Origin of the sequence: Paraflavisolibacter caeni (genome assembly GCF_025628885.1) — a bacterium.
In the GTDB taxonomy this organism is placed as follows: Bacteria; Bacteroidota; Bacteroidia; order Chitinophagales; family Chitinophagaceae; genus Flavisolibacter; species Flavisolibacter caeni.
Map to the genome: position 1 here is coordinate 1 of NZ_JAOTIF010000034.1, position 57,671 is coordinate 57,671.

Annotated in this window: 55 protein-coding genes (1 of these 55 running past the window's edge); 30 read left to right on the forward strand and 25 right to left on the reverse strand. The window is 38.6% G+C overall.

What is annotated here, in order from left to right:
* Nucleotides 1–211 precede the first annotated feature (211 nt).
* Nucleotides 212–1,048, forward strand: a complete 837-nt coding sequence (purU, locus tag OCK74_RS25085) for a formyltetrahydrofolate deformylase (RefSeq protein WP_279299860.1) — start codon at nucleotides 212–214, stop codon at nucleotides 1,046–1,048.
* 278 nt (nucleotides 1,049–1,326) lie between these two features.
* On the opposite strand, the gene OCK74_RS25090 is transcribed toward purU, so the two are convergent.
* From OCK74_RS25090 to OCK74_RS25110, 5 genes are all read right to left on the reverse strand, one after another.
* Nucleotides 1,327–1,821 carry an META domain-containing protein gene (locus OCK74_RS25090; RefSeq protein WP_279299861.1) on the reverse strand — a complete coding sequence of 165 codons (495 nt, stop codon included), beginning with the start codon at nucleotides 1,819–1,821 and terminating at the stop codon, nucleotides 1,327–1,329.
* 136 nt (nucleotides 1,822–1,957) lie between these two features.
* On the reverse strand, nucleotides 1,958–4,354 hold the full coding sequence (lon, locus tag OCK74_RS25095; protein WP_279299862.1) for an endopeptidase La: 2,397 nt from the start codon (nucleotides 4,352–4,354) through the stop codon (nucleotides 1,958–1,960).
* 182 nt (nucleotides 4,355–4,536) lie between these two features.
* A complete protein-coding gene (locus OCK74_RS25100) occupies nucleotides 4,537–5,121 on the reverse strand; it encodes a porin family protein (RefSeq protein ID WP_279299863.1) in 585 nt (194 codons plus the stop codon).
* 158 nt (nucleotides 5,122–5,279) lie between these two features.
* The gene (locus tag OCK74_RS25105) at nucleotides 5,280–6,281 is read right to left on the reverse strand and encodes a hypothetical protein (RefSeq protein ID WP_279299864.1); all 1,002 of its coding nucleotides are present in this window, start codon (nucleotides 6,279–6,281) and stop codon (nucleotides 5,280–5,282) included.
* A 104-nt stretch (nucleotides 6,282–6,385) separates the two neighbouring features.
* Complete coding sequence (locus tag OCK74_RS25110; RefSeq protein WP_279299865.1) at nucleotides 6,386–7,636, reverse strand: metallophosphoesterase; 1,251 nt, start codon at nucleotides 7,634–7,636, stop codon at nucleotides 6,386–6,388.
* Nucleotides 7,637–7,933: 297 nt separating this feature from the next.
* Between OCK74_RS25110 and OCK74_RS25115 the strand changes: the two genes are divergently transcribed.
* The 8 genes from OCK74_RS25115 to OCK74_RS25150 all read left to right on the forward strand — a co-directional run bounded on the left by OCK74_RS25115 (nucleotide 7,934) and on the right by OCK74_RS25150 (nucleotide 14,075).
* Nucleotides 7,934–8,614 (forward strand): metal-dependent hydrolase, encoded by a 681-nt coding sequence (locus OCK74_RS25115; protein WP_279299866.1) that lies wholly within the window; start codon nucleotides 7,934–7,936, stop codon nucleotides 8,612–8,614.
* An 18-nt stretch (nucleotides 8,615–8,632) separates the two neighbouring features.
* Complete coding sequence (locus tag OCK74_RS25120; protein ID WP_279299867.1) at nucleotides 8,633–9,436, forward strand: ParA family protein; 804 nt, start codon at nucleotides 8,633–8,635, stop codon at nucleotides 9,434–9,436.
* Between the two features lie 109 nt (nucleotides 9,437–9,545).
* Nucleotides 9,546–10,463: a ParB/RepB/Spo0J family partition protein gene (locus OCK74_RS25125; RefSeq protein WP_279299868.1), complete on the forward strand. Its 918-nt coding sequence runs from the start codon at nucleotides 9,546–9,548 to the stop codon at nucleotides 10,461–10,463.
* Nucleotides 10,464–10,510: 47 nt separating this feature from the next.
* Nucleotides 10,511–11,146 carry a DUF5683 domain-containing protein gene (locus OCK74_RS25130; RefSeq protein WP_279299869.1) on the forward strand — a complete coding sequence of 212 codons (636 nt, stop codon included), beginning with the start codon at nucleotides 10,511–10,513 and terminating at the stop codon, nucleotides 11,144–11,146.
* Nucleotides 11,147–11,163: 17 nt separating this feature from the next.
* Entirely contained in the window at nucleotides 11,164–11,880 is a 717-nt protein-coding gene (gene dapB / locus OCK74_RS25135; RefSeq protein ID WP_279299870.1) for a 4-hydroxy-tetrahydrodipicolinate reductase, read from the forward strand.
* A gap of 443 nt (nucleotides 11,881–12,323) precedes the next feature.
* A complete protein-coding gene (locus tag OCK74_RS25140; RefSeq protein ID WP_279299871.1) occupies nucleotides 12,324–12,848 on the forward strand; it encodes a DinB family protein in 525 nt (174 codons plus the stop codon).
* 238 nt (nucleotides 12,849–13,086) lie between these two features.
* On the forward strand, nucleotides 13,087–13,338 hold the full coding sequence (locus OCK74_RS25145; RefSeq protein WP_279299872.1) for a hypothetical protein: 252 nt from the start codon (nucleotides 13,087–13,089) through the stop codon (nucleotides 13,336–13,338).
* Nucleotides 13,339–13,706: 368 nt separating this feature from the next.
* Nucleotides 13,707–14,075 (forward strand): response regulator, encoded by a 369-nt coding sequence (locus OCK74_RS25150; RefSeq protein WP_279299873.1) that lies wholly within the window; start codon nucleotides 13,707–13,709, stop codon nucleotides 14,073–14,075.
* A 67-nt stretch (nucleotides 14,076–14,142) separates the two neighbouring features.
* Here the strand turns inward: OCK74_RS25150 and OCK74_RS25155 are convergent, their stop codons facing one another.
* A complete protein-coding gene (locus OCK74_RS25155) occupies nucleotides 14,143–15,357 on the reverse strand; it encodes a hypothetical protein (protein ID WP_279299874.1) in 1,215 nt (404 codons plus the stop codon).
* 360 nt (nucleotides 15,358–15,717) lie between these two features.
* Here OCK74_RS25155 and OCK74_RS25160 point away from each other — a divergent pair, with 360 nt between their 5' ends.
* From OCK74_RS25160 to OCK74_RS25170, 3 genes are all read left to right on the forward strand, one after another.
* Nucleotides 15,718–16,521 carry a hypothetical protein gene (locus OCK74_RS25160; RefSeq protein ID WP_279299875.1) on the forward strand — a complete coding sequence of 268 codons (804 nt, stop codon included), beginning with the start codon at nucleotides 15,718–15,720 and terminating at the stop codon, nucleotides 16,519–16,521.
* 25 nt (nucleotides 16,522–16,546) lie between these two features.
* On the forward strand, nucleotides 16,547–17,134 hold the full coding sequence (locus tag OCK74_RS25165) for a hypothetical protein (protein WP_279299876.1): 588 nt from the start codon (nucleotides 16,547–16,549) through the stop codon (nucleotides 17,132–17,134).
* A 101-nt stretch (nucleotides 17,135–17,235) separates the two neighbouring features.
* Nucleotides 17,236–18,000: an oxygenase MpaB family protein gene (locus OCK74_RS25170; protein WP_279299877.1), complete on the forward strand. Its 765-nt coding sequence runs from the start codon at nucleotides 17,236–17,238 to the stop codon at nucleotides 17,998–18,000.
* On the opposite strand, the gene OCK74_RS25175 is transcribed toward OCK74_RS25170, so the two are convergent.
* Both OCK74_RS25175 and OCK74_RS25180 read right to left on the reverse strand, forming a co-directional pair.
* Nucleotides 17,997–18,200, reverse strand: a complete 204-nt coding sequence (locus OCK74_RS25175) for a hypothetical protein (RefSeq protein WP_279299878.1) — start codon at nucleotides 18,198–18,200, stop codon at nucleotides 17,997–17,999. The genes OCK74_RS25170 and OCK74_RS25175 overlap by 4 nt on opposite strands.
* Nucleotides 18,201–18,426: 226 nt before the next feature.
* On the reverse strand, nucleotides 18,427–19,227 hold the full coding sequence (locus OCK74_RS25180; RefSeq protein ID WP_279299879.1) for a hypothetical protein: 801 nt from the start codon (nucleotides 19,225–19,227) through the stop codon (nucleotides 18,427–18,429).
* Nucleotides 19,228–19,480: 253 nt separating this feature from the next.
* Here OCK74_RS25180 and OCK74_RS25185 point away from each other — a divergent pair, with 253 nt between their 5' ends.
* A complete protein-coding gene (locus tag OCK74_RS25185; RefSeq protein WP_279299880.1) occupies nucleotides 19,481–20,245 on the forward strand; it encodes a YdcF family protein in 765 nt (254 codons plus the stop codon).
* A gap of 50 nt (nucleotides 20,246–20,295) precedes the next feature.
* Here the strand turns inward: OCK74_RS25185 and OCK74_RS25190 are convergent, their stop codons facing one another.
* A complete protein-coding gene (locus OCK74_RS25190) occupies nucleotides 20,296–21,222 on the reverse strand; it encodes a phosphatase PAP2 family protein (RefSeq protein WP_279299881.1) in 927 nt (308 codons plus the stop codon).
* A 297-nt stretch (nucleotides 21,223–21,519) separates the two neighbouring features.
* Between OCK74_RS25190 and OCK74_RS25195 the strand changes: the two genes are divergently transcribed.
* Both OCK74_RS25195 and OCK74_RS25200 read left to right on the forward strand, forming a co-directional pair.
* Nucleotides 21,520–22,098 carry a WG repeat-containing protein gene (locus tag OCK74_RS25195; protein WP_279299882.1) on the forward strand — a complete coding sequence of 193 codons (579 nt, stop codon included), beginning with the start codon at nucleotides 21,520–21,522 and terminating at the stop codon, nucleotides 22,096–22,098.
* Between the two features lie 1,063 nt (nucleotides 22,099–23,161).
* The gene (locus tag OCK74_RS25200; protein ID WP_279299883.1) at nucleotides 23,162–23,599 is read left to right on the forward strand and encodes a septal ring lytic transglycosylase RlpA family protein; all 438 of its coding nucleotides are present in this window, start codon (nucleotides 23,162–23,164) and stop codon (nucleotides 23,597–23,599) included.
* A gap of 27 nt (nucleotides 23,600–23,626) precedes the next feature.
* On the opposite strand, the gene OCK74_RS25205 is transcribed toward OCK74_RS25200, so the two are convergent.
* The gene (locus OCK74_RS25205; RefSeq protein ID WP_279299884.1) at nucleotides 23,627–24,259 is read right to left on the reverse strand and encodes a deoxynucleoside kinase; all 633 of its coding nucleotides are present in this window, start codon (nucleotides 24,257–24,259) and stop codon (nucleotides 23,627–23,629) included.
* 36 nt (nucleotides 24,260–24,295) lie between these two features.
* Nucleotides 24,296–24,808: a 2-amino-4-hydroxy-6-hydroxymethyldihydropteridine diphosphokinase gene (folK, locus tag OCK74_RS25210; protein ID WP_279299885.1), complete on the reverse strand. Its 513-nt coding sequence runs from the start codon at nucleotides 24,806–24,808 to the stop codon at nucleotides 24,296–24,298.
* Nucleotides 24,809–24,837: 29 nt separating this feature from the next.
* Here folK and sppA point away from each other — a divergent pair, with 29 nt between their 5' ends.
* The 7 genes from sppA (at nucleotide 24,838) to OCK74_RS25245 (ending at nucleotide 32,119) form a co-directional block, all read left to right on the forward strand.
* Nucleotides 24,838–26,589 (forward strand): signal peptide peptidase SppA, encoded by a 1,752-nt coding sequence (gene sppA / locus OCK74_RS25215; RefSeq protein ID WP_279299886.1) that lies wholly within the window; start codon nucleotides 24,838–24,840, stop codon nucleotides 26,587–26,589.
* Nucleotides 26,590–26,644: 55 nt separating this feature from the next.
* Nucleotides 26,645–27,751 (forward strand): ABC transporter permease, encoded by a 1,107-nt coding sequence (locus OCK74_RS25220; protein ID WP_279299887.1) that lies wholly within the window; start codon nucleotides 26,645–26,647, stop codon nucleotides 27,749–27,751.
* 3 nt (nucleotides 27,752–27,754) lie between these two features.
* Nucleotides 27,755–28,246, forward strand: coding sequence for an SRPBCC family protein (locus OCK74_RS25225; protein WP_279299888.1), 492 nt, complete (start codon nucleotides 27,755–27,757; stop codon nucleotides 28,244–28,246).
* 108 nt (nucleotides 28,247–28,354) lie between these two features.
* Nucleotides 28,355–28,915, forward strand: coding sequence for an RNA polymerase sigma factor (locus tag OCK74_RS25230; RefSeq protein ID WP_279299889.1), 561 nt, complete (start codon nucleotides 28,355–28,357; stop codon nucleotides 28,913–28,915).
* Nucleotides 28,896–30,239 carry an outer membrane beta-barrel protein gene (locus OCK74_RS25235; RefSeq protein ID WP_279299890.1) on the forward strand — a complete coding sequence of 448 codons (1,344 nt, stop codon included), beginning with the start codon at nucleotides 28,896–28,898 and terminating at the stop codon, nucleotides 30,237–30,239. Before OCK74_RS25230 ends, OCK74_RS25235 begins: the two co-directional genes overlap by 20 nt.
* Before the next feature lie 55 nt (nucleotides 30,240–30,294).
* A complete protein-coding gene (locus tag OCK74_RS25240; protein WP_279299891.1) occupies nucleotides 30,295–31,554 on the forward strand; it encodes an LVIVD repeat-containing protein in 1,260 nt (419 codons plus the stop codon).
* Nucleotides 31,555–31,564: 10 nt separating this feature from the next.
* Entirely contained in the window at nucleotides 31,565–32,119 is a 555-nt protein-coding gene (locus OCK74_RS25245) for a hypothetical protein (RefSeq protein ID WP_279299892.1), read from the forward strand.
* Here OCK74_RS25245 and queG read toward each other — a convergent pair.
* The gene (gene queG / locus OCK74_RS25250; protein WP_279299893.1) at nucleotides 32,116–33,072 is read right to left on the reverse strand and encodes a tRNA epoxyqueuosine(34) reductase QueG; all 957 of its coding nucleotides are present in this window, start codon (nucleotides 33,070–33,072) and stop codon (nucleotides 32,116–32,118) included. The genes OCK74_RS25245 and queG overlap by 4 nt on opposite strands.
* Nucleotides 33,073–33,243: 171 nt before the next feature.
* Between queG and OCK74_RS25255 the strand changes: the two genes are divergently transcribed.
* Together OCK74_RS25255 and OCK74_RS25260 are read left to right on the forward strand one after the other, a co-directional pair.
* The gene (locus OCK74_RS25255; RefSeq protein WP_279299894.1) at nucleotides 33,244–35,247 is read left to right on the forward strand and encodes a transglutaminase family protein; all 2,004 of its coding nucleotides are present in this window, start codon (nucleotides 33,244–33,246) and stop codon (nucleotides 35,245–35,247) included.
* A 32-nt stretch (nucleotides 35,248–35,279) separates the two neighbouring features.
* The gene (locus tag OCK74_RS25260) at nucleotides 35,280–37,205 is read left to right on the forward strand and encodes a DUF3857 domain-containing protein (RefSeq protein ID WP_279299895.1); all 1,926 of its coding nucleotides are present in this window, start codon (nucleotides 35,280–35,282) and stop codon (nucleotides 37,203–37,205) included.
* A gap of 31 nt (nucleotides 37,206–37,236) precedes the next feature.
* Here OCK74_RS25260 and OCK74_RS25265 read toward each other — a convergent pair whose 3' ends face one another.
* Nucleotides 37,237–38,292 (reverse strand): serine hydrolase domain-containing protein, encoded by a 1,056-nt coding sequence (locus OCK74_RS25265; RefSeq protein ID WP_279299896.1) that lies wholly within the window; start codon nucleotides 38,290–38,292, stop codon nucleotides 37,237–37,239.
* Nucleotides 38,293–38,360: 68 nt separating this feature from the next.
* Here OCK74_RS25265 and clpB point away from each other — a divergent pair, with 68 nt between their 5' ends.
* A complete protein-coding gene (clpB, locus tag OCK74_RS25270; RefSeq protein WP_279299897.1) occupies nucleotides 38,361–40,985 on the forward strand; it encodes an ATP-dependent chaperone ClpB in 2,625 nt (874 codons plus the stop codon).
* A gap of 110 nt (nucleotides 40,986–41,095) precedes the next feature.
* Here the strand turns inward: clpB and OCK74_RS25275 are convergent, their stop codons facing one another.
* From OCK74_RS25275 to OCK74_RS25320, 10 genes are all read right to left on the reverse strand, one after another.
* Nucleotides 41,096–41,392 carry a thiamine-binding protein gene (locus OCK74_RS25275; RefSeq protein WP_279299898.1) on the reverse strand — a complete coding sequence of 99 codons (297 nt, stop codon included), beginning with the start codon at nucleotides 41,390–41,392 and terminating at the stop codon, nucleotides 41,096–41,098.
* A 30-nt stretch (nucleotides 41,393–41,422) separates the two neighbouring features.
* The gene (locus tag OCK74_RS25280) at nucleotides 41,423–42,418 is read right to left on the reverse strand and encodes a chorismate synthase (protein WP_279299899.1); all 996 of its coding nucleotides are present in this window, start codon (nucleotides 42,416–42,418) and stop codon (nucleotides 41,423–41,425) included.
* Between the two features lies 1 nt (nucleotide 42,419).
* A complete protein-coding gene (aroA, locus tag OCK74_RS25285) occupies nucleotides 42,420–43,694 on the reverse strand; it encodes a 3-phosphoshikimate 1-carboxyvinyltransferase (RefSeq protein WP_279299900.1) in 1,275 nt (424 codons plus the stop codon).
* Between the two features lie 54 nt (nucleotides 43,695–43,748).
* Nucleotides 43,749–44,759, reverse strand: a complete 1,011-nt coding sequence (aroB, locus tag OCK74_RS25290; protein WP_279299901.1) for a 3-dehydroquinate synthase — start codon at nucleotides 44,757–44,759, stop codon at nucleotides 43,749–43,751.
* Between the two features lie 2 nt (nucleotides 44,760–44,761).
* Nucleotides 44,762–45,850: a chorismate mutase gene (locus OCK74_RS25295; protein WP_279299902.1), complete on the reverse strand. Its 1,089-nt coding sequence runs from the start codon at nucleotides 45,848–45,850 to the stop codon at nucleotides 44,762–44,764.
* A gap of 96 nt (nucleotides 45,851–45,946) precedes the next feature.
* Nucleotides 45,947–46,888, reverse strand: coding sequence for a prephenate dehydrogenase (locus OCK74_RS25300; RefSeq protein ID WP_279299920.1), 942 nt, complete (start codon nucleotides 46,886–46,888; stop codon nucleotides 45,947–45,949).
* Entirely contained in the window at nucleotides 46,855–48,015 is a 1,161-nt protein-coding gene (locus tag OCK74_RS25305) for a pyridoxal phosphate-dependent aminotransferase (protein ID WP_279299903.1), read from the reverse strand. The genes OCK74_RS25300 and OCK74_RS25305 overlap by 34 nt, the downstream gene beginning before the upstream one ends.
* A 55-nt stretch (nucleotides 48,016–48,070) precedes the next feature.
* Complete coding sequence (locus tag OCK74_RS25310; RefSeq protein ID WP_279299904.1) at nucleotides 48,071–48,901, reverse strand: prephenate dehydratase; 831 nt, start codon at nucleotides 48,899–48,901, stop codon at nucleotides 48,071–48,073.
* Between the two features lie 223 nt (nucleotides 48,902–49,124).
* Entirely contained in the window at nucleotides 49,125–50,798 is a 1,674-nt protein-coding gene (locus OCK74_RS25315) for a DEAD/DEAH box helicase (protein WP_279299905.1), read from the reverse strand.
* A gap of 306 nt (nucleotides 50,799–51,104) precedes the next feature.
* Nucleotides 51,105–51,305 carry a hypothetical protein gene (locus OCK74_RS25320; RefSeq protein WP_279299906.1) on the reverse strand — a complete coding sequence of 67 codons (201 nt, stop codon included), beginning with the start codon at nucleotides 51,303–51,305 and terminating at the stop codon, nucleotides 51,105–51,107.
* Between the two features lie 223 nt (nucleotides 51,306–51,528).
* On the opposite strand from OCK74_RS25320, the gene OCK74_RS25325 reads away from it, so the two are divergent.
* The gene (locus tag OCK74_RS25325) at nucleotides 51,529–52,095 is read left to right on the forward strand and encodes an RNA polymerase sigma factor (RefSeq protein ID WP_279299907.1); all 567 of its coding nucleotides are present in this window, start codon (nucleotides 51,529–51,531) and stop codon (nucleotides 52,093–52,095) included.
* The gene (locus OCK74_RS25330; protein ID WP_279299908.1) at nucleotides 52,092–53,198 is read left to right on the forward strand and encodes a S1 family peptidase; all 1,107 of its coding nucleotides are present in this window, start codon (nucleotides 52,092–52,094) and stop codon (nucleotides 53,196–53,198) included. The genes OCK74_RS25325 and OCK74_RS25330 overlap by 4 nt, the downstream gene beginning before the upstream one ends.
* Nucleotides 53,199–53,242: 44 nt before the next feature.
* On the opposite strand, the gene OCK74_RS25335 is transcribed toward OCK74_RS25330, so the two are convergent.
* Nucleotides 53,243–54,142 carry a sugar phosphate nucleotidyltransferase gene (locus OCK74_RS25335; protein WP_279299909.1) on the reverse strand — a complete coding sequence of 300 codons (900 nt, stop codon included), beginning with the start codon at nucleotides 54,140–54,142 and terminating at the stop codon, nucleotides 53,243–53,245.
* Nucleotides 54,143–54,201: 59 nt separating this feature from the next.
* Between OCK74_RS25335 and OCK74_RS25340 the strand changes: the two genes are divergently transcribed.
* Both OCK74_RS25340 and OCK74_RS25345 read left to right on the forward strand, forming a co-directional pair.
* On the forward strand, nucleotides 54,202–55,089 hold the full coding sequence (locus OCK74_RS25340) for a 1-aminocyclopropane-1-carboxylate deaminase/D-cysteine desulfhydrase (RefSeq protein WP_279299910.1): 888 nt from the start codon (nucleotides 54,202–54,204) through the stop codon (nucleotides 55,087–55,089).
* A gap of 56 nt (nucleotides 55,090–55,145) precedes the next feature.
* Nucleotides 55,146–55,877, forward strand: a complete 732-nt coding sequence (locus OCK74_RS25345) for a hypothetical protein (protein ID WP_279299911.1) — start codon at nucleotides 55,146–55,148, stop codon at nucleotides 55,875–55,877.
* Here the strand turns inward: OCK74_RS25345 and lipB are convergent.
* Nucleotides 55,874–56,587, reverse strand: a complete 714-nt coding sequence (gene lipB, locus OCK74_RS25350; protein WP_279299912.1) for a lipoyl(octanoyl) transferase LipB — start codon at nucleotides 56,585–56,587, stop codon at nucleotides 55,874–55,876. The two genes, OCK74_RS25345 and lipB, sit on opposite strands and share 4 nt — an antisense overlap.
* Nucleotides 56,588–56,629: 42 nt before the next feature.
* Here lipB and OCK74_RS25355 point away from each other — a divergent pair, with 42 nt between their 5' ends.
* A protein-coding gene (locus OCK74_RS25355; RefSeq protein WP_279299913.1) for an RluA family pseudouridine synthase crosses the window boundary here: on the forward strand, nucleotides 56,630–57,671 show its 5' portion. 11 nt of this gene lie beyond the right edge of the window; only the first 1,042 of its 1,053 coding nucleotides appear in the window; it begins with the start codon at nucleotides 56,630–56,632; its stop codon lies beyond the right edge, outside the window.

Below are 57,671 nucleotides of genomic sequence, written 5' to 3' on the forward strand. Positions count from 1 at the left end.
CCTAAACAGGCTGGCATACAGCCGCCTAAAACACAAAATTAAAGTAAAAATCTCTTGACTTTTAACACAGAATCTCTATAAGCTGTGGAGGAAATCAAGTATAGAATGAATGAAAAGAAATATTTGGCAACATATATTATTAATGGCAATAATCCAAAAATTGTGCTTTTAACATGTCATTTCACTTTCGTGTACCTTGCAGCTTTTTTATATGGCATCGCATATTCTTTTAATCAATTGTCCGGACCAAAGAGGGTTGGTATTCAAAATCACCGGTGTTCTTTACCAGCATAATCTTAATATTATTAGCAATGGTGAGTTTGTGGAACGCAACTGGAACCACTTTTTTATGCGCACAGAGTTTTCAGGGGCATTTGACAAGGAAAAACTGCTGCTTGACCTAACCCAGGCACTACCGGAGGGGGTTGATATCAGGCTGACAGATAAGAAAAAGAAGGATATTGTCCTTTTGGCAACAAAGGAGCATCATTGCATTAGCGACCTCCTGGTGAGATTTGCATTCAATGAGCTCCAGGCTAATATCCGCGCAGTGATCAGCAATTATGATGTATTGCAGGACCTAACCAGAAAATTCAATGTTCCATTTCATTTTATATCGCATGAAGAAAAAAGCCGGGAGGCTCATGAAGCGGAATTATTGCATACAATACAAATCTATCAGCCTGAATTTATTGTCCTGGCAAAATACATGCGTATTTTATCACCAGGCTTTGTCTCCAATTTCAGTGATTGTATCATCAATATCCACCATTCGTTCTTGCCGGCATTTATTGGAGCAAATCCATATGCACAGGCTTATGACAGGGGTGTAAAGATCATTGGAGCTACGGCTCACTTTGTCAATAATAACCTAGATGAAGGTCCCATTATTGCACAAAATGTAATTCCTGTAAATCATACGCATAGTGCACGAGAAATGGCACAAGCAGGACGGGACGTAGAAAAGATCGTATTAGCAAATGCTCTCAGGATGGTGTTTAACGAGCAAGTATTTGTATACCGCAATAAGACGATCATTTTTGATTAATCTTCATGAGAAAAATTAATCAATCGTAGTATGATAATGGGTTAGGAGTTACGGGACTTAAACAATTGAATTCAAGTCTCCTAAATCCTAACCCATAATTATTCACCAACTTTCTTAACTTCTGCGTTCTGTATCAGAACCGGAGTTTCTATTAGCGTCATGGTCGGCCTGCTTTTTCTATGGCTCAGAACGTTGAGCGCCTGTTTGTTTCCCATGATTTGCTTTTTGTTGGGAGCCTGTTTCTCTAAGGAAAATATGGAGGGCAAGGTTTGGTAGCTTCAATTTTTCTTTGCATGAAAAACGATATTACCGGTGACATCACGCAGCAAAAGTGAATCATTAGTAACTGAATAATTACTAATTGTCTGCTGAATCAACTTTAGAAAAGCAGTTTCCTGATCCATATTGTTACAGGCCATTTTGGTTGATGTCAAATTTCCGAACCTGATTCCGGTACCTTTCAATGTAAACTTACCTGAAATGGTGTTGCAGCCAGTACTGCCTGAAAAAGTGGAATCACCATTGATGGTCAGGGAGGCATTGGTAAGCGATTCAGCCTCTACCCGTGGTTGTCGCCTCATGGAGGTGAAATTCCAAGTTCCTTTCAAGAGATTGAGGTAGGATTTCTGGTTAGTAGTCACTTCAACTTCATAGTATTCAACTTCATCCTTAGTTTCGACGACTCTAGGCCTTACAATAGTACCAGCTTTTACCTGGGCATAAGATGTAGAAGCAAAAAAGACTGAGCAGAGGAGAAAACAAAGCGGTTTCATAATGGTCGTTTTAAAGTTTGTAGTTTGAAGTTTTTTATAGGGGAAGGGATCTATTACCTGGTTAGGGAGTTACCAAGTGGAAGACAACGCTCGTGTCAAGATAAATAAAAAAACTTCAAACTACAAACCGTACTATTTAGTCTTGTAAGGCTAAATCTAAAACCTGGCTCATGTTCTTCACATAATGAAAACTTAAGCCTTTGATGTATTCAGGGTTAATGTCCTGTACATCTTTTTCATTTTGCCAGCACAAGATCAATTCTTTCAGGCCAGCTCTTTTGGCAGCCAGTACTTTTTCTTTAATACCTCCAACTGGCAATACCAAACCACGAAGGGTGATTTCGCCAGTCATGCCTAAATAAGGACGAACTTTCCTACCGGTAACAGCAGAAGCCAGTGATGTAAGCATGGTAATACCTGCACTGGGGCCATCTTTAGGCACAGCACCTTCCGGAACGTGAATATGGACTGTTTTCCTTTCAAACAGCTTGGAATCAATACCATACTTTTTAGCATTGGCACTTAAATAAGATAACGCTGTGGTAGCACTTTCCTTCATGACATTTCCCAAATTACCTGTCAAACGCAATTCGGACTTACCATCACTCATAGTAGCTTCAATAAACAATATATCACCACCTACATAGGTGTAAGCCAAACCTACAGCAATTCCCGGCATATTAGCAGCCTTGTACATTTCGTTGTTATACCTGGCCCGGCCCAATATGGCTTCTATATCAGGAACCGTCAGCGTTGATTTTATATTGCCATCCAGGGCTAAAGTTTTTGCCTGGTTGCGCATAATGGCAGCCAACTGACGGTCCAATTCACGGACGCCACTTTCCCTGGTATAATCCTGTATAATTTTTTCCAGGACCTTGTTATTGATGGTAAACCTTGTATGATTCAAACCATGCGCTTCCTTTTGCTTTGGGATTAAGTGACGTTTCGCTATTTCAATTTTTTCTTCCACCGCATAACCGCTTAATTCAATAATTTCAAGACGGTCACGAAGGGCTGGTTGAATATTCTGGAGGTTATTGGCAGTTGCAATAAACAATACTTTACTTAAGTCGTATTCCAACTCCAGGTAATTGTCGTAGAAGGTATTATTCTGTTCAGGATCCAAAACTTCAAGCAAGGCGCTGCTGGGGTCGCCACGATGATCAGAGCCAACTTTGTCGATTTCATCCAGGATCATGACAGGATTGGAAGATTTCACCTTGCGGATGGATTGTACGATCCTTCCTGGCATGGCACCAATATACGTCTTGCGGTGACCACGGATCTCACTTTCATCGTGGATACCTCCAAGACTAAGGCGAACGTATTTTCTGCCTATGGCGTTGGCGATACTGCGGCCCAACGAAGTTTTACCAATTCCAGGAGGGCCATAAAAGCAAAGTATAGGACTTTTCATGTCACCCTTCAACTTTAAAACAGCTAAATACTCCAGGATCCTTTCCTTTATTTTGTCCATACCATAGTGGTCATGGTCTAAAATCTCTTTTGCCTTTTTCAGGTCATATACATCATGAGTATATTCCTGCCATGGAAGGTCGAGCATCAGGTCAAGGTGATTATATACAACGGAATAATCCGGTGTACTGGGATGCATGCGCTCCAGTTTCTCCGCCCCCTTTTTAAACATCTCCCTAGCAGCCTCTGTCCATTTCTTGGACTCAGCCTTTTTCATCATCTCTTTCACTTCCCGTTCATTGACATCACCACCCAGTTCCTCTTTGATGCTTTTCAGCTGTTGTTGGAGGAAATACTCTCGCTGCTGTTTATCGATCTCAACTTTCGTTTTGTTGGTTACCTTATTTTTCAATTCAGCAAACTGCAGCTCTTTTTGCAGGAATTGCATCAGCAGATTAGCTCTTTCCCTGATATTATCCAATTCGAGCAGGTTTTGTTTCTCTCTTACATCAGTATTCAGGTTAGAGGAAACAAAATGAATCAGAAAGGAAGGATTCTCAATATTTCTTAATATTATAGAAGCTTCAGACGGGATGTTTGGCGAAAGTTGGATGATGTCTGCCGCCAGGTCTTTAATATTGGAAACATAAGCTTCAAAGTCCGGATCGGTTGGCGCTTCGTCCTCGCCCAAAACCTTGATTGTTGCTTTAAAATATGGTTCTTCAGCTGTAAGCTCCTGTACTGAAAAACGGGAACGCCCCTGGATAATGATCGTAGTGCCGCCGTCGGGCATTTTTATCTGTTTTACGATGCGGGCAACAGTACCAATAGCTTCCAGATCTTTGAAATCCGGATCCTCGATATTGCTGTCTTTTTGGGCGATTACACCGATCAATTTATTGCCTTTATAGGCATCGCCAACGGCTTTAATGCTTTTATCACGACCTACGGTAATTGGCAAAACAACACCTGGAAATAAAACAGTATTGCGTAATGGAAGTAATGCTAATTCAGAGGGTATTTCAGTAGTATCAGAGAAATCAGAATCATTTTCATTGATTGGGATGATGGGCATAAAGTCCATTTCATCCTCGGGTTTTAAAAAAAACTTCACTCACAATAATTTTAAGTGCGACAATATAACTTTTGTACTGAATCGTTACAAATGTAAATCAGGTTTTGTTAGTGGTCAATATTAATGCCATACCAAAGTAACCGGTAAAACTGTCAGAAATAAAAAAAGAGACCGTCTCCAACTTTTGAAACGGTCTCCTAATAAATCCTACACAAAGTATCTTAGAGGGCTAAACCAACTGACAATTGCCAGCCCTGGTTTTTCCATTTGGACTGATCTCCAACCTGATCTATATCCTTAATATCATTCAAGCCCACAAAATAGCGTCCTGATAGACGAAACTTACTGATCTTTAATTGAGCGCCACCCAAGACTGAAAAGTCGCCATTTGAAATTGCATCCTCCCCATTTTTGACAAGCGATTTATCCTTATCAATCAAAACTCCGAATTGCGGACCAGCAATTAAAGAAAGCGAGCTTCCTAATTTATAACTCAATAGTAGCGGGATGGAAAGATAGTTCAATTTAGCTTTTTGGCTAAATGGATGACTATAAACATCTCCAAAACTCGTGTCTACTCTAGTTTGATATTGGTTAAATAACACTTCAGGCTGGATACCCAATTTTCCTCCGAGGCCTATTTCCGCAAAACCACCCAAGTGGTAACCTGTTTCAAATTCATCCTTAAAGGATTTACCGTCTATTTTTGTCAAGTTAGCGCCTGCTTTAACCCCTAAAGTAAACTGAGCCATTGCAATATTTGCTAATAGAACTGCGCCGAGAAGTACACACAATTTTTTGTTCATAAAGGTAGATTTATCTGTAAAAAAAATTCTCAACATTTAAAATCAACTGCCTGATCTATAAATAAAAAGGCCACTATACTATCAGCCATCCCTGTGCCAAAGTTCTTTTTTGGAAGGAGAAAGAAAGATGAAGTTTAACGAGCTAAAAGTTAATGAATTCAAAATAAAAACCCAGAGCTGATCATGAAGGAGGTCGTAAACTTCTGAGCTGCTTTAGGCAAATAGTAATCAAACATTAATTGAGGTTGGAAGAAGAACTTATCCTTTGAAAATTCAGATTTTAAAAAAGCGGTTAATGATAAAGGTTGAAACTTTGTAGTTTGGTCCAGCGAATAGTTTTGTGGACCAAAAAAACGATTTCCATTCATTAACTTCTTATTGTTGTTCGTAGTAATACTTTGGTTGAATCCATAATTCTGGGTTCCTGCAGTAACTGATAACTGAGGTGTAAACCTGACAAAGTCATCTGAAACCAGAACATCTAACCAGTAAAAGTCGTGACGAAGTGAAAAGTTCAGGTTGAAATCCCTAATACTTTCCACCCTGCTTATTTGATCAACATTTCTAAGCCTTTTTAATAATTTTATTTGATCCTCCCTCTTCTCAACTTCGGTTCGCGATCCCCATCCATAAGAGGCCGATATCGAGGGTTTCAACCATGTATAACGATAGGAGAAATAAGTATATACTTCATTTTGCAAAGGCGAAGTATAAAAGTTCAAAGAATCCTTTGTAAAAAAGCGTGTATATGATAACCCTGTCAAAAAACCAGGATTCTTTAAATAATCATAAGATGCTGTTGCTGACCACTGGTAGGCGTTCAACCCCTTATTTTCTTTTACAATAGCTGCAGCGGCATTGATGCCCAGCCCACTTTTGCTGAAATATCCCAAGGATGGTGATAAGGCTAAATTTTTGTCAGGAGTCAAATAAGCACTAGAAGCGGACTTATAATTAAATACCCTATTTCCTATTCCAATACTAACAATAGTAAAATTGCGGGGTTTTGTTAATGAGTCTAAAAAGCCGTCTAATTCATTAAACAATTCATCGTAATCTATATCTGAATTCAGGTTATTCTTTTGAGTGGTATCTTTTTGTGCCTTCAGATTCTGAGGACTAAAAATTACTATTACTATCAATAGCAGATAATGTTTCATTCTATTAATTCGTGTATCTATTGTTGGTATTTTTCAGGAAGCGGTATCCTGATGATTATAATAATCTGATCGTAAAAATATTGACAAAAGAAATATGCCAGGTATTAACTTAATTCTATCAAAGTAATTTCAGGCAAAATGCCCACCCTACCAGGATAACCTAAAAATCCAAAACCTCTATTTACATATAATTTCTGTCTGCCCTCTTCATATAAACCTGCCCATTGCCGATATACATATTGCACAGGGCTCCAACGGAACCAGGGTAATTCTACGCCAAACTGCATCCCATGTGTATGTCCGGCCAACATCAAATCGATATCCGGATATTTAGTCCTTACTTCAGCATCCCAATGCGATGGGTCATGACTCATTAAAAGTTTAAATGGAATTTCTTCTGCACCAGAATACGCATGCTCCAACCTTCCATATTTCGGGAAATTGGCCTTTGCGCTCCAGTTTTCAACTCCGATCAACGCCATGCGTTCACTATTTTTTTCTAAAACTACATGCTCATTCAGTAAAAGCCTCCACCCCATTTCTGAATGAATGGCTTTTACATGCTCCAGGTTCTGCACCTTCTGTTCTTTGCTACTCCAGGTCTCATAATCGCCATAATCGTGATTGCCGAGAATGGAATAAACGCCCAGAGGAGCTTTTAGCAGGCTAAAGATATCTTTATAATTAGCCATTTCCTCGGCCCTGCCATTTACCAGGTCGCCAGTAAATAATATTAAATCAGGTTGAAGCTTTAGTATTTTTTCTATGCCCCTTTGGACTGCGGACTTATTATGAAAACTACCACTATGAACATCTGAGATCTGGACGATTTTCAAACCCCTGAAAGCCTGGGGCAAATTAGAAAAGCTAATGGGCACTTTTCTAACCCGATAATCGTATTTGTTGGAAAAGCCATAGACTAGTGATCCCAACAGCCCCCCTCCTGTCACCAGGCCAAGCCAGCTCAAAAAGACAGATCGGTTAATAGTCTGTCCTTCCTGCATCTGTTCTCCTTCCGTATTGTAAAAAAACAACTTACCTGCAACCCATTGGAATCCCCGCCGCACATCATCAATCATTAAAAACAGAGAGACTAGGATTTTAGCAAAAAAGACAGAGGCTATCATTACAAAAATCACAGTCCTCAATCCTTTAGAAATACTATCCAGGTTTAAATAGGGCAAGGCTATAAATAGCAAAAGGGCAGAAACGGACAATACCCAGTAAATTATATTAGAAATTGTGCGCACTTTTTCACTAGCTGCTTGATTAACGACTTTTATCGCCTGGAAAACGTAAAAATCCAAAACAAGCATCAATCCGATGATCACAAACCAAAAGGGTGTATTTCTCATAATTATATCCTTAAAAGGTCATGCGAAGAAAAGAAATATTGAAAAGATCGGGTGCCAGTGTCATAAATTAACAAAACATAAAAACCAAACATATTGTGTGCCGCATGAATGAGACTTCAACCTATGTTTAATTATACAAGGATATCAGCAATATATACATATAAATTATTAATAAATATTTATTTGTGCTTATTTTTTGCTACATTGGCATCTTCCTGTTCAGCTTATATATCCACATCCCTCTTTTTGCCAAATGATACCTTATTTTTGCAAATACCTATATAATTAATTGGTTTTATGCGATTTACTTATTTTGGACATTCATCTTTTGCAATGGAGTTACAGGGTAAGCAGGTAGTTTTTGATCCTTTTATCACGCCAAACCCACTGGCCAAGAAAATTGACATTCATAGCATTCCTGCCGATTATATTCTACTTTCACATGGTCATGGTGACCATGTAGCAGACTGTGCAGCCATTGCAAAACGAACCAATGCCACTGTAGTAAGTAATTTTGAGGTAGTAGATTGGGCGACAAGACAAGGAATTGAGAAAACGCATCCTATGAATCAGGGCGGGAAAAAAGAATTTGAATTCGGGATGCTAAAATGTGTGAACGCCATTCATTCATCCGGCCTGCCGGACGGCACAAATGGGGGCAATCCTATGGGTTTTGTCATTACAACCAGTGAGAAAAATTTTTATTATACTGGAGATACAGCTTTAACCATGGATATGCAACTGATTCCCCGTTGGGCTACCCTGGATTTTGCGATTATGTGCATTGGCGACAACTTTACGATGGGCTATGAGGATGCCGTTGAGGCGGCAAAGATGGTACAGACCAATGTTGTTATAGGGGTTCATTACGATACATTCCCTTACATACAAATCAATCATGCTTTGGTAAATCAAGCTTTTGCAAGTGCAGGTATCACATTGCACTTGCCTACGATTGGCGAAACCATAGAACTTTAAAAATATTTAGCTGATATAATGGGCAGAATAATTGGAGTAGCAAATCAAAAAGGCGGCGTTGGGAAAACGACCACTGCAATCAATCTTGCAGCCTCCTTTGCCGTTCTTGAATATAAAACCTTGCTAGTAGACGCCGATCCACAGGCAAACAGTACTACAGGGGTAGGTTTCGACCTACAAAACGTTACACAGAGTCTGTACGATTGTATGATCGACCAGGCCACGGCAAAGGATGTTGTGCTCAAATCAGATATCCCCAACCTCGACCTCCTTCCTTCTCATATAGACCTGGTTGGTGCGGAAATAGAAATGATCAATTATCCTAACCGGGAAATGGTATTAAAACAGATCGTCCAGTCGCTGCGTGATGATTATGATTTTATTATTATTGATTGTTCGCCATCCTTAGGGCTGATCACTGTAAATGCGTTGACGGCTTCGGATTCTGTAATTGTCCCTGTTCAATGCGAGTTTTTTGCTCTTGAAGGATTAGGAAAATTGTTGAATACCATAAAAATTGTTCAAAGTCGCCTTAACACCTCTTTGGTAATTGAAGGTATATTGATGACAATGTACGATGGCCGTTTGCGTCTTTGCAACCAGGTAGTCAATGAAGTACGACGTCACTTTGAATCTGTAGTGTTCAATACGATTGTGCATCGTAATGCCCGGTTGAGCGAAGCTCCAAGTGTAGGTAAACCAGTTATTTTGTATGATGCCAGCAGTAAAGGTTCAATAAACTACCTGAACCTTGCTAAGGAAATTCTCCAAAAAAATAATTTAACAAAGATTCCCCAGGAAGAAAGGACAATTGAATTATAAGTTTAAGTTTTGTGTTCATGGTTTTAAGTTTTATTTGATTATAGAAAACAGAACTTTGCTCGAAATTTAAAAACCAGAACTTACCTTAAACTTATTACCAAACAATAACATGAGCACACCTAAACAAAATAAAGAAGCCCTTGGAAAAGGCATCCGATCGCTTTTACAAGGCATTAACTCAGATTTTATTAACCCTTCCGGACAGTTAAAAGAATCTGTAGTGGAAGCTACGACCGGTGTTATGCGTATTCCGGTTGATAAGATAGAATCAAATCCGAAACAGCCCAGACGGGATTTTGATGAGCAGTCGATGGAGGAATTGGCGCAGTCTATAAAGATCCATGACATCATCCAACCCATCACTGTATCTAATCTGCCTGGGAACAAATACCGCTTAATTGCTGGTGAACGCCGTTGGCGAGCTGCTAAAATGGCGGGTTTAAAGGATATTCCGGCATATGTGAGACATGCCAATGACCAGGATTTACTGGAACTTGCACTGCTGGAAAACCTGCAACGCGAAGACCTGAACGCTATGGAAATTGCCTTGAGCTACAAACGGATGATGGAAGAATTAAGTCATACGCAGGAGCAAGTGGCTGAACGGATGGGCAAGGATCGTAGCACTGTAACCAACTATATCCGTTTACTTAAACTTCCGCCAGACATTCAGATCGCTGTACGTAATGGGGAGTTGAGCATGGGACACGCGCGTGCCTTAATTAATGTTGATACTGTAGACAAGCAGCTTTTCATTTTTAATGAAATCAAAACCAAGGGATTGTCCGTGCGCCAAACAGAGATTCTTGTAAGGAACATGTACAAAGATGCAGAAGAGCAGAAGAAGCCGGCGACACCAGTTCTTCCACCCACCTTTCAAAAAATAGAGGATAAAATTGCGTCCCACTTTAGTACTAAAGTGAAAGTAAGGCACAGTAAAAACGGTAGTGGGCAAATAACATTCGATTACTATTCGCTTCAGGACCTGAACAAATTATTAGATCTGATGCAAATAACCATTGATTAAAGGCATCACAAAAAATATAAATCTTATATAACTGTAATTTAGTTTTTTTGAACATCACACTCTATGATATAAGGCGGCTGGGTTTGAGCGCGGCCCTTCTTTTTTTCTTTTTCACAGTATTCGCACAGAAGGATACCTTAGGCCGGCCCATTGTTACAGATTCTCTATCTAAAGTTGCAAAGCCGGTAAAAGACAGAAAAGAAGATTCAATAGCAAAGGTGCCTCCTCCGCGTAAAGCGATTATCCGATCAGCTATTATTCCCGGATGGGGGCAGATCTACAATAAAAAGTATTGGAAAGCGCCCATTGTATGGGGGGCTTTAGGAATTTCCGGTAGTATATTCTATACCAATCTTCAATATTACCGTGATACCCGGGATGCCTATAAAGTAAAGTACAATATCCGAGTAAATAACGATTCGACAGGATATAATGAAATCCCTGATGAATTGAAGCAGTACAGTGAAGAATCATTGAGGTACAACCGGGACCAATACCGACGTTATGTAGATTATTCTGCACTCGTTTTTATTTTGCTATGGGGGCTTAATGTAGTTGACGCGGCTGTTGATGCGCATTTGAAATCATTCGATGTCAGCCCGGATCTGAGCATGCAAATCAAGCCCGGTTACAGCAATATGGCAGGCACCAAGGGAGTAAGCCTTGTATTCAATTTCAAATAACAAATAAAACCATAAACATGCGAATTGCACTTATCGGCTACGGGAAAATGGGTAAAATGATAGAAGAAATTGCGTTGGAAAGAGGACATGAAATAGTTTTAAAAATTCATATTGACAATACAGAAGAATTTACCCAGGAAGCTGTATCAAAGGCAGATGTAGCTATTGAATTTACCGGTCCGGACAGTGCTTTTGAGAACGTAAAAAAATGCCTTGACTCGGGCGTACCAACAGTAAGCGGATCAACCGGGTGGAATACAAAGCTTGCCGATATAAAAGCATATTGCATTCAAAAAAATGGTTCATTCCTGCATACGTCCAACTTCAGCATTGGCGTTAATATTTTTTTCGAGCTTAATAAGCTTTTAGCCAAATTAATGAATGCACATCCTGATTATGAAGTAACCCTGAAAGAAATTCATCATACAGCAAAACTAGATGCACCCAGTGGTACCGCAGTAACGTTAGGTGAACAAATATTATCCAACCTTACCCGTAAGAAGACGTGGGTGAACAGGGATGCTGAGAAATCAGATGAACTAGCAATCATTAGCGAACGCATTGATCCAGCACCAGGAACTCACTATGTAAAATACTTATCAGAAATTGATGATATTGAGATCATCCATACAGCGCACAGCCGAAAAGGTTTTGCTTTAGGTGCTGTATTGGCTGCAGAATATATTGCAGATAAAAAAGGCGTATTTACCATGCAGGAAGTGTTAGGATTGTAACCCCCTGCTGATCAAACCTTAACATACTAAAAAGGCAGCTTCAACAAATTGAAGCTGCCTTTTTAGTATTTAGAAAATGCAGGAAATTATCTAAGGTTTTGATAATTAAAAAAAGTATTATTTTGATTTAGTAATACTTGTATGTAACTAGCAATAAATTTGAAACTATGGCAGCATGTAACTTTAGTATCCCATTCGCAGGGACAGCACAGGAAATTTTAAATAAGGCAAGAAATACAGTACAAAGCCAAGGAGGCTCCTTTGATGGAGATACAAATGCAGGTAGTTTCCATGTGAGTGTATTCGGGAACACAATTACAGGTTCATATTCAGTTTCGGGCCAAGTAATGGAAATAGTAATTGATTCTAAACCCTTTTTATTGCCCTGCAGTGCTATTGAAGGATTTTTGAAAAGTCAAATAGGTTCATAAAACATAGGAATTATGTCCACCACAAATCTGCCAGAAGTGTGGCTACGTGGCCCATTGTCCAATATTCCATCTTTGCTTCAACCGGTGGCACATACGTTTTTGCAAGCCAAAGAGGAAATCATCGAAATGATGAAAGATTTTCCTGAAGAACATTTATGGGACAGACCAGCGAATGTAGCTTCACCAGCTTTTCACCTGCAACATATAACGGGTGTTATCGATCGACTTTTCACTTATGCCATGGGGCAATCACTTACAGAAGGCCAACTTGCAGCGCTACGATCTGAAGGACAAGCTCAGTCGCAAACTGTTGCACAATTAGTAAAGGCATTATGTGATAAAATCGATTGGGCCCTTGAACAATTGAGTAGCGTAAATGAGCAAACACTAAGGGAAGCCAGAGGTGTTGGACGTGCACAACTACCTTCTACAGTTCAAGGACTTTTGTTTCATTCTGCAGAACATACTATGAGGCATGTTGGACAGTTGCTTGTTACTACAAAAGTCATCAAGGGAATTTCATTGGCCCAGAAATAATTCTGCTTAAAAGTTTTAGTCGCGATCTTCTAAGAAAAATAATCCCATAAATAGTATAAAGACGACAAAAACTATTATATTACAAATTGTAAGAAACCTGGTAAGCACCAAAAAACGTTTAAAAACGGATCATTCTAGAGAAGAGCATAAGTTTTACGGGCTTTAATTACCAGCCCTCAATCAATATGCAGATAGATGTTTTTTTGTTTACTCTTAATTGAAACTGAAAGAAATCACCATGACCAACGTATTCAATATAGAATTCCAATATAAAGGCTTGATCTATCCTGCACTAATAAGCCTACGCTCTACTAAGGAAGAATATACAGTGTATGCACAGATATTAAATGATGGCTTACTGAATATACTGCCAGAAGGAGAAATTCATTTCCGTATTTCTAACAACTTAAGAAAGGCATCTGAACCTGTTCAAAGTACAAAAATGGAATTGATAAGGGCGATTCGTGAATCGGTACTTAAGCACCTGTAAAAGTCTGCGGCGGCCACTTCAAATTAAAACCCAGGAAAGAAATACCTGGGATATATTAAGATAGATACTTTGAAAATCAATTCAAAGTATTATTTGCTTGTTTATTTATTTACCTTGTCGTGTTCCTGTTGTTTTACTAAATTATTGTAAATACTCAAAAGTAAAAAAGGAGCAGGCCACAGTCCATTCAACAAGCTCATCTTTTTCCCATCTAGCATTTAGAGTGTCAAAGAAACAGACACTACCTTCAACTGTTATACAAGTGATTTGACCGTTTCTTTAGAGATCACATACAAAACCAGATACCGGTTACTTCTGTGGCTAATTTTTTGTATGTATCAAGAGTTCACCAGATAAAATATACTTGTATGAAAAACAAAGGAATTGTGCTTATATGCGACAATGAAGATGAGCATTTAAATGAGGTAAGGAATGCTTTGGAAAATGAGGGTTATTCCATTGAAATTATTACTGATGCATCAGATTTAATTCCCAGGGCCATTAGGGTACGACCAGGCGTGTTGATTGTAAATCCAGACCTAAAAGCGTTCAATGCATATGATGTGTGCAAGCATATTTTGAAGGACATGGATGTTCCTGCAATTATGATAGTAGAGAAAAATGCAACAGCCCGAGCACAAATTGATGAATGTGAAATTGAAGATGTCCTAACTAAACCTGTTAATATAAGGAATTTATTAAACCTTATTTCAAAGCATCTCACTGTTGCACATTAACAGAATAAGTTCGAAGTTGGCTAGCATCCTTATTAAATGAGCACAGCCAACCTTGATCAAGAGCTCATTATAATTTCATCATTCTACCCTGGCAATTACTGCGATTTTTTGGGCATTGCGAATCCCGGTATGAATTATTATAGTAAGGCCTGTAAATCTGAGGTTCAGTTTTTGCAGGCTTTTTCACCGGTTTAAATAAATTGAAGGCAACACCCAAGTTGACAACATAATCTGCAAATGCGGCATCTCCTTTATAATATGATTTTGTCAACTCTGATCTAACCTTATCCGGAACACTTTGGATGCGATTGCGCTCAAAGGCTATAGGCACTGTCAAGAATGTACTCATTTTCTTCGTCCGGAATGTCAGGCTGGGCTCTGCAGAAATAATGTATCCAGGCCTCCTAAAACCATTACTACCTCCCACGAGATCCTTAGCCGGAATACCGTCAATGCGCGCTCCTCCGGAGAAAACAAATTTCTTTAAAAATGTCACGTTAGCCCCTAAACGGGCCATATATTGATCTGGTACACTCATCACATCACTGCCATAAATTATGGAAGCTGGAGAAGGAGTTCTGCCACGTGCTGTAGAAACGCCATTAGTCTCCCTGGGATTAACCAGATAAAGTAAGTTTGAATAGAAACTTAACCGCTTATTAAAACTGTAGAAGTTGTTTAATTCGGTAATTATCCCCACTCCCCCATCGCCTGGCTGAATGGACTGATCGACAGGTCCAAGCACTTTAACACCGCTTACCCCTGTATAAAAATAGTCGTCGTATTTATAGTTTCCTGTAGGCAATTTGACACCTAAACCGGCCTGAATATTTCCTTTTTTAAACTTTTTTGGATTTAATAACCAACTATAGGCAGTTAAGCGGACATCACCCATACCATACGATTCAGTACTATGCCTGTCTACATTTCCATGTTCATAGAGTGACGACCGGGTGTTTGCAATTAATGGCACATTCATGCTGATTGCCCAACGTCTGTTCAGGTACCTTACAGCGTTCAGATCCAGTGTATAGCTTTTGTTGATTACTTCCGTGCCATTTTCCAACCTTTGTTTTTGCTCTACATCTCCTACAAAATGACGGAATGATTTAAAATAACGGTTTGTAGCAGAAAATGTCCATTGTGGGCTTTGAGCCTTTTTACTGGACGAAGGACGCTCAATTACACTGCTGCCGGTGCTGCGCACAGGTACACATCCCTGAGAATATGCCTGTATTGTAAATAAAGAACTAAGCAGCCCGAAAAAGTAAAACTTCTTCATAAGCTAAGAGGAATTTAAGTACAATAAATTTATTATATTTTGCAACTGTAGAAAAATAAAATACATGAGTGGATTTTGAAGAAATCCAATAGCAGAGGCTATTTCCGGAGGTGATCACTCGTAAAAGTTATTTTACAACCTACTAGCTTTGAGTCATAAGGATAAGCCATTTAAATTCATCAGTTAAAACCCTTCGGACCATTCATCCCAGAATCAAATATTTGACATTATTCAACTGTTAGATTATATTTGAAAGCAGCAAATTCACTCCTATTTAACCAACCAAGGGAACACAATTTCTGGTACCCTTATTATCCATTTCAAGTGCAGTTTACAATTACATTAATAAATCGCCTAGCAATGAAACCATTAAAAACTTTTGCTCTTTGTACAATTGCTACATTTTGCTTGTCTGCAGCTCAAGGGCAGGGCATTTTAAAAAAGATCAAAAATGCCGCAAACAACGCTGCCAACAATGCTGCAAATTCGGTCATTAACCCACAGGGTAACAACAATCAACAGCCTCCACAAGGCAATAATGCCGGGACGTCCGGACAAAACAACACTAGCGGCAAAAACAACCCATCAAACAAGGGAGGCCAAGGATTAGTAACAACACCTCCTAACGTCAATGAAAATTTAAGTTCTGCAGAAACAGCTTTCAAAAATGCCAGCTATTCAGAAGCCAGATACGCTGTTCAACAAGCTATGTTGGGTGTAGAAATGGAAATTGGCCAAAAGATCCTTAAATCTTTACCTGAGAGTGTTGCAGGGCTTAAGAAAGACGAAAAAGCAGATCAGGTAACCAGTACAGGATGGGGCTGGGTAGGATTAACCATTCATCGGGAATATGAAGAAGGTGACAAACAATTTAGAGTAACAATTGCGAACAATAATGCTTGGATGCAAGCAATTAACCTGTACTTTAATTCGAGTTATGCACAAACCACAGGAGGCGAACAGAAATGGAAGCAAACGAAAGTTAAAGGTTATCGGGCAATCATTGAATTTGATGAAAGCTCAGGTTATAAATTGAGTGTGCCATTGGGACAAACCTCATTGATTGTATATGAAGGTGTAAACTTTGCTACGGAACAAGAAATGATGAATGCGGCCAATGTCATTGATATTGATGGCATCAAAAACCAGCTTGGTGAAAAATAATCTTTAAAACTTAATCAATTCATTTATGAAAAAATATTTTGTCCTCTTCATCATTTGCTTCCTTAGCACCCTATTGTATGCTCAGGAGTTCAATAAACAATTAACAGCGGCCCGGACCGCATATACAGCTGGGAAACTAGATGATTCACGATTTGCCATGCAGCAAATGCTTCAAGAACTGGACATGATCATGGGAAAGGAAATATTAAAATTGTTACCAGCAAAAATGCAGGACCAAAACGTTAATACAAAAAACGATAATGTCACAGTGGCAACTGGCTTTGTAGGAACCATTACACATCGTGATTATGGAGTAGAAAATAAAATGGTCAACCTGGATATTATCAGTAACTCACCACTAATAACAAGTATAAATGCTATACTTGCTTTACCACTCATTGGTAACTCTGGTGACCATAAAATTATTAAAGTAAGTGGTTATAAAGCATTGGTTCAAAAGGTTAGTGGGGAAAACGACAGGACAGATTATGAAATACAATTGCCACTAAATAATGCACTCGTCACCTTAAAAGCCCCGGGTTATACACAAGACCAACTAATTGCCATGGCTAATTCTATGCCTATAGACCAAATCGCTAAAATGGTACAATAAATTTGATCATAAAAACTAAAAAGCCTTAGCAAAAGTTTGTTAAGGCTTTTTAGTTTTTATAAAGGCAAGTACAGTTTCCTGCAATTATTCGTTAATAAGCTATGGAATATTTTGTAGACAAGCAATCAATTGTACGTCAAATCTGGGGGAAAAGCGATACCATCTTATTTATTTTTGGAGGTGCCGCCGCCGAGTTTGCCCTTAATAAAGCTGTTGACTGGTTATACTTTACAGGTAAGTTACCTGCGGACCCGATAGGCAGGTTGTTTTCAACAGTTTCTTATGCAAGAGCAATTGTTTTTTCTGAAAAAGAAGCGGCAAATGCTGCTATTGATAAAATTAGCTCTATCCATACTGCAATTGAAAAAGCAAGGAAATTTCCCATCCCGGATTGGGCTTATCGTGATGTTCTGTTTATGTTGATTCATTATTCGATTGCTTCTTTCGAACTGCTGGAAAGGCCTCTTACTGAAATTGAAAAGGAAGAAGTGTATGATGTATTTTACCGTGTGGGCACCCGAATGAAACTTATTGATTTACCAACAAATTATAAAACCTGGTTAAAGAGACGAGAGGAACATCTTCAACAGGATCTTGTCAAAAGCGAGTACTCAATCAATCTTTATCAGCAATATAAAAAACATTTAGGTCCTTTCCGGTATCATCTTTTACTGCAGGCACAATCGCTGGTTGTACCGAATCGAGTAATATGTCTTTTAGGAATAAGAAATACTTCTTTATTACCACCATTCCTCTTTTTATACAAAATAAGCCGTAAACTCAAGTTGGATAATTTCATTAAGTTTTTACTCTTGCCTACTGATTATAAAGCACAAATCAAAGCATTGGATGTATCAGAGGTCTAATCCAGTTTTATCTTCATCAATCCAACTTCTTTATTATTCATATATGGCATGATTAAATTTCCATCTGCAGCTTGCTGTATTTGTGAGGGGATGTAATGGTAATGATTATAAATATTTAAATCTTTGATCTCTATTTTTTTGTCATCATTCCCGGTAATTAAAAGCAGGCCGTTGCTCTTATCAGGCAATTGTTGTTCCATTACCAAATAGCTTTTATTCCCAACTCTAATCTTTCCAAAGCTTGTCGTGTAACTTGTGAAACCTTTTTGATTGATCTCTAATGCACTATCACTCACAACTTTAAAATGCTCATTTACTATTGAAAACCAGATTCTACTTGACCTGTGACTGTTATACTCATAATGATAAAGATGGTCCTGGGATCGTTGCGCTCCATAATAGTTAACCGGAATGTACTCACCGGCGTTAAACTTGTAAGGCCTTATATTTTTTTACAGTTCCCTGAGCGATAAATCCTAACCGGTAATCTAGTAAGTATATCCAGTTTAATTTTAAATTTCGGACTAAGATAAAAGAACAAAGGCCCCGTGATTTCAATAAAGTTGCAGGCACCATAGGCTCTAGTGAATAATTCAGCTTACACATGAAAAGAGAGCGCTGAACTTTTGAAGACAACAATGGCTCTCTGACCGTTGAATAAATAAAAATGGATGAATCAGCAGCATTGAAATGCATTGAAGGCTGAGCAAACAAATTATGACTGATGCTAAATTGCGTTCCTTCCATTTTACCATACTGCATATCGCACTTCATCAATTCAAGTATGTTTTCTGAATTTTCATTTTTACTTCTTTTTAGCAATAATAAATGTTGCTCATCGGCAGGTATCATTTGGATTAAACTTTCGTATTCAGGATTAAATTCAAAAACAAATCGTTTTGAAGATATAAAATGAAGCATACTGTCAGCTTTAATCCTTTCAATTTGAAATCTCCCCAAAGATTCGTAATATACCTGTGTCATTAAAAAAACATGCTTATTATCGGTATTCATTTGTACCACAGCATTTGTATCTTTAAAATTGACTTTCAATCCAATGAACAGAGGTAACATATTTGTTGCATTACCACTGGCATCAACTTTCCAAAATTGATACTTGCCAGATTTAGGTACGTGGGTAAATAAAAAGTAATAATCCTTTAATTGTAGAATTTGTATATCACAGTTCTGAGGAATTACTCCTGCTATCTCCTTAGAAAGCTGCAACTTTAGTGATTGATCATAAACATGCAATACAGGCTTTTTATTTGGCCGGAAAACCAGGAAATGATTTGTGTTGGAAACATTGGCGATTAATTGCAATTGATCATCATATCGAAGGCGAACCGCTTGGTGGCTATATGCGCTTTTTGTGAATTGAGCGTTAATATCAGGACGGTAATTACATACAGTTTACAATAAGTCATAATCATATGGAAGCAATATTTTTGCTCTCAACATTCAACCTATTGTAAATATTATGTTCTTTATATTCTCGAAAATTCTGTTCTATTTTGTAATGCCACTGACATGGATTCTTGTTTTTTTATTTTATGCAATTTTTACCAAAGTAGAAAAACGAAGAAAAAGGTCCTTAGTCATTGCAACAGGATTACTCATATTTTTTACAAATCCATTTGTTGTCAATGAAGCATGGCTCATATGGGAAGTTCCTCCTACCCCATTTTCGAAAGTTCAGCATTATGATGCAGCCATCATCCTGACAGGTATATCAAGCAATGACAAATCCCCGAAAGACAGAATATATACCAACAAAGGTGCAGACAGAGTTTTACATCCTCTTCGCTTATATAAAGAAGGTTATGTAAAGAAGATCATTATCTCCGGAGGTTCAGGCTCTTTAACCAATACAAAAAGTTCAGAATCTGCGGATCTAAAAACTATCCTGGTTTGTTCAGGTGTTCCAGACAATGATATATTACTGGAAGAAAAAAGCAGAAACACACATGAAAATGCATTATTCACCAAAACCATTTTGCAACAACATCCTGAATATAAAAAATTACTTCTAGTCACTTCTGCATTTCATATTAGAAGGGCTTCCGCATGTTTTAAAAATGAAGGTATCAAAGCTGATACTTTTAGCGTGGATTTTTATACGAGCGACCGTACATACTTCCCTGTGGATCTGATTGTACCTCAGGAATACAGCCTTTCTCTATGGCAGAAGTTGTTTCATGAGATTTTGGGATACATCATTTATGATATAGCAGGTTATTGCTAAACTCTAACATTCATATTTAATGAGATAGTATTTAAATAGATGTCAGTATGCTAAAACTTATAGCTTACATAAAGTCCATGAGACTGTCCTGTGTAGGGGACAATAGTCAGGTCACCTTTCTTTAATAATTTGTTTTTATGGAAGTGAGGCACTAAAATACCAGTTAAAGTGCCCTGAACAGTGCCCAGCAAGATATCAGAGGGAAAGTGTCTTCCACCTTTATGTCTCAGGTAAGCAGTTGTTCCTGTTGCAGCAGCAGCTGTACCATAAAATAACCATTTAAGATTAGATTCCGGATGGTAATCAGAATAAACCTTTGCCATAAAAAAGGTTGAGGTTGCAACCAGAGCGACATGCCCGGCATAAAATGAATTTCTAGCATTACCCTCTAACTTATCACTCATTGGTACATTAGGATTATAAGCATAAGGTCTGTAACGATCTACAAAATAAGTAGCGCCAGTATAAAGCATACCTGTCAAAGACATTGTTTCAAAATAAAGAAAGCTGATCTTGCCAAAATCTTTTCTGATCTTATTATCTGCAAGGAAAAGGAGTGGTAGTGGCATTGCTCCATAAAAAAAATAGTCGCTAATGTCTGCTGCCTTTTCAGAATACACATCAGCAGCCCATCGATCGAAGCCGTTAATATCACTTACCTGCAAGCTTTGAATGTCTTCTATAGAGGAATTTTCCTTACTATAAATCTTGGTAAATGCATATAATGACCATCCAGCTGTGGCTAGAGAAAGAGGCACATCCACTACGGGCTTCAATTTATAAATCGGCTGTTTATCTCCATTAAAAGCCAGGGATTGAGTTGATCCCGATAACTGATGAGGCAAAGTATCAACAGCCAATGTATCATCGCGCACTTCCCTTACATTAGAAAGTGTATCCTCCTGGCTATAACTTTTCAGGAATAAAAAAGAACTCACAAAACATGCTAATGCAATTTTAATCATCAAACGTTCCATACATTTAATCTATTGAGGGTGTATTTCAATATTAGCAACTCCAGAGTATTTACATAAATAGTTATCCCCCTGTCTAACAGTGCGGATCAGACAGATAATCAACTATTTACAAATAGACTTACCCTAACTTTACAATGTTCGTGCCACCTAATTATCGGTCATAGTTTTTGCCCTTTACTCTATCAAATTTTACTGCTCACCGTCATTGATATTGCTGCCTGTTATCATTGATTTAGAAGATCATACTAAATACCTTGATGAGGTAAAACAATTCGTTCACTCTATAAATCATGTGTTATGAAAAAGTATCTTCTTCTTTTAATGACACTTTCCGTAAATATTTGCATAGCACAATCCTGGACAAAAAACTATGAATATGTGGATGACTGGAAATGTGGCCTTGCTAAGGTGGAAAAAGCAAATAAAGTAGGCTTTGTAGATCAAAAAGGCAAAATAGTTATTCCACTTATTTATGATGATGCCTATGCATTTTCCGAAGGCTTTGCTGCAGTAAAGTCAGATGGCAAATGGGGATTTGCCGATTCTACAGGCAAGGAGGCATTAAAGCCTCAATACTCAGATGTATGTTCCTTCAGCGATGGGCTTGCTAAAGTAGAAAAGAATGGCTCTTGTGGTTATATAGATAAGACTGGAAATATTGCAATTGGACTGAAATATACATTTGCAGGCAACTTTGCGGATGGACTTGCTCCTGTTTGCAATGAAAAAGGATTGTGGGGCTATATTGATAAAACAGGAAAAGAAGCCATAAGTTTTAAATATAAGTTTGCTGATTCTTTCAGTGAAGGCGTTGCGCGTGTAATGAAAGATGGTAAATGGGTAGAAATTGATAAATACGGTAAGGAACTAAAGTAATATATATTTTCATCGAGGTAAAAAGTATTGGATCAACATCTATTAATACAGTAATATAACTGTTTAATATACATGCATCCTATTACAACAAAACACATTGATTTAATTAAATGATCAATGTGTTTTGTTGTGGTTAAGAGGACTTCCAATTCCTGAATCAACTGCTCACACATTTATCAAGAAATCAGTAATACAATAAACGTATATGTATATGCGTTCTTAAGCATACTGAGTAAATAATTATTTAAAGAATAGCGCATAAAAATAAAAATGGTGTGATTATTGCTAGGATGGCATGAAAATATTTATTACCTTAACTCATTGAATGTTGTGTTTGAAAAAGGCAGGTAGGACTCAATGAGCAATAAATACTTTAGCATTTATGCACAACTACATGTTACCAAAACTATGCACATCACGAATGTCTTTGTCCAAGGCAGCTCTTTCCTCATCTTGTTATGTGCATTACAATGATTTCTCGCCTCCAGCAATAAGTGTTACTTCAAAAGCTAAATTTGCATTTCCTATGAAGTACTTTAATGAAAACATTTTGAATTGTTATGCCATATGTAAAAACTATGTTAAAGAATCTATTCTTTTTAAACTGGTAAATCACTCGCCTTATCTATATAATTCAACTATTGAACTAAAAAGAGACTTAAAAGACTCAAATGGATCGTACCTTGCGCCAAAGGGCCATTATCTTACTAATAGCACTATACAGAATATACAAACGAATGCCAGCGGCCCATTTTATATAAATAGTGCTTTCAGGCATTCGAATTTTGCTATCCAAAAACAGTTTCATCTGGAAAATATTACACTTTTTTCTAATTGTGTAGCAGAAAAAACAGGACGGCTTGACATTAGGATATCTAGAAAGGATCAAAGCAAAAAATCAAATCCCAGAAAACAAGACAGGATTATCTGAAGGAAAAGTGCTGAGCACCAAGTCACTTTAGGAATCCAATATTTTAACCCTGAAGGAAGGAAAGACCAACAGTTTTAAACTGTGATCAACATTAAAACTGGCTTTATTTCTTTCACCATAAAATGTTTCGGTATGAAATTATTGCTCCAATTTTTTATTGCTATCACTCTAATTTTAGCTTCCTCGGGTGCTGCTAAGGCCCAACCGGTAAGTGAAATTGTTAGCGATATTAAATCTTATTTTGGCACAGCAAGCTTTTATGCAGATAAATTTGCAGGCCGTAAAACTGCCAATGGCGACAACTATGACCCTGCAAAATATACTGCAGCTTGCAATGTACTTCCACTTGGAACATGGATCAAGGTAACTAATCTCAGAAATAATAAAAGCATCATTGTGCGTATTAACGACAGATTGCATGCGAATATGAATAGATTAGTAGATCTTAGTAAAGTGGCCGCTAATCAGCTAGGTTATGTACAGAGAGGCTTAGCAAAGGTCAAAGTTGAAGTGTTGGGATTAAGGAGACCAATCAGTAGCGCCATTGTAGGTAAAGATGAACTAGATTAATTCTTTTAACAAATTATTAAAAAACTATTAGGGCAGCGTTAAATAATGCTGCCCTTTTTCATAGGTCTTCTCCAAAGCATCTACAACTGCCTTAAAGTGCTTTTCATTTCCCAGGAAGTCGGCATTAGACGCATCTATGATCAAAGTTTTTATATTATACTGTTTTATGTAGTGTGTATAAGTTTCCTGAATACTAAAAAGGTATTGATCTTCAATATTTTGCTCATAATAGCGATTTCTCTTCTTAATATTTTCCTGAAGCCTACTGATCGGTGAATGGAGGTAAATCAACAAATCGGGTTGAACTAGTTGCTGATTAATAATATCAAATAACCTTTGGTATAAACGGAATTCATCCTCTGGCAATGTTATTTTGGCAAACAAAAGAGATTTGGTAAACAAGTAATCAGAAATGGTAAGACTCTGAAATAAGTCTTTCTGTTGAATTAAATCCTTCATTTGTTTGTATCGTTCCGCCATAAAAAATAATTCTAATGGAAAGGCAAACTGACGGGGATTTTTATAAAATTTTGGCAGAAACGGATTTTCTGCAAATTCTTCAAGAACGAGTCTCGAGTTATAATATTTAGATAGTAAAGTGGCCAGCGTGGTTTTGCCCGCTCCTATATTTCCTTCAATGGTTAGAAAGTTGTAATTCATCTTTAAACGGCTACTACAAAAGTTTCTTTTATATTCTTATTGGAGTTTTACTACACTCAATTGATCCGGACATTCATTTAATAATTGTGCAACAGACTTATGGAACTCCGGGTGGACTTTAAGTGATGCAATTTCATTTAATGGCAATAATACAAAGCGCCTGTAATGCATCTGAGGGTGAGGAACACTCAATTCATTGCTCCTAATTATATCATCATTAAAAAAGATAATATCAATATCAATAATTCTTGGCCCATATTTTATATCACGCTTACGCCCTAATGTTGCTTCAATTTGTAACAAATGGTCAAGGAGTTCCTTTGCCTCTAATTTCGTATGAAGCAAAAGAGCCTGGTTATAAAACGGTTGTTGATCTTCAAGCCCCCAAGCTTCAGTTTCATAAATAGCGGACTCTTTTATAATATCTCCGCATTCCTTTTTAATGGCTTCTTTTGCACTTGATAGATAGTGCAATCTGTCGCCCAAATTTCCGCCTGTCAATAAATAAGCAACGTTCATAATTCTATTATCAAAGGCATCAAATATCATTTATTTTTGAGGACTTTAATAAATATGAAATGAGAAGTTTTTTCAAAATATTTTTAGCATCATTTCTTGCTATTGTTGTAGCTGTATTGATTCTTGTTTTCCTAATAGTTGGAGCTATTGGGGGTATTACTTCGAGTAATAAACCCAGGGTGGAAGAAAAAACAGTTCTTGTATTAGATCTAAGCAAAGAATTTAAAGAACAATCTGAAAATGAAATTATTAATCCTTTCGGGGAAGAAGAGGGTAAGAAACCGGGGATATATGACGTAATACGTCTTTTGTACCACGCGAAATCAGATAACAAAATATCCGGCATTTTCATTATTGCCAATGGGAACTCTAACGGATTTGCAGCTAGCAATGAATTGCGCAATGCCATATTAGATTTCAAGTCGTCCAAAAAATTTGTCATCGCTCATGGTGACTTAATGACCCAAAAGGCCTATTTCATTGCTTCTGCGGCAGACCGGATTTATGCTAATCCTGCCGGCAACTTAGACTGGACAGGATTTAATGTTGATCTTGCGTTCTTAAAAGGCACGCTGAACAAACTGGACATTCAACCACAAGTATTTTATGCCGGTAAATTTAAAAGTGCCACCGAACCTTTCCGTACAGATAAAATGACACCGGAAAACAGGTTACAAACAAGCGAGTGGCTAAATGACCTCTACAATTATTTTCTTGTCAAAGTTTCTGCATCAAGGAAAATAGATACGGCCACATTACATCAATTAGCCAATATTGCCGCCATCCAAACACCCCAGGATGCTTATTCACATAAATTAGTTGATGGATTGAAATATGACGATGAGGTAAAGGAGGAAATAAAGAGAAGACTCAACATTGGCAAATGGGATAAACTTCATTTTCTTTCTATTAATGACTACTATGAGGCCGCCCATTATAAATCGACAGGGAAGGACCGCATTGCAGTTATTTACGCAGAAGGTGAGATTGTTGATGGAGAAGGTACGCAAAACAATATAGGCGGAGACAAGTTTCGTCGAATCATTCGTAAGGCCAGACTTGACAGAACTGTCAAGGCGATTGTGCTCCGTGTGAATTCCGGTGGAGGCAGTGCGCTTGCCAGTGAAAACATCTGGAGAGAATTAGCAATGGCCAGACAAGATAAACCTGTGGTAGTAAGCTTTGGAGATGTAGCTGCATCAGGCGGATATTATATTGCCTGCGGAGCTGACAGCATTTTCGCCAGCCCCAATACTATTACAGGTTCAATTGGCGTTTTCACCCTAATACCTAACATGAAAGACTTTTTTAATAACAAATTAGGTATCACTTTCGATGGTGTAAAAACAGCTGAGTATGCAGATGCCGGAGCTGTTTACCGGCCATTGAACGAAAGGGAGCAAAAGCTGATGCAAAACAGCGTGGACAGGATTTATCTTCAATTCAAGCAGCGTGTAGCTAAAGGTCGAAAAAAAGATATGGCATATGTTGACAGTATTGCACAAGGCCGGGTTTGGAGCGGTGATGATGCTATAAAATTAGGCCTGGTTGATAAAATAGGTGGTCTGCAATCTGCAATTGACTGTGCGGCCCGCATGGTCAAAACTAATAATTACCGCCTGCGTGAATATCCAGAAAAGACAAACTGGCTGGAAAGAATTTTAAATCCATCAAAGTCATCTGATGAGGCTAATTTTATAAAACAACAAGTGGGAGAAGAAAACTTCAAAGTATACCAGCAACTATTACGCATTCGCCAACTTTGCGGTACAGCGCAAGCACGTATACCCTTTGAGTTCTATTTACACTAACAAAGGAACCTGGAAGTCAGTCTTAAAACATACTTTTGCCGCGCAAATAAAACGAATGTCACAACGGTTCAATCAGGTATCCGCAATGCTCGCTATTACAAAAGCCAGCTTAAGAGCCTTACTTCGCAGTCCAACAACAGTCGTGTTCAGTATTTTTTTTCCATTGGTTTTTATACTGGTTTTTGGCTTTATTGGAAGCAAGGGAGGTACTTCCTATCGAATTGTTTTAGATAAAAATAGCGACACTGCCAATTCATTTGTTGATTCATTAAAAAGTTTAAAGAACGTAAAGTTTTTAGACAACAGGAACATTGATGAAATTCATTCAGATTTGACCAAAGGAAGGATCACAGGCATTTTGAAGGTTCAAAAAGCCACCAGGTCAGACAGTAACTTTGAATATTCAATAATTTTCAAATCAACTTCTGCGAGTGCAGATAAGTATATGACTTTTCTGCCGCTCCTGGAAAATATCATCAATAAGATTGACAAAGTCAGATACAAAGACCAGCACACTTTTGCACATATTGTTCCTGAGATAAAAAATGTGCGAGAATACCGCACAATTGATTTCATATTACCTGGTCAACTGGGATTTTCTCTTTTAAGTGCCAGCATTTTTGGTGTTGCCTTTCTATTTTTCAGCCTCCGCCAGCAATTGGTACTAAAGCGTTTTTATGCTACCCCTATCAAAAGAGGATATATTTTATTGGGCGAAGGCATCAGCCGCGTATTTTTTCAACTGATAACAGCAATCGTTATCATTGCAATAGGCTACTTTGCTTTTCATTTTACATTAGTAAATGGATGGATCACATTTGTAGAAATCATGATCTTATGTTTACTTGCTCTTTTGGTGTTTATGGGTTTTGGCTTTATTATCTCAGGTGTTGCCAAAACGGAAAGTCTGATTCCATTATTAGCCAATATTGTCACCCTGCCACAGTTTCTGCTTGCCGGAACATTCTTTCCTATTGATGTTTTTCCTGGTTGGCTGCAACCTATAAGCCGGTCCATGCCACTCACCTATTTTAATGATGCCATGCGCCTAATAGCATTTGAAGGAGCCCATTTAACGGATTGCTGGCTTCAGATATTTGTATTATTGGGCTGGGGGATCCTGGTTTATAGTGTTGCTATCAAAACATTTAAATGGGAATAAATCATGCGTTTAATAAAACTGGCTATAATCAGCTTCTTTTTTTTGTTTGGAGTCATAACTCTGATCTCCTTATTAATCCCATCACAGGTAAGAATTTCTAAAGCTATCGATCTTACTTCTGATGGAGACAACGTTTTGGCACTAGTTGGCGATAAGGAAAAATGGCCACTCTGGCATCCGGCTTATGAACCAACCAATGACTCTATATATAATTCATGGATTCAACACACTTCCTGGAAAAAGATCACACAAAATGATTCGGTTGTTATTGTTGAACTGCAACCTGAAGGCAAGAGTCCTATAATCAATGGCTGGAAGCTTTATCGCCATAACCATTCCACATCGACTACACCTGAGACGTTACAGTGGTATATGGATTTTAAATTATCCTGGTACCCATGGCAAAAATTCAGTTCCTTATTCTATGAAGGCACGTATGGAAAAATGATGGAAAAAGGATTGAATAACCTGAAAGAACATGCACAAATGAAATAATAATGAAGCTTTGATATGCGCAATCAGAAAAACCAATCTAAAAATTTTAATGGTTGCTGCAACGCTTTTAAAACATTCTTTGTCAATGAAGCGATGATTTAGTATAAAATGGATTATCTCCGGCTGGTAAAAGATTGTCTAAAAGAAAAGTCTGTTGCCCAACGACAGCTATACGATCATTTTGCGCCTACTATGTTAGGTGTATGTTATCGCTATACAAAATCGCTTGTGGATGCTGAAGATGTGTTGCAGGAAGGTTTTATTAAAGTATTCAAAGGCCTACACCAATACAAATTTGAAGGTGAATTGGGAGGTTGGATTCGCCGGATAATGGTAACAACTGCGATTAATTATCTGAAAAAGAATATACGCTATCAAAGCGAATTGTTATTTTCCGAAGAAAGCCTGCACCCGGTAAGCTATGACAATCCTGAAATAAGAATAAACTCAAAAGAGCTGGCACAATTGATAAGACAATTACCAACGGGCTATCAAACCATATTTAATATGCATGCAGTGGAAGGCTATACCCATGTTGAAATAGGTCAAATTCTTGGCATACATGAAGGAACCTCGCGTTCTCAATATGCCCGGGCCCGTGCATTACTGATCTCCTGGATAGAAAAAGAAAACCCTAAATCTGATGCGTATGCAAGAACAAAATTTTGAAAAGCAGGTTCGAGAAAAGATGGATGACCTTTCTTTTGTTCCTTCCGCACCGGTATGGGAAAAAGTAGAAGAACAAATAAAAAAGAAGAAAGAGAAAAGGCGTCTTATTTTCTGGTTGCTCCCACTTATGATAGCGACAGGGTTGGGTTGGTGGCTGATTGCTGAAAATGGGTTATCTCGTTGGAATGAACCCCTACAAGCTACTAAGCTGAAAGAAGTAAATCAACAACCCTTATCAAATCCAGGAATCGCAATACAAGTTCCGGCTAGACCTGCCAACATCAATAATAACTCGAACAGAGGAGAACAAACTGAACATTTTACAGAAAGTAAAATTGGCAATTTGCAAAATACAAAGACCAGCAGAGAAAGTAAAAAACCACTTATCCATCAAAAGGCTAAAGCGCCAGATATTATCGATCTTTCTTTGCCAAATGAAATTACTAATAATGGATCCGGGTTGGATGAAAGAGATGCACGCCCCGTTATTTATCCAGTTAATTTTGAATTCAATGCTGATAGTATTGCCAATGCAAGGTCTCTTAACGAAAGAGCAATACACGTTCAGGTGAAAGATAAAAGTAAAGAAGCCAAAACGCTCAATCAAAGTAAATGGCAGTTTTTATATTCTGCACAAGTTGGTATTTCTGGCATCAGTGAAGGCTTTGGAAATATTGGATCAGCAGAAATTTATTTTGATGCTTCACCCAGTATGTCCGCAGGAGGCAACACCGGGAATACACCCATTCTACCGCCTTCAACACTTAAAGCAGGTGTTGGTTTTTCCACAGGATTTGATGTAAAAAGAAAGATTAACAACCGATTGGCAGTAGTAAGCGGTCTGCATTATGCATATTATAGCAATACCATCGAGGTAGGCAGTTTAATATACAGAGACACTACTATTAGCCGTACAAATGCCAGTGTATTACAAACTTTAGCTTTTTATCGTAATGATGAAAACAAACAGGATTATACAAATCAATACCATTTTATCCAACTTCCGATAAGTGCAGAATATAAGGTGGTGAAATCCCTGCCGCTTTATATACAGGCAGGCATAAAACTAGAGCAATTGCTTTCAAGTAATGCTTTGTTTTACAATAAATATGCAGGTGTTTATGTTGAAGACAAAGAAATGCTGGCCAAAACAGGAGTGCATTTGTTCACTGGCTTTAGCTATCTATTCAGAAGCCAAAAGGCTTTTTCATTTGCCGTTGGACCACAATTCCAATATGGAATAACCAATTTATCAAAGAATAAAAACAATAATCAGCACCTTTATTTTGCAGGTATTTCCACACAGTTCTTTTTAAAAAAATAAACGGAAGGAGCAACGCTTTTCATTAACCATTTGTCAATTGGTTAAAATAACAACCATGAGAAAGCGTTTTTCTTTCGCAGTTTATTTCTCATTTTCATTTTTGACCTTATTGATCTTTTCCGGATGCTTAAAAGATCAATGTAGCAACACATATACCATATATTCGCCTGTTTATAAAACACTTACTCAAGTGCGGGCCGATATGAAAAGCGGTCAGCCTCAGGCGATAGAGCGTCCGGGTAAAATTTACATTCGTGGCAATTTTATTTTCTGGAATGAGCTCAACAAAGGCATTCATATTATTGATAACAGCAATCCTGCTTCACCAAAGAACATCAGTTTTATTAAAGTACCTGGTAATGTGGACATTGCAGTAAAAGGAAGCTATCTCTATGCAGACAATTATTCTGACCTTGTTGTATTCGACATCAGCAAGCCGACAAATGTTTTTCCTGTGAAATTTCTGAATAAGGTATTTACAGACAGGGGAGGTTATTATTGGAGCACATCGACTAATCCAGATTCCATAATGGTGATTGTGGATTATAAACAAAAGGACACTGTAGTAGATTGCAGCACAGCAAGTAATTGGTATGGCCGGGCTGCCATCGACGCCTTTAACACTGCTTCCGGCGCCCAGTTTTATGTAAAAAATCCTACTGGTGTTGGCGGATCCATGGCTCGTTTTGCTATTGCCAGTGATCACTTGTATAGTGTATCCTACTCACAACTTTCAGCATTTAACATCAATATACCATATGATCCCCAATTAGCCAATATCAAACAAATTGGTTGGAATATTGAAACTATATTTCCTTTCCAGGACAAGTTGTTTATTGGCTCAAGCAACGGTATGTTTATTTACAACATCAACGATGCAGCCAATCCGGCTTTAGTAAGTCAATTTAGCCATGTACGCAGTTGTGATCCTGTAATTGCCGATGAAAATTATGCTTATGTGACACTGCGTTCTGGTACAGCCTGCCAGGGCTTTACTAACCAACTGGAAGTTTTGGACATTTCACAGATCACTCAGCCTTCTTTGCTGAAAACTTATGCCATGACTAATCCTCACGGCCTGGCAAAGGATGATCAGCTTCTCTTTATTTGTGATGGGAAAGATGGGCTTAAAGTGTATGATGCGTCTGATGTAAATAATTTAAAAATAATAAAGACCATTAGTGGGTTGGAAACCTATGATGTAATTGCTTTAAACAATTTAGCAATCGTAGTTGCAAACGATGGTTTGTACCAGTTTGATTATTCTGATCGCAATAATATCAAACAGATCAGCAGAATTACTATTCAACATTAAACAATTGTTTATGAGAAAGATTTTCCTAATCTCAAGCATCCTGCTATATATTTCTGCTGCGGCACAATATTCTTTCCATTCGATAAACCAGCTCGGTATCGTTGAAGGAGAAAAAGGTACGTCTTTTCAATTGCAAACGATCAATGGATTTACCAGGAATTATTGGTTTGCAGGTGTAGGTGCGGGCTTGGATTATTATCATCAGAGAACTGTACCGGTTTTTATTGATATCCGAAGAAAAATTCTAAAGAACGAAAAATCTCCTTTCGTATATGCAGATGCAGGATTCAGCTTCCCCTGGGAGAAGCAAGATGGTGAGAGTGTATGGTATAAGGAAGAATACAAAAAAGGTAGTTATTTTGATCTTGGACTTGGTTATCAATTACCTGTTCATAAATTAGGCTCTTTTGTTTTTAGCCTTGGTTATTCAGAGAAAAGGTTACGAGAAGAAAGGTATAATGACTTTTATTTAATTTATTCCGGCGTTTACGACGGTGGAAACAATAAAAATATTATGGACTATCGCTTCCGCCGTATCTCAATAAAGGCTGGATGGCAATTCTAAGAGCTTTGAATAAACTTTAAGTTTCTCTGTACGCCCTTCAATTTAGCACGACTTATAGGGCTTCGCTTAAATATTTTCTTAAAGGCTTCTTCACTGAGTGCCTCCCAATCTTTTGTCGTAAAGTTCAGTATTTCGGGTATGGGAGAAAATTCCGGCTCCTGGTGCGGTTTACTGAAACGGTTCCAGGGACAAACATCCTGACAGATATCACAACCAAACATCCAGTTCTGAAATTTTCCTTTCATTTCTACTGGTATGACTTCATCTTTCAGTTCTATGGTAAAATAAGAAATGCACTTGCTGCCATTGATTACTTTGCCCGGAAGGATTGCATTGGTAGGACAAGCCTCAATACATTTCTGGCAACTACCACAAAAATCTTTCGCAAAAGGATCATCGTAAGCTAAATCAATATCAACTATCAAGGTGGCAATAAAAAAGAAAGAGCCACTTTGTTTTGTAATTAAGTTGCCATTGCGGCCAATCCAACCTAAACCACTACGTTGAGCCCAGGTCCGCTCCAACACAGGAGCAGAATCAACAAAACCACGACCATTGAATTCGCCAATTTTTTCCTGTAGCGCACAAATCATTTCTTTCAACTTAGCCCTGATGATTTCATGGTAATCTTTTCCCAAAGCATATTTAGAAATTTTGATCTCCTTTGAACCAGAGGCTCCAGTATCAGGAGTTAGGGTATTTTCACCAGGAAAGTAATTCTTCATCAATGTAATCACCGACCTGGCTCCGGGAACAAGCTTTGTCGGGTCGACACGGAGATCAAAATAGTTTTCCATATACTTCATACTCCCATGCATTCCCTGTTTCAGCCAGTTTTCAAGACGTCGCGCATCTTCGTCCAATGGCTGTGCTTTGGCAATGCCACAGAAGTCAAAGCCATGTGCGCCTGCCAATTGCTTGATCATCATACTATAGGTTGTGGCCTGATTCATCCCAGTTGCAAAGTTGATATGAATAGATCGTTTTAAACGTTAATATTTGGTAACATTCAAAACGAAAAATGTAGATTTTCCCTACGACAGAACACATGGCAATAGCATTTATAAAAATTTTTTTTAGCTATTGGCAAAATTTAAGACTTTTGCGACATCAAAACCGACTCTATGAGAATAATCCTGACTTCCCTCCTGCTATGCCTATCTATTTTCTCTTTTTCCCAAAAAGATCCTGTTTTTAAATTTGGTAAAATCAATGTTGAAGACCTTCAAAAGACAGCTTACGCTATTGATAGCAGTGCCAATGCTGTTGTGATTGCAGATATTGGCAAGTCGTCAATTGAAGGCAATAATAAAGGATGGTTTTCTCTCATTTATACCCGGCAGCGTCGTGTACATATACTTAAGAAAGGGGCCTATTCGTATGCAGATATAGAAATTCCTCTATATAAAAGTGGAGGTGGAGAAGAAGAGTTAAGCTCCATTAAGGCTGTTACCTATAACCTGGAAAATGGAAAAATTGTTGAATCAAAGCTGGAAAAGTCGAGCATTTTTACAGACAAACTGGATAAGAACTATACTCTTAAAAAATTTACTTTTCCAAATGTTAAGGAAGGCTCTATAATAGAATATGAGTATACTATAAAATCCGACTTTCTTACTTTTCTGCGCTCGTGGGAATTCCAGGGCAAACTTCCAAGATTGTGGAGCGAATACAACCTGGCCTTACCCAATTTCCTTGGATACGTTTTTTTAAAGAAAGGTTACCTCCCCTATTATATTGAAACAGCTAAAGAAAGGAACTCAATGTTTCATATTGTAGATGATGGAGGCGCCCATGCAAGTGAGCGCTACACTTTCTCTTCCGGAGTTGTTGATCACAGATGGGTCATAAAAGATGTAGCAGAATTGAAAGAAGAAAGCTATACTTCTACAATTGATAACCATATAGCATCTATTGAATTTCAACTTTCAGAATTCAGGCAGCCACTTACTCCCAAACAGATCATGAAGACCTGGCCAGATGTCATTAAAGAACTAATGACAGACGAGGATTTTGGCAAATCCCTAACGGCTGCAAACAACTGGCTTGCTGATGAAATGAAAGCAATCATTAGTGGAGCAACGACAGAACTGGAAAAAGCAAGAAAAATTTATAATTACCTGAAAGAGAACATTATTTGTACAGACCACAGTGCATTATATACAAAACAAACTTTAAAAAATGTTTTTAAGAATAAAAAGGGGTCTGTTTCAGAAATTAATCTCCTACTTACGGCTATGCTACGCTACGCTGGTATTCAAGCAAATCCGATAATGCTTAGTACAAGAGAAAATGGCTATGCATATGCCATGTATCCACTTATTAGGCAATACAATTATGTAGTTTGCGAGGCTGAGATCGAAGGAAAAAAGGTAAACCTGGATGCAAGCTATTCAAGGTTGGGCTTTGGCAAATTACCAATCGATTGTTATAACGGAACCGGAAGACTGGTCAATGAATTGACTCCTTATGCTATTGAATTTTCCGCGGATTCCCTGAAAGAATCCAAACTCACCTCAATTATTCTGACAAATGATGAAAAAGGAAACTGGGTGGGAGGAATGAATCAGACATTAGGATATTATGAGTCCTATAATATACGCGAAAAAATAAAGTCAAAAGGCATTGAAGAACTGGTTAAGGATATGCGAAAATCATATAGCCAGGACATCGTCATGGAAACACCTGTTTTTGACTCGTTAGAAAAATATGAGAATCCTATAGGCATACGCTATTCCTTTAAAGTAAATAGCAATGATGAAGATATTATTTACTTCAATCCCATGTTTGCGGAAGCAACCAGGGAAAATCCATTCAAGTCTGCAGACCGTATTTATCCTGTAGAAATGCCTTATACTTTCGACGAAGTCATTGTTGTTACCATAGAAACGCCCAAAGGTTATTTAATTGATGAATTGCCCAAACCTGTAAGGGTTAAGCTGAATGAGGCAGGAGAAGGTATGTTTGAATACCTGCTTTCCGAATCTCAAGGGACGGTCTCTTTACGATCAAGAATTAAAATAAGTCGCGCCAACTTCAATCCCGAAGAGTATGATTTGCTCCGCGAGTTTTTTAACCTTATTGTAAGCAAGCAAAGCGAGCAAATAGTATTCAAAAAAAAGAAATAAAAGGCTGCTTTAGTTTAAATATTTAAGAAATCATGAGATTGTTTTTCATCTTTGCAACTACCCTTTGCTTGAACTTAATTGCTCAAGCAGGAGAAAGTCCATATGCAGTAAAATTCATTCCAGAGCACTTACTGAAAAATGCTAATATTGTTAAGAGAGCAGAAGATATCCAAATTGAAGTGGTCAACTCTGGGGAGTCCCTTTTACATTATAAATATGTTTTGACCATATTAAATGAGAATGGAGACAGGCATGCAACACTGACCGAATGGTATGACAAGCTCCATGAGGTTCGTTCCATAGAAGGTAATTTATACGATGCTTCAGGCCAACTTCTGAAAAAAGTAAAGAATAAGGATGTCATGGATTTGAGTGGCGTAGATAACAGCAGCCTGATGGATGACAACAGGGTTAAAGTACATAGTTTTTACTACAAAGCATATCCCTATACAATAGAATATGAAGTAACTACAAGATTTAACCACACCTTTTATTTCCCCAAATGGATACCGCAGGAATACGAACAACTTTCAGTAGAGAACAGCAGCTTTACTGTTATAACGCCAGCAGACTATAAAATACGATACAAGTCTTTCAATTATAAAGAGGAGCCAGTGGTCGTCACTGAAAAGAATAAGAAAAAAACAACATGGCAGGTTAAGGGAATTCCAGCAATAAAAAGCCCTTTTGCTGCACCAATGTGGAATGAAATCACACCTGCTATCTATTTGGCACCTACAGATTTTGAAGTGGAAGGGTACAAGGGCAATATGAACAGTTGGTTGGAATTTGGTAAATTCATTTATTCCTTGAAAAAAGACAGGGACCAGCTGCCTGACGAAGTGAACCAAAAAGTGCAACAAATTACAGCAGGCATTTCCAGTAATAAAGAAAAAGTAAAAGCCTTGTACCAATTTATGCAGCAGAGTACCCGTTATATCAGTATTCAGCTAGGCATTGGTGGATGGCAGCCTTTTGATGCATCATTTGTTGGCAAGAAAGGCTATGGTGATTGTAAAGCTTTATCTAACTATATGTATAGCCTTTTAAAAGCAGCTGGTATACCCTCGTACTATACATTAATCAATGCCGGTGATGATAGTGATGATAAATACCTAATGGATGCATTTCCTTCTAACCAGTTTAACCACGTTATTCTTTGTGTACCTCTTCAAAAAGATACAATGTGGCTGGAATGTACCAGCCAGTCAAAATCAGCAGGATATATGGGTGGGTTTACAGGCAACCGAAAAGCCTTATTAATTGACGAAAAAGGAGGTATACTGGTTGAAACTCCAAGGTATGGCATTAAAGAAAATACTCAAATACGTGCTATTAAAGGTATAATTGATGCAGAAGGAAATTTTACGACTAAAATAAACACATCATTCAAAGCACAACAGCAGGACGATCTGCACGAAATGCTGGCTTATCTTTCAAAAGATAAAGTAAAAAAGGTACTGAATGAGGAGTTGAACCTTTCAACTTATGATATTGTAGATTTCAAATACCAGGAAAAGAAAGACGAATTACCACAGATAGACGAGCAACTTGATTTGTTTGTCAGCAAGTTTGCTACTATTAGTGGGAAACGATTATTCATTTCTCCCAACTTGCTCAATAAAAGCACCACAAGGCTAAATACAGAGGAAGAAAGGACCTTGGATTTTGTTTTTGGTTATGAGTACAAGGATGTCGATACGATAGAAATAGAAGTTCCTCAAGGCTATGAATTGGAAGCAGCACCTCAGCCTGTTGCATTAAAAACAAAGTTTGGATCTTACAGCAGTAGTATCAAATTGAATGGAAACAAGCTTTATTACATACGTACCCGGGAACAATATTCGGGGAGATTTCCATCAAAAGATGCAGCAGAATTAGCCAATTACTATGAAGCAATCTATAAGGCCGATAGAAGTAAGGTAGTGTTAGTGAAGAATAGCACCTCCACCCCCTAAACGGGTTGGAGGTTTGCTATCCCCATAGTATTTATTTACACTTGCTGTTAAACTTTCCATCCAGCACTCCCTTTATTTCCAATCCAGTGATCGCGCGCTCTTCTTCTATTAACTCCTTCTGCATGTAAATAAATGCATAACCCCGACAAAAATCAATCAGGGGGAATGTTCCCCCCAAGCTTGGAGCAGCTAAAACAGAAGCTTCGGAAGCGCTATTTTCCTCAACAGCCCAAGAACCCAAAGCATATTCATAACCTTTCACCATATCCGGAGCCTGTTTGATCAATTCTGAAGATGCATTGATCCTCCTCAATTCCTTTACAGATTCCTCACTCAATATTCTTTGACCCTTATAAACACCATTATTCAGCAGCATCGTCATAAATCTGATCATATCATTTGCTGATGAACGAGCCCCTTCAGAAGGATCAACAGTTGAACCGTCCATGGTTGAAAATGTGGTCTGGCGCATGCCCAAAGGGCGAAAAAGTTTTTGCTGGGCTGTCATATCAAAGTTCTTCTTATACACGATCTCTATAATCCTTGCGGCTATGCATGCCCCCATATTATTATAACGGAAAACTTCCCCAGGGTTGTTCTGGATATGCTTTTTAGCATATTCACCCACTTCTTCTTCCAGAGATGCAAATTTCTTTTTTTCGAAGAGCTTTAAGGCCTTAGGTTGCTCAGCCTGAATACCGGAAAGATGTGCTAGACATTGCCTGATGGTGAGATAACTTTTCATATAAGAACCAAAAACCGGAATATACATTGTCACTTTATCGTCCAGCCTAATTTTACCTTCATCTACGGCTTTTAAAACCACTGCTGCCGTTAGCCACTGGCTGCTATAACCGATAGGTGCCTGCCCTCTTGTAGCGCTAAACATCTTGGAATCTTTATGGTATATTATTGTATCCTTATTAGCCACCAGCAAAACAACGTCCTGCTTGAGTTGTTTTTGTTTCTGTTCAACAATTTCGCCCAGCTCATTGAATCCGGATTGAGCAAAGCAAACCTGAAAAAATAACAGAAAAAATGCTAGAGCACTGAATTTCAGGCAGTTGAAATAGTTTTTTTGTGACATACTTGCGGTAATTTTGAAGTGGATTGTGGTTTGATAATTGATCAACGCACTTAAAATAAATCAATTGTATGAACTTATCCAATTTTACCATAAAAGCTGCTGAAGTTATTCAGGGGGCGCAACAAATTGCCTACAATCACCAGAACAGTAATATCGAAACTGAGCACCTGCTTAAGGCATTGTTGGAACAACAGGATTCTCCTGTTGAATATTTATTGAAGAAAAACGCTGTAAATATTAATCAATTGGAAAACCAATTGAACCAACAAATGGATCGATTGCCAAAAATTCAGGGAGGTGAACCTGCGCAAAGTGTAGGCCGAGATACCAATAACGTCATTTTACGGGCAGGAGCCTCTTTGAAGGCCTTTAATGATGAATTCATTACTCCTGAACACATACTGTTAGCAATTGTACAAGGTAATGACAACACAGCTAAATTGTTGAAAGATTTTGGTCTGACAGAGAAAGGGCTGACAGCTGCAATTAAAGAATTGCGCAAAGGCTCAACAGTAACATCGCAAACCCAAGAAACACAATTCAACTCTTTGAATAAATACGCGAAGAACTTGAATGAAATGGCCCGTCAGGGTAAACTAGACCCCGTGATTGGCCGTGATGAAGAAATTCGCAGAACCTTACATATTCTTTCACGCCGGTCTAAAAATAACCCTATCCTGGTAGGTGAACCGGGTGTTGGTAAAACAGCAATAGCAGAAGGCCTGGCACACCGAATTGTAAATGGTGATGTGCCTGAAAACCTGAAATCAAAAACAATATTCGCTCTTGATATGGGACAGTTAATAGCTGGTGCCAAATACAAAGGCGAGTTTGAAGAACGATTGAAAGGTGTGATTAAAGAAGTGTCTACTAGCGAAGGAGAGATTATCCTATTTATAGATGAGATTCATACATTAGTTGGCGCTGGTGGTGGTGAAGGTGCTATGGATGCAGCTAATATCCTTAAGCCTGCTTTGGCACGTGGCGAACTGCGAGCAATAGGTGCGACCACTTTGAATGAATACCAGAAATACTTTGAAAAAGACAAAGCTCTTGAACGTCGCTTCCAAAAAGTAATGGTGGAAGAGCCAAGCGTGGAAGATGCTATTTCGATCTTACGAGGCTTGAAAGACCGTTATGAAACGCATCACCACGTACGCATTAAAGATGAAGCCATTATTGCTGCTGTCGAATTATCACATCGCTATATTACGGAGCGCTTCCTGCCCGATAAGGCTATTGACTTAATTGATGAAAGTGCTGCCAAGCTTCGCTTAGAGATGAACTCCATGCCAGAGGAACTGGATGAACTGGAAAGAAGGATTCGGCAGTTAGAAATCGAACGTGAAGCTATCAAGCGGGAAAACGATGAAGAAAAATTAAAAGATCTTAATACTACCCTAGCCAACCTGGCTGTTGAACGCGATACATTGAAAGCTAAATGGAAGGAAGAGAAAGACCTTGTAGAACAAATACAGAACGCAAAAGCAGAAATAGAGAACCTGAAACAACAGGCAGAACAAGCAGAACGTGAAGGAAATTATGGGAAGGTAGCTGAGATAAGGTATGGCAGGATAAAAGAACAGGAAGAGAAGATCAACGATCTGCAAGATCAGTTAAATGATTTAAGCAAGAATAGCCGTCGCTTGATGAAGGAAGAAGTGGATGCAGAAGACATTGCAGAAAGTGTAGCTAAATCTACTGGTATACCTGTAAGTAAGATGCTGCAGAGCGAAAGGGATAAGTTGTTGCACCTTGAAGATGAATTACATAATCGAGTGGTAGGCCAGGATGAGGCTATTCAAGCCATCTCTGATGCTATTCGCAGAAGCCGTGCCGGGCTAAATGACCCGAAACGTCCTATTGGATCTTTTATCTTCCTGGGTACGACGGGTGTTGGTAAAACGGAACTGGCAAAAGCACTGGCAGAATACCTATTTGATGATGAAAGTATGATGACCAGGATTGATATGAGTGAATACCAGGAAAAGCATACTGTGAGCCGCTTAGTAGGTGCACCTCCCGGATATATTGGTTATGAAGAAGGTGGACAGCTTTCTGAAGCTGTACGCCGAAAACCTTATCAGGTGGTATTGCTAGATGAAATAGAAAAAGCGCATCCGGATGTCTGGAATGTACTACTCCAGGTTTTGGATGATGGCCGTCTGACTGACAATAAAGGACGGGTGGTGAACTTTAAAAATACCATCATCATTATGACAAGCAATATGGGCAGTGATATTATACAGGCAAACTTTGAAGATGTGACTGAACGTAACAAGGAAGAAGTTGTAGAGAAAACAAAGGCTGAAGTCATGAATGTGTTACGCCAAAACATCAGACCTGAATTTTTGAACCGTGTTGATGAGATCATTCTGTTCCAACCATTGATGAAGAACGAGATCAAAGGCATTATACGTATCCAGTTGAACAACCTGAAAAAGCTGGTTACAGAAAACAGTGGTATCGAATTAAGATTTTCTGATTATTTGCTTGATTATCTGGCTGAGAATGGATTTGACCCGCAATATGGAGCAAGACCACTAAAACGAATGATCCAGAAAGAAATTGTCAATGCTCTAAGTAAGAAGATATTAAGTGGCGAAATTGATAAATCACATCCTGTACTGGTAGATGTGTTTGGAAATGTTGTAGTGTTCAGAAATGATGTGGAAGAACCTCATACGGTGTAAATGAAATAACAGGTGATAGGAGAAAGCCTGGCAGGTTTGCCAGGCTTTTTTATTTTGAAGCTTATTGCAGGATACCAGATGAAACAATATAAAAGTATGGTTATCTTAACTTAAGAAAACTTCTTAGTCTTCTCGCTTCCGGTAATATCTCCTTCACTCCGTATTTGTATCTGCAGGTTGCTGATCCATTCTGCACAGCCCTTTCGGTATAAATGTTCATTTACATCTCCAATGACTCTCATCACTTCATCATATCTTCCTTCCAATACAGTTGAAAATGGGCCTACTTCATATATAATTCCAGATTGCTGAATAATAGCAATAGCCTCATCCACCCATTCATAAGGATGCCTGTCCTGAACAATAGGAACAATTTGTATAGATGCATTGATGATGAAATCGTGCATAATTTATAGAGTATTTAAAGTCAGAAAATATCAACCAGCTACTCGTGAAATTTTATTCTCCAAAAGCATAAGATCTGCTAATACCATTGCAGTAACGGCCTCGAGTACTGGTGGAACCCGCAATGCTATGCAAAGATCATGTCTGCCCTTAATAGAAAACTTTTCAACTTCACCGGTTTCCCAGTTCAATGACTCCTGCTCTTTAGGCGTGGAGGAAGTAGGCTTGATGGCAACACGAAAAACCAGGTCATTGCCATTTGAGATTCCACCTACAACGCCGCCGGCATTGTTTGTTGCAGTTCTTCCGTTAGCATCAATGATCGCATCATTGTGATCAACGCCAAACATCTTAGCTGCCTGAAAACCAGCACCAAATTCAATTCCTTTTACAGCAGGAATTGAAAAAGCTGCGTGACTTATCAATGATTCAACCGAATCAAAAAATGGTTCTCCCAATCCAATAGGTAAACCGGTAACTGTACACTCCACAATTCCACCCACAGAATCCTTGGCATCAATTGCTTTTTGTAATCCCTTTTCCAGGTCTTGCTCACCTCCTATTTCAAGGATTTTAGCAGTCACAGAAATGTTCTTCAAAACCTTTTTTGCTACCACACCGGCAGCAACAATGCAAACAGTTAGGCGCCCACTGAAGTGACCTCCGCCACGAAAGTCTTCATTGCTACCAAACTTTTTGCTAGCTACAAAGTCCGCATGGCCAGGACGTGGAAAGGATCTTTGTTTCTCGTAATCTGAAGAACGGGTATTTTTATTTTCAAACATAATTGTCAGCGGTGCGCCGGTAGTTTTGTCGCGGAAAATTCCTGTTTGAAAAATAGGTGCATCAGTTTCCTGACGGGGTGTGGTACCCTTTTGCGTACCACCCTTGCGGCGTTCAATATCTGTTGTAAAATCATCTGCTGTCAGTGCAACACCAGAAGGACAACCGTCTATTACAATACCTACTGCCGGGCCATGCGATTCACCAAATATGCTTACTCGAAAAATGCGTCCAAAAGAGTTCATGTTAATCGATTATAGAAAGTTGAGCGCCTAATTGTTTAATATTGCTCCAGAACTGGGGATAAGATTTATTTACCGCCTCAGCCCCGGTGATTACCATTTCGCCTTCGGATTTCAAACCGGCAACGGCTGTTGCCATGGCTATACGGTGATCATTATGCGAAGAAACTTCTGCTGCCTTTAAAGTCTTGCCTTCAATAATCATTTCATCATCTTCAAATGAAACAGGAATATTCAACTTGGTAAACTCTTCCTGCAAGGTGGCTGCACGGTTGCTCTCTTTATGAGTTAACCGGTGTACGCCTTTGATCCTGGAAATTCCTTTACTGTGTGACGCAAGCGCTACCAGGGGAGGAAACAAGTCTGGACAGTCAGTTGCATCAAATTCAAATGCTTTAAGTTCAGACTGTTTAACAGAAATAACTCCGTTCTCAGATTTCATATGTGCATTTGCTTTCAGCAACACATCAAAAATAGCTTTATCACCCTGTACAGAATTCATATCCATACCCTTCAACTGTATATCTCCGGCAATAGCAGCACCGGTTAATAAGAACGCAGCATTGCTCCAGTCGCCTTCAACAGCATAGGTGATAGATGGTTGATCATTAGTTACTATGGCTTCATCAAAATAAAACTCCTCGTAATTATTATTCTGAGGCACTTTCAAGCCAAATGACTTCAATACCTGTAATGTTAAGTCGACATAAGGACGACTGTTCAGGTTGGTAACTTTTATACTTACCCCTTTTGCGTCAGCTGCAGCATAAGCAAACAATAAACCCGTTAAATATTGTGAAGACAACGAGCCATCCACAGTTATATCTTTTGGCTGTAAGGGCCCCTGGATTTCAATAGGCAAATAACCGCCCTTGCTGTTACAACTAACACCTAGTTGCGGAAGCACATCATCGAAAAAGTTCATTGGTCTTTTTGACAAGCTACCGGAGCCTTTAACAGTAATTACCTGATCGCTCAATGCAGCTATGGAAGTAAACATTCTTATAGACAAACCACTTTCATGGCAATCAATGACATTATAAACAGGCTGTACTCCATTGCTTCTGATGATTACTTTATCATCCTGAACAGTAACCTTTGCACCCAGCTGTTGAATGATATTCAAAGCAGCTTTATCGTCGTTAGAAATTCCGGGATTGAGTAAAACCGTTTCACCTTTACGAATCAACGCTGCAGCACACGCTCGCTGCATCGCGCTTTTGGATGCTGGGGCTGTAATACTACCTTTTAGTTGTGAGGGAACCAGAACCGCTTTCATGTAAGAAGATTAAAATGGTGAATAGTGAATGGTGAATTGACCATTCACTATTCACTATAGGTAATTAAACAAAGTATTTAAAGGAATTTTCTGAATGATGGCTTTTCCAATCTTTTCAAGTAAAATAAAGTTCATGAAATCCGCCTCTTTCTTCTTATCACTACGTAGCACATCAAAAACTTTCTGTCTGTCAAAGCTCAATTCAGTTGGTAAAGAGTACTGCTCTATTACCTTCGTCAAACGATTGTGATGCCTAAAACCCAACAACTCCTCAGAAAGACCGGAAGCGAACACCATTCCAATTGCAACAGCTTCGCCATGAGTAAGGCCATATTGAGTTTCTATGGCATGTGCCAGGGTATGACCAAAATTCAACAGCCTCCTTTCATTCTTCTCAAATTCATCATTAAGAACCACTTTAGTCTTGATCAGGGCATTACGCTTGATCAAAGCCTGTACATCTGGTTTGTTTTTCTGGAAGCGTTTCAAAGAGGCACTTTCCAATTGTTTGAACATGGCAGCATCTTTAATTGCTGCATGTTTTATGATTTCAGCAAAGCCGTTGCGCCACTCTGTTTCAGGTAAAGATTTCAGCAGGCCTGCATCATAAAGTAAGAAACGCGGCTGATTAATGGTGCCCACCATATTTTTATATACACCAACATCAATTCCGTTTTTACCACCAATGGATGCATCAACCATTGCAAGCAAACTGGTAGGAACAAATCCAAAGGCAACGCCTCTTAAAAATATGGAACCTATATATCCTGTCAAATCGGTGATAACACCCCCGCCTACACCAACAAGCATGGTTTGCCTGTCTGCACCAAGGTTTATTAATTGTTCAATTACCGAATCGACAGTAGCCTGAGTCTTAAATTGTTCACCTGGCTTTAAAACAATTGTCTTCCAACCTTTGAACTTTTTTGCATGAGCAGCAAACAGATGTTCATCAGTAATGACAATTGTCTTAGCCTGTGGCGCAATGCTTTTGAGATCGCTAAAGGACGCATCAAAATAATACTGTACACTTTGGCGGCTGAAATCAAACTTTTTTGTCTGCATCCTTAAGAATTAAACACTTTGGTTTGGTGATTAATACTTTCCAGGTGCACTGCATCAAAATATTTCGTAATAAACTCTTTGCTCAAACCCATCTTCTCTCCTTTCTTGAAGGCTCTGTCTAAGATCTCATTCCAACGGGCTGTTTGCAAGATGGTAATGTTGTTGTCTTTTTTATATTGACCAATTTTCTCGGCCACTTTCATCCTTTGTCCCAGGATTTGCATTAATTCATCATCGAGGTGATTGATCTGAGCACGCAATTTATCCAAAGCTGCATGATATTCTTCAGAAGGAATATCTTCTCTTCTCCAAATAATGCTGTTAAGCATTTCACCTAAACGCTCTGGAGTGATTTGTTGCTTGGCATCGCTCCATGCATTATCAGGGTCAATATGACTTTCAATGATCAATCCATCAAAATCAAGGTCAATCGCTTTTTGGGCTACTTCCTGTAAAATATCCCTGCGGCCACAAATGTGAGAAGGATCATTGATCATCAGCAATTCAGGATTGCGACGCTTCATTTCAATCGCCAAATGCCACATTGGAGCGTTGCGGTATTCAGTATTTCCATAGGAAGAAAAACCACGGTGAATTAAACCAATGTCATTTATACCAGCTTTAGCAATACGCTCTACAGCGCCAATCCATAATTCCAGGTCTGGGTTGATAGGGTTTTTGATCAATACCGGAACCTTAACACCACGTAATGCATCAGCAATTTCCTGAACACTGAACGGGTTTACTGTAGTGCGGGCACCTACCCAAAGAATGTCTACATCGAAATGCAGGGCATCTTCTACTTGTTTAGCAGTTGCTACTTCTACGGCAGTTAACAGGCCGGTAACTTTTCTTGCATGTTGCAACCATGGTAAGCCTTTGGTCCCAATACCTTCAAAGCTGCCAGGACGAGTACGTGGTTTCCAGATACCGGAGCGTAATACGTCTACTTTACCTGTTTGAGCCAGGCGTTGGGCGGTTTCTACAACCTGTTCCTCTGTTTCGGCACTGCATGGGCCTGAAATAATCAGCGGTCTTTTATTCCATGCCGCCTGTACTTTGTTTTCCATAGTTGTTGTTTCTGCTTGCATTGTTTTGCTTTTATTTCGGTGGTTAAATCGTGAATGACGAATGGTCAATTGTGATTAGCATCTTCTCTTTGCATTCTACATTCAACATTTTAAATATTATATTTTAGACTTTTCTTCTACCCTCTTCTGTTTTGCCAGATCTGGATTCAGAACTTTTTTGATCTTATTGGCATTCACCATGAGCTCCTCTAAATACTCATAGTTCTCTTTCTCAAGACACGACTTGAACTTTCTCAATTGGCTGATATGTTCATTCAATACATCCAGTACATTCTCCCTGTTTTGCATAAATATAGACGCCCAGGTTGCCGGATTACTTTTCGCCAAACGTACAGTGCTCTCAAAACCTCCGCTTGCCAGTTCAAAGATCGTATCTTCTTCTTTTTCCTTTTCCAACACGGTATTTGCTAAGGCGAAAGAAGTTATGTGCGAAATATGGCTCACATAAGCAACATGAACATCATGTGCCTGTCCATTCATATAAACCAGGTGCATACCCAGTTCCTTATAAATGCTTTCAACCAACTTCAGCGCATCTGCGTCACTATCTTCCTGATTGCAAATAACTGTTGCTTTTTGAACGAAAGCATTTTTTACGGCTGCTTCTGGTCCGCTGTATTCCGTTCCCCACATTGGATGTGTTGCAACAAAGCGTCCTCTTTTGAGATGATCTTTGATCACCTCCAGGATACCTTCCTTAGTAGAACCAACATCAATAACAACCTGTTGATCTACCTGGTCCAGGACTTCAGGTAATAATCGCTTTACAGCATTAACTGGTGTAGCCAAAACAATCAAATCTGACCTCTTTATGGCATCGCAAAGGTCTGCTATCTCATCTACTAAATTCAACTCCAGGGCTTTTTGCTGGTGATCAGGATTTTGATCAACTCCAATGATGGTTTGAGCCAGGTTCTTTTCTTTTAATGCTAAAGCCAAGGAACCTCCGATCAAACCGACACCAACGATTGCAACAGTTTTCATTTTGCGATGAGTTTTTAAGTTTAATCTCTTACTTCTATGATTCGTTGAATCGATTGTTCAATTTTTTCTATAGGGCTGCATAGACTTACACGTATGAAACCATCACCTGCTGAGCCAAATATTCCTCCAGGGGTAATGAATACTTTTGCTTTGTACAACACTTCATCACTCAACTCAAACCCACTTTTGTAACCTTCCGGTATTCTTGCCCAAATAAACATACCAGCCTGGTCTTTAGAATAAGTACATTTCAATAAATCAAGCAGTTCATAAGCCTTTGTCCTCCTGCTTTTGTATACTTCATTTACACTATCATACCAGCTTTTATCTAGATTTAATGCTTTTGCCGCTGCCAATTGAAGAGGAAGGAACATACCACTGTCCATATTACTTTTAAAACGCAATACCTCATCAATCCGTTCTTTTGCACCACATAATACACCAACTCTCCAACCAGCCATATTTTGTGATTTGCTTAATGAGTTTAACTCCAGCACCACGTCTTTGGCACCTTCAATACTGAGCAAACTCATTGGATGATCATTCAGAATGAAGCTGTAAGGATTATCATGACAAATTAAAATATTGTGCTTTTTGCCGAAGGCCACCAGGTTTTGGAACATTTCTCGAGTAGGAAGTTGACCTGTAGGCATTTGTGGATAGTTCACCCACATCAGTTTCACTTTACTTAAATCCTGTTTTTCAAGCTGATCAAAGTCGATAAGCCAGTTTTGCTCCTCTTTCAATTCATAGGCAACACATTTACCGCCTGCCAATTGAACAGCACTCCTGTAAGTAGGATAACCAGGATTAGGAATCAAGACCTCATCTCCTTCATTCAAATATGTCATGCATATATGCATGATACCTTCTTTAGATCCGATCAAGGGTAGAATTTCTGTTGCAGGGTTCAGGTCTACTCCATACCATTCTTTATACCATGTACTGAATGCTTTTCTTAAGGCTTCAGCTCCCTTATAACTCTGATAACCATGTACATTTTGCTTTGCAGATTCTGATTGCAGCACCTGGATCACTTCAGGATGAGGTGGCAAGTCAGGGCTGCCAATACCTAAATTAATAACAGCTGCACCTTGCTTATTGAGCTCTTCTATTTCTTTCAGCTTTTGAGAAAAATAATATTCACCAATACCATCCAGTCTTTTTGAAGTAGAAATCATAAATTAAGTAATGAGTGATGAGTAATTAATCTGTTATCTTCTTCTGAATCCGTGGTTAAACAGTCTTTCCTTTTTTATAGACACCGTAAACCTTTAATTCCTCTGTTAACGGTTTTATTTTATCCATTGCTCTCTCAAATTGACTGAGGGAATCAAATTCCATATCTGCATGAAAACTATATTTCCAGTCGCTACCTGGAATTGGAAAGCTTTGCAACTTGCTTAGATTAATACCACTTTCTGCAATCTTCGTTAACACCTTTGCCAAACTTCCACGTGAATGATCTGTATGAAAATTCACAGACGCCTTGTTGGGTTCATCAATTTCCTGAATAGCGTCTTCTCTTTGCAATATCAAAAAGCGGGTGTAATTGTTCTTCATAGTATGAATATTGGGAGCAATTACATCCAGGTCAAATAATTCAGCGGCCAGCTTGCTTGCCACAGCAGCGATATGTGTGCTTCTTTTTTGATGGATATGTTTGGCGCTAAGGGCTGTATCTTCAGTTTCAACCAGCTTCCAGTTGTATTTATCCAGGTAATCAAGGCACTGCTGCAATGCCATAGGGTGGGAATGAACTTCTTTAATATCCTCAAGTTTTACGCCTCTGTTAACCAGTAAATTCTGCTTGATTTGAAGATAAATCTCTCCAGTAACTTTTAAATTACTTTTTTGCAGCAGGTTGTAATTAGGTAAAATACTCCCTGCAATCGAATTCTCGATGGCCATGACACCGCCATCACTTTCTTTTTTGTTACCGGCAATTTTTACCACTTCACGAAAAGTCGCACATGTAATGACTTCAACACCTTTACCAAAAAATTGACGGGCTGCTACCTGGTGGAAACTTCCTTCAAAACCTTGAATTGAAACCCTGACAGCCATACGTATATATTTTCTTTTTAATTATGGTACTAAAATCCTAATGCCTAAAAACAACAAATCCCGGCTTTTGGCCGGGACTCTTTATGTTGACTTCATTCATTTTATGTTCAGTTTCAACAAAAGCATCCCGGCTTCTCGCTAAAGAAGTAAAAATAAAAGTAATAATATGCTCTTGTTGTTTTCATCGTGGCGCAAAAATAGCCAAATGATTCAAATAAAAAAATTAATCATTAGTTTTTTTACGAACAAACGAATCCGCCTCGTTCATCCTGATCCGCCGGCCTTTATACTTTTTACCATCAATAGCCCGGATCATTTGATTGGCTGAATTTTTATCAACTTCAATCCAGCTATTCATTTCTTTCATATCGATGCGTCCTAAAACATCCTTTCTAAGGTCACTCAGGTCAAGGATAAATTGCAGGAAACTGGCTTTGTAAAAACCGTCTTTTGTTCCAAGATTTACAAACAATCTTGTATAATTACCATTTCCGCCAAACTCTTTTTTGCCTTCTCTTTTCCTGCCCGCATGAGACTCCTGCCTTTCAACACCTCTTTCCCGGCCTCGCTCACGAACATTCAAATCTTCTGAGTTTTCATAATACTTCAGGAAACGATCAAACTCCATGGCAGCTACCCTTTTCATGATCTCTTCTTTGCTCATGTCATTGAACTTTTCCTGGAGCATCGGCATATAGGTCTCATAATCGCCGTGGCTAATGTCAGCTTGCAGCAGTTTATCAATAAAGTAGTAAAACTGCTTTCTGCAAACATCTTTTCCGGAAGGAATCTCCAGTTTATGAAATGGTGCCTGGACCATTCTTTCTATCTGCCTGATTCTACCTACCTCGCGGGCGTGTACAATAGACATGCAAACCCCAGTCTTGCCGGCACGTCCGGTACGACCGCTCCGGTGCGTGTATACTTCAATGTCATCGGGAAGTTCATAATTGATAACATGCGTAATTCCTTGCACGTCAATACCACGGGCAGCCACATCAGTAGCAATGAGTAATTGCAAGGTTTTATCACGAAAACCACTCATCACTTTATTACGTTGTGCCTGGGTAAGATCTCCATGCAAAGCTTCAATATCATAGCCTTCCCTGGTCAGTTTTTCTGAAATCTCCTGGGCATCCGCTTTAGTGCGTGTAAAAATAATTCCATACATGCCAGGATTAAAGTCAATCAAACGCTTAAGTGCTTCATAACGATGGAAGGCAGTTGTCGTAAAGTATTGATGATCAATATTAACATTGGCAGTATTCATCTTACCCACTGTAATTTCCTTGGGTTGTTGCATGTAGCGCTTGCTTACATTCCTGATTTCTGCAGGCATGGTAGCGCTAAAAAGCCATGTGCTATCACGCTTGGGCGTGTTTTTCAATATAAATTCGATGTCTTCCTGGAAGCCCATGTTCAACATTTCGTCGGCTTCATCCAGCACAACATATTTAATTTGGTCCAGGTTAATTGCCTTACGCTCAATCAAATCAATCAAACGGCCAGGGGTAGCTACCACAATCTGTACGCCTCTTTTAATATCTTTTATCTGCATTATAATAGAAGCACCGCCATAAACAGCAGTTACATGTATGCCATGAGAAAACTTCTTAAAGAGAGTGATTTCATTTACGATCTGCATGCACAGTTCGCGGGTTGGACAAACGATTAAAGCTTGGGGGTGTTTCTGCTTCTCATCAACTAATTGAAGCAAAGGCAGCCCATAAGCAGCTGTTTTTCCTGTACCTGTCTGGGCAAGCCCAATCAGGTCTTTTGTTCCGGATAATAAGACCGGAATAGCTTGAAGTTGTATTGGTGTTGGTTGTATGAATCCCAGTTCATCTACTGCTTTAAGCAGTTGTTCATTTAATCCAAGCTCACTAAAAGTGTTCATATAAATATTTGTGCAAAAGTAGTATGTATAATGGAAATGATATACAAGAAGGAAGGATACTATTTAAATGAGAGGTGTTTATGTATAGAAAACTCTATTCAGAATTTGTACTATAAAAAACAATTCAATTTAAGATTGTATTATGTATCAGCATTTTCAATACTGATACATAATACAAGAAAAAGGGAGTAGCAAGCAAATGAAACACTGAAAAAAAACCCCCTTTTTGGAGGGGGCTACTAACGAATGCTTGCCATATGTAAAAAATTCAAAATCTTAACAATATAGCGCTTGCACTTTCAACTCTTATTTTTTCAGAGTATCAGTTTTGATAGTTGTATCAACTTTTACTGTAGTATCAGTAACAACCTGAGCTGTATCTGTAGTTACTACTGTAGTTGTATCTGAAGTAGATACTGTAGTATCATTAGTTTCAGTTGATTCAGAAGAGTTGTTACAAGCTACTAAAGCACCAGTGATAGCGAAAATTGCAAATAACTTTTTCATTTTGTTTTGTTTAAGTGTGATTGTTTGATTTTATAAAGAACTTATTGTTCAGTTTTTTAATTGTAACTACTTTCACTTAATTGATGAAACTCTACAATTATTTCCTGCGCAGTTACAAGGGTTAATACGCAGGTTGAAAAAAGGTAACCCACTTTTTGTAATATTTTTTTTTTAACAATCAGCCGGGTTACTATTTTTAGTTTTCCGTATTAAATAATAGATAGTGACAATAGAAAAAGAGACATTATTATTACAGGGTTTAGGTAGGAACGACAGAAAGGCTGTTGAAGCCATTTATAAAGACAACTTTAATATGGTACAAGCCCTGGTTATTAAAAATAATGGCACTTCTGAAGATGCAAAGGATATTTTCCAGGAAGCAATGATTGTACTTTATGAAAAAGCAAAATCAGATTCCTTTATTCTTAACTGTTCTTTAAGCACCTTTTTATATTCTGTAAGCAGACGTCTGTGGCTGAAGCGCTTAATGCAACAGAACAGGTTTTTAATCGTAGAAGAATCAGATAATGAACTGGTAAAAGTAGATGATGATATAGAAGACCACGAACGGATTAATACAGAATTCAATATGATGGAAAGGTCTATTAACAGTTTAGGCGAACCCTGTAAGAGCCTTTTAGATGCATTTTATATCCAAAAACGTTCAATGCAGGAAATATCTGCAAGCTTTGGTTATACAAATGCTGATAATGCGAAAACCCAGAAATACAAGTGCCTTATGCGTTTAAAAAAGCTATTCTTTAGTCAATATAAAAATTACGAACCGTGATAGATGACTTTAAATTACTGGAAGATGTTGAACGGTATATCAACGGGCAAATGACCCCTGATGAACGCGTTCAATTTGAAGGATTACGTAAAAGTAATCCGGAAATCGACCAGTTAGTGGTGGAGCACACCTTCTTTTTACACCAGATGAACCGCTTTGATGACATGAAAAAGTTCAAAAGTGGTTTAAATGACATTCATATTGACCTTGCAGAAAAAGGAGCGATCAAATCCACGCGCCTGAAGGGCAGGGCCAAAGTCATATACCTCGTAAACAGGTATAAAAGGGTGGCTGCAATTGCTGCTTCCATCGCAGGCGTAACCGCGCTTACAATCAGTGCACTGGTTTGGTCTATTTCCCCTACTACCCCACGCAAAGAAATTGCACAACTTAATAGGAAATTTAATGAGTTGAACCAAAAGAATGCAATGCTGGGCAAGCAAATTAATGAGGTGAAAGACCAGATCGGAACGGCCCCTGCAGTGACTTATAAAACAGGGGGAACCGGCTTTTTGATTGACGCCAAAGGCTTACTCGTCACCAATGCCCATGTAATTGCCAATGCAAAATATATTGCAGTTCAGAATAGCGATGGCAAGGATTTAAAAGTGAAAATTGTATATGTTGACGTTGACCGCGACCTTGCTATCTTAAAAATCGAGGATTCTGCCTATAGAGCACCAAAATCAATCCCTTACAGCATTAAACGCTCAAATGCAGATTTAGCTGAACCTGTTTATACTTTAGGCTTCCCCAGGAATGATATTGTGTATGGTGAAGGCTACTTATCAGCCAAAACTGGCTTTAACGGTGACACCCTTACTTGCCAGATTGCCATTGCGGCCAATCCGGGTAACAGTGGAGGCCCAATCCTGAATCATAATGGGGAAGTAATTGGTATCTTAAGTACAAAGCAAACCAGTGCTGAAGGTGTCGTATTTGCAACACAATCAAAATTCATCTATTCAGCCCTGAACCAGTTGCAGAAAGACACAGCTTACCAAAAGGTAAAAATGCCGTCAACTTCTTCTATCAAAAATCTTGACCGCATGCAACAGGTTAAGAAGATTTCTGACTATGTCTATATGGTGAAAGTAAATTAAAGAAAAATCCCTCTCAAAAGCTGAGAGGGATTTTTCTTTAAATTCTACCACAACTTCTGAGGATACACACCTTCGGTAACCAACTGATTAAGGTTTTCTTTCACTACAGGAGCATCTTCTTTATAGGTTACACCAAACCACTTGGCTGCTGTAGGAATTACTTTGATCACACCACCTTCCTTTTTCACAAAGTCACTTGCAGAAAGTGGGATCAGGAATTCAGCTTTGATATTGCTGATATTTTTATCAAGGAATGCTTTAAATTCTTTTTCCAGAAATGGGAAGATCGATGGGGCAAAACACCAAAAGTTCATTGAAGCTTTGGAACGGTCAGAAATAGGATGCTTAATGCCATCACTTTCTTCAAATACAATAGCACCGTTGTCCCTATACACTTTCAGTCGTTCGTTGATCTGAACAAGATTATCATTATCATCAACCTCGCATACGCCACGACTAACAGAACCGTTTTCTGATAGTGTGTTGGATAACTCGTAACCAACCAAAGCAAATGTTTTGTTATCGCATCCGTTCACTAAGAAGTTATGAGCTTTTTGGAAAGCGTCCCTGCCGTAAAAGTCATCAGCATTAATCACCGCAAATGGTTCATTCACGATTCCCTGGGCGCATAAAATGGCATGTGATGTCCCCCAAGGTTTGGTTCTCTCAGCGGGTGCAGTATGACCATCCAGGTAGGCTGTCATTTCCTGGTAAACGTAATCTGTCTCAATTTTGCCTTTCAACTTTGGTTCAAAGATGCTTTTAAAATCTTCAGCAAAATCTTTACGAATGATGAACACAACTTTTCCAAAGCCCGCTTTGATTGCATCATAAATTGAATAATCCATGATGGTTTCACCACCAGGGCCAAATTGCTGTATTTGCTTCATGCTGCCGTAACGGGAAGCCATGCCGGCAGCCATAATCACTAATGTAGGTTTCATTATGTACTTTTAAAAGTTGGAAGCGAAAATAAATAAATTAACAACTTACTTTTTGATACATGCAGTTTCCTGGAAAAGTTCAGCCAGAAATACATATAATAAATTTACCTGGTTCATTAAAAGCCAGTGTCTTGAGGTTGGACATGGTGCACCCTGTTGTGTCTGGAAACAAGTGGTATAAACTAAAAGAATACCTGAAGGAAGCCAAGGAGCAGCGTAAATCAACCATTGTGACTTTCGGCGGCGCTTTTTCTAACCATATTGTGGCGACAGCAGCAGCCTGTAAAAGCTTTGGCATTGAAAGTATTGGTATCATCAGGGGGGAGCGCCCCAAAAACCTGTCGAATACACTCCAGGATGCTCTTGCTTTTGGCATGCACCTGATTTTTCTATCAAGAGAGGAATATAAAAAGAAATCAATTCCTCAGGAGCTCTATACCAAACATGAATATGAAAAATTATATTTTGTCAATGAAGGAGGCTATGGTTATTTAGGAATGTTGGGAGCAGCAAGTATTATTGAAGATGCAGATATAAAATCATATACCCATTTATTGACAGCTGTTGGTACCGGCACTACACTGGCAGGCTTATTAAAAGCCTCACAACCTTATCAGGAATTAATAGGAATCAGCGTTATGAAGAACAATTTCAGCCTCAATAATTCAGTAGAACAACTTATTCCAGACAAATCCAACTTTAAAATTCTGCATGATTTTCATTTTGGTGGATATGCAAAAAGTCCTTCCGAATTGTTAAACTTTATGAATCAATGGTACCTGCAAACCGGAATTCCTTCGGACTTTGTGTATACAGGAAAGCTGTTTTATGCTTTCGAACAATTAGTTGCCCGGAACTTTTTCCCCTCTAATTCCAATATTTTACTGATCCACAGCGGTGGCCTGCAAGGAAATCGCTCTTTACCAGAAGGGAGTTTGTTATTTTAAATATTCATTAAAGATGGCAAACTATCTTTGCCATCTTTAAATAGCATTGTACGGGTATGAAGTGTTTGAAGTACTCTTTGGTTATCTTGGTTTTAGTATTGGTCAGGTTTTCTGTTTCAGCGCAGGATACACTTCCAAAGTTTTCAGTTAAAAATGTAGGCAATAACCGCATTATTGTGGGTTGGGTGAATAAATATGAAATGGTGAAACAAATCAGTATTCAACGAGCGTATGATTCGCTGGGTATCTATAAAACTATTTTGAGTGTAGCCGACCCCAATGCCATTCAAAATGGATTTGCAGATACAAAAGCAACGAACGACCATATGTACTACAGGCTATTTATCATGCTGGATAAGGGGATGTTCTTTTTCTCACCCGCCAAAAAACCTGTATTAGATACAGCTCGTGTTGTAACACAAGTAACTGTTGACCCCAAAACCGGTGAAAAGAAGATTGTTGTCATTAATACGCCCTCCCAAACAGATAGCTCAATTATCACACAGCAAACCGTGATTAAGAAGCCGGAGTATATTCCTTCTGTATATGTTTATACCAATGGTGATGGATACTTGTTTATCAACCTGCCAGATGCAGATCAGAAAAAATACCGGATCAAATTCTTCGAAGAAGACAACACCTTTTTGTTTGAACTGAAAAATATCAAGGAATCCGCGCTAACATTGGATAAAGCAAACTTTATTCACTCAGGCTGGTTCCATTTTGAATTGTACAACGATGACAAACTGGTAGAAAAGAATAAGTTTTATTTAGCAAGAGATTTCTAATTGCCTAAAATTTCAACATTAAACACCTTTTCAAAGTTTCTCTTTAGCCTGTCTTTTACATCTTCCATATCTACTCCCCTCCCCAGTTCTTCCTGGATGGAAGCAACTTTTTTATTTTGTATGCCACATGGAATGATATGGTTGAAATAACTAAGATCGGTATTGACGTTTAAGGCAAAACCATGCATCGTCACCCAACGGCTGCACCTAACGCCCATAGCACATATTTTTCGCTCCTTACCTTTTTCCAAAGCATCGATCCAAACCCCTGTCTCGCCTGCAGAACGCCCGCCAACAATGCCATATTCTGCCAGAGTCAATATGATCACCTCCTCCAACTCTCTCAGGTAACGGCCAATATCTGTATAAAACTTTTCGAGATCAAAAATTGGATAGCCTACAATCTGTCCTTTTCCATGGAAAGTGATATCACCTCCCCGATTGGTATGGAAAAACTGAATGCCTCTTTGTTCGCGCTCCGAATCATTGATCAGGACATTTTCCATTTTTCCACTCTTCCCCAACGTATATACAGGAGGATGTTCAACAAAAAGCAAATAATTTGTTGTCTTAGAAAAATCTTCCTGTACCACCCCACTCTCAACCGACTTTAACCTTACATTTTCCTGCAGCAAACGCTCCTGGTATTCCCAGGCAGCTTTATAATCCATTTGACCTAAATCACGAAACAATACCTTTTGCTTTTCCATAACTGCAAATTTACATCCCAATCCCCTTTATTTTTGTGGCTTATGGCTTCTGAAGAACAATTGAACTTGCCGGACGATACGGCAGAAAGCAATGACGAGCTTTACGAACGATTTCAATTTGTGGCTGATAAAGGCCAGGAACCGTATCGTATAGACAAGTTTTTAATGAACCGGATAGAAGGGGCTACCCGCAATAAATTGCAACAGGCAATCAATACTGGTATGGTGCTGGTCAACGACAAACAGGTCAAGCAGAATTACAAAATAAAAGCCTTTGACAAGATTGTGGTTTACTCTGACATGTCTCCGGAAACTACGGATATCGTTCCCGAAAAGATGGATCTGAACATCGTCTACGAAGATGAGAGTATCATGATTATCAATAAACCTGCAGGTATGGTGGTACATCCGGGAAGTGGAAACTATTCCGGCACCTTGCTTAATGGCGTTGCTTACTACCTGCAACAAAAAAATCCCGGGATCACAGAAAACACACTGCCACGCTTTGGATTGGTGCACCGGATTGATAAAAATACCAGTGGTTTACTGGTTTTGGCCAAAACAGATAAAGCGATGAGTGCACTGGCAAAACAGTTCTTTGATCATACAGTGCAGCGGAAATACATCGCACTCGTTTGGGGTGAAGTGGAAAAAGACTCTGGAACTATTATAGCCCATGTGGGTAGAAATCTGCGTTACCGGAAATTATTTGCAGCTTATCCGGAAGGAGATCATGGTAAAGAAGCTATTACACACTATAAAGTGCTGGAGCGTCTTAATTATGTAACAATTGTAGAATGTAAACTCGAGACAGGCCGTACACACCAGATTAGGGTGCACATGAAACACATCGGCCACCCTTTATTCAATGATGATTTTTATGGCGGTGATAAAATTGTCAAGGGCACCGTTTATGCCAAATACAAACAATATGTAGATAACTGCTTTGCAATTTGCCCACGCCAGGCATTACATGCAAAGACGTTGGGTTTTATCCACCCGGTTACAGGAAAGCAAATGTTCTTCGAATCGGAATTGGCAAACGATATGAAAGCAGTTATTGAAAAGTGGAGAAATTATATAA

Coding starts and splice junctions, on each gene's coding strand:
- OCK74_RS25205 (WP_279299884.1), bottom strand. CDS start 24,259: ATGAATTACAACTTTCTAACCATTGAAGGAAATATAGGAGCGGGCAAA.
- OCK74_RS25295 (WP_279299902.1), bottom strand. CDS start 45,850: ATGCAAGCAGAAACAACAACTATGGAAAACAAAGTACAGGCGGCATGG.
- OCK74_RS25335 (WP_279299909.1), bottom strand. CDS start 54,142: ATGAAACCTACATTAGTGATTATGGCTGCCGGCATGGCTTCCCGTTAC.
- OCK74_RS25145 (WP_279299872.1), top strand. CDS start 13,087: ATGACCAACGTATTCAATATAGAATTCCAATATAAAGGCTTGATCTAT.
- OCK74_RS25310 (WP_279299904.1), bottom strand. CDS start 48,901: ATGGCTGTCAGGGTTTCAATTCAAGGTTTTGAAGGAAGTTTCCACCAG.
- OCK74_RS25160 (WP_279299875.1), top strand. CDS start 15,718: ATGAAACCATTAAAAACTTTTGCTCTTTGTACAATTGCTACATTTTGC.
- OCK74_RS25185 (WP_279299880.1), top strand. CDS start 19,481: ATGTTCTTTATATTCTCGAAAATTCTGTTCTATTTTGTAATGCCACTG.
- OCK74_RS25190 (WP_279299881.1), bottom strand. CDS start 21,222: ATGGAACGTTTGATGATTAAAATTGCATTAGCATGTTTTGTGAGTTCT.
- purU (WP_279299860.1), top strand. CDS start 212: ATGGCATCGCATATTCTTTTAATCAATTGTCCGGACCAAAGAGGGTTG.
- OCK74_RS25195 (WP_279299882.1), top strand. CDS start 21,520: ATGAAAAAGTATCTTCTTCTTTTAATGACACTTTCCGTAAATATTTGC.
- OCK74_RS25165 (WP_279299876.1), top strand. CDS start 16,547: ATGAAAAAATATTTTGTCCTCTTCATCATTTGCTTCCTTAGCACCCTA.
- OCK74_RS25345 (WP_279299911.1), top strand. CDS start 55,146: ATGAAGTGTTTGAAGTACTCTTTGGTTATCTTGGTTTTAGTATTGGTC.
- OCK74_RS25090 (WP_279299861.1), bottom strand. CDS start 1,821: ATGAAACCGCTTTGTTTTCTCCTCTGCTCAGTCTTTTTTGCTTCTACA.
- lipB (WP_279299912.1), bottom strand. CDS start 56,587: ATGGAAAAGCAAAAGGTATTGTTTCGTGATTTAGGTCAAATGGATTAT.
- OCK74_RS25125 (WP_279299868.1), top strand. CDS start 9,546: ATGAGCACACCTAAACAAAATAAAGAAGCCCTTGGAAAAGGCATCCGA.
- queG (WP_279299893.1), bottom strand. CDS start 33,072: ATGAATCAGGCCACAACCTATAGTATGATGATCAAGCAATTGGCAGGC.
- OCK74_RS25275 (WP_279299898.1), bottom strand. CDS start 41,392: ATGCACGATTTCATCATCAATGCATCTATACAAATTGTTCCTATTGTT.
- OCK74_RS25110 (WP_279299865.1), bottom strand. CDS start 7,636: ATGAGAAATACACCCTTTTGGTTTGTGATCATCGGATTGATGCTTGTT.
- OCK74_RS25170 (WP_279299877.1), top strand. CDS start 17,236: ATGGAATATTTTGTAGACAAGCAATCAATTGTACGTCAAATCTGGGGG.
- clpB (WP_279299897.1), top strand. CDS start 38,361: ATGAACTTATCCAATTTTACCATAAAAGCTGCTGAAGTTATTCAGGGG.
- OCK74_RS25235 (WP_279299890.1), top strand. CDS start 28,896: ATGCAAGAACAAAATTTTGAAAAGCAGGTTCGAGAAAAGATGGATGAC.
- sppA (WP_279299886.1), top strand. CDS start 24,838: ATGAGAAGTTTTTTCAAAATATTTTTAGCATCATTTCTTGCTATTGTT.
- OCK74_RS25155 (WP_279299874.1), bottom strand. CDS start 15,357: ATGAAGAAGTTTTACTTTTTCGGGCTGCTTAGTTCTTTATTTACAATA.
- OCK74_RS25280 (WP_279299899.1), bottom strand. CDS start 42,418: ATGAACTCTTTTGGACGCATTTTTCGAGTAAGCATATTTGGTGAATCG.
- OCK74_RS25105 (WP_279299864.1), bottom strand. CDS start 6,281: ATGAAACATTATCTGCTATTGATAGTAATAGTAATTTTTAGTCCTCAG.
- OCK74_RS25240 (WP_279299891.1), top strand. CDS start 30,295: ATGAGAAAGCGTTTTTCTTTCGCAGTTTATTTCTCATTTTCATTTTTG.
- OCK74_RS25320 (WP_279299906.1), bottom strand. CDS start 51,305: ATGAAAAAGTTATTTGCAATTTTCGCTATCACTGGTGCTTTAGTAGCT.
- OCK74_RS25100 (WP_279299863.1), bottom strand. CDS start 5,121: ATGAACAAAAAATTGTGTGTACTTCTCGGCGCAGTTCTATTAGCAAAT.
- OCK74_RS25255 (WP_279299894.1), top strand. CDS start 33,244: ATGAGAATAATCCTGACTTCCCTCCTGCTATGCCTATCTATTTTCTCT.
- OCK74_RS25140 (WP_279299871.1), top strand. CDS start 12,324: ATGTCCACCACAAATCTGCCAGAAGTGTGGCTACGTGGCCCATTGTCC.
- dapB (WP_279299870.1), top strand. CDS start 11,164: ATGCGAATTGCACTTATCGGCTACGGGAAAATGGGTAAAATGATAGAA.
- OCK74_RS25230 (WP_279299889.1), top strand. CDS start 28,355: ATGGATTATCTCCGGCTGGTAAAAGATTGTCTAAAAGAAAAGTCTGTT.
- OCK74_RS25220 (WP_279299887.1), top strand. CDS start 26,645: ATGTCACAACGGTTCAATCAGGTATCCGCAATGCTCGCTATTACAAAA.
- OCK74_RS25340 (WP_279299910.1), top strand. CDS start 54,202: ATGCAGTTTCCTGGAAAAGTTCAGCCAGAAATACATATAATAAATTTA.
- OCK74_RS25200 (WP_279299883.1), top strand. CDS start 23,162: ATGAAATTATTGCTCCAATTTTTTATTGCTATCACTCTAATTTTAGCT.
- OCK74_RS25315 (WP_279299905.1), bottom strand. CDS start 50,798: ATGAACACTTTTAGTGAGCTTGGATTAAATGAACAACTGCTTAAAGCA.
- OCK74_RS25120 (WP_279299867.1), top strand. CDS start 8,633: ATGGGCAGAATAATTGGAGTAGCAAATCAAAAAGGCGGCGTTGGGAAA.
- OCK74_RS25150 (WP_279299873.1), top strand. CDS start 13,707: ATGAAAAACAAAGGAATTGTGCTTATATGCGACAATGAAGATGAGCAT.
- OCK74_RS25305 (WP_279299903.1), bottom strand. CDS start 48,015: ATGATTTCTACTTCAAAAAGACTGGATGGTATTGGTGAATATTATTTT.
- OCK74_RS25225 (WP_279299888.1), top strand. CDS start 27,755: ATGCGTTTAATAAAACTGGCTATAATCAGCTTCTTTTTTTTGTTTGGA.
- aroA (WP_279299900.1), bottom strand. CDS start 43,694: ATGAAAGCGGTTCTGGTTCCCTCACAACTAAAAGGTAGTATTACAGCC.
- folK (WP_279299885.1), bottom strand. CDS start 24,808: ATGATATTTGATGCCTTTGATAATAGAATTATGAACGTTGCTTATTTA.
- OCK74_RS25115 (WP_279299866.1), top strand. CDS start 7,934: ATGCGATTTACTTATTTTGGACATTCATCTTTTGCAATGGAGTTACAG.
- OCK74_RS25260 (WP_279299895.1), top strand. CDS start 35,280: ATGAGATTGTTTTTCATCTTTGCAACTACCCTTTGCTTGAACTTAATT.
- OCK74_RS25265 (WP_279299896.1), bottom strand. CDS start 38,292: ATGTCACAAAAAAACTATTTCAACTGCCTGAAATTCAGTGCTCTAGCA.
- aroB (WP_279299901.1), bottom strand. CDS start 44,759: ATGCAGACAAAAAAGTTTGATTTCAGCCGCCAAAGTGTACAGTATTAT.
- OCK74_RS25245 (WP_279299892.1), top strand. CDS start 31,565: ATGAGAAAGATTTTCCTAATCTCAAGCATCCTGCTATATATTTCTGCT.
- OCK74_RS25175 (WP_279299878.1), bottom strand. CDS start 18,200: ATGGAACAACAATTGCCTGATAAGAGCAACGGCCTGCTTTTAATTACC.